The sequence below is a fragment of the Flavobacterium cheongpyeongense genome (genome assembly GCF_003202435.1).
GTDB classification, from domain to species: Bacteria; Bacteroidota; Bacteroidia; order Flavobacteriales; family Flavobacteriaceae; genus Flavobacterium; species Flavobacterium cheongpyeongense.
The window spans coordinates 1-52114 of the sequence record NZ_QJHK01000028.1 but is presented as its reverse complement, the minus strand read 5'-3'; the positions used below and the strand labels follow the sequence as shown (position 1 = coordinate 52114).

Annotated in this window: 49 protein-coding genes, 2 pseudogenes and 1 riboswitch; of the genes and pseudogenes, 15 read left to right on the top strand and 36 right to left on the bottom strand. The window is 33.9% G+C overall.

Annotated elements, in window-relative coordinates:
* Window positions 1-355 precede the first annotated feature (355 nt).
* Window positions 356-1672 carry an adenosylhomocysteinase gene (gene ahcY / locus DMB65_RS20550; RefSeq protein WP_110308500.1) on the bottom strand — a complete coding sequence of 439 codons (1317 nt, stop codon included), beginning with the start codon at window positions 1670-1672 and terminating at the stop codon, window positions 356-358.
* A gap of 289 nt (window positions 1673-1961) precedes the next feature.
* Between ahcY and DMB65_RS20545 the strand changes: the two genes are divergently transcribed.
* Complete coding sequence (locus tag DMB65_RS20545; protein ID WP_110308499.1) at window positions 1962-2615, top strand: 4'-phosphopantetheinyl transferase family protein; 654 nt, start codon at window positions 1962-1964, stop codon at window positions 2613-2615.
* A gap of 287 nt (window positions 2616-2902) precedes the next feature.
* Here the strand turns inward: DMB65_RS20545 and DMB65_RS22720 are convergent, their stop codons facing one another.
* From DMB65_RS22720 to DMB65_RS20530, 3 genes and pseudogenes are all read right to left on the bottom strand, one after another.
* Window positions 2903-3052 carry a globin family protein gene (locus tag DMB65_RS22720; protein WP_394336125.1) on the bottom strand — a complete coding sequence of 50 codons (150 nt, stop codon included), beginning with the start codon at window positions 3050-3052 and terminating at the stop codon, window positions 2903-2905.
* Window positions 3049-3336 carry a hypothetical protein gene (locus DMB65_RS20535; protein WP_110308498.1) on the bottom strand — a complete coding sequence of 96 codons (288 nt, stop codon included), beginning with the start codon at window positions 3334-3336 and terminating at the stop codon, window positions 3049-3051. The genes DMB65_RS22720 and DMB65_RS20535 overlap by 4 nt, the downstream gene beginning before the upstream one ends.
* A gap of 82 nt (window positions 3337-3418) precedes the next feature.
* Window positions 3419-4015, bottom strand: a pseudogene (locus DMB65_RS20530) (Crp/Fnr family transcriptional regulator).
* 94 nt (window positions 4016-4109) lie between these two features.
* Here DMB65_RS20530 and DMB65_RS20525 point away from each other — a divergent pair.
* The 5 genes from DMB65_RS20525 to DMB65_RS20505 all read left to right on the top strand — a co-directional run bounded on the left by DMB65_RS20525 (window position 4110) and on the right by DMB65_RS20505 (window position 10430).
* Window positions 4110-4868: a geranylgeranylglyceryl/heptaprenylglyceryl phosphate synthase gene (locus DMB65_RS20525; protein WP_110308497.1), complete on the top strand. Its 759-nt coding sequence runs from the start codon at window positions 4110-4112 to the stop codon at window positions 4866-4868.
* Window positions 4861-5484 (top strand): nicotinamide riboside transporter PnuC, encoded by a 624-nt coding sequence (gene pnuC / locus DMB65_RS20520; protein WP_110308496.1) that lies wholly within the window; start codon window positions 4861-4863, stop codon window positions 5482-5484. Before DMB65_RS20525 ends, pnuC begins: the two co-directional genes overlap by 8 nt.
* Window positions 5445-7559, top strand: coding sequence for a DUF4301 family protein (locus DMB65_RS20515; RefSeq protein ID WP_110308495.1), 2115 nt, complete (start codon window positions 5445-5447; stop codon window positions 7557-7559). The genes pnuC and DMB65_RS20515 overlap by 40 nt, the downstream gene beginning before the upstream one ends.
* Window positions 7559-7963, top strand: a complete 405-nt coding sequence (arfB, locus tag DMB65_RS20510; protein ID WP_110308494.1) for an alternative ribosome rescue aminoacyl-tRNA hydrolase ArfB — start codon at window positions 7559-7561, stop codon at window positions 7961-7963. Before DMB65_RS20515 ends, arfB begins: the two co-directional genes overlap by 1 nt.
* A 283-nt stretch (window positions 7964-8246) precedes the next feature.
* A complete protein-coding gene (locus DMB65_RS20505) occupies window positions 8247-10430 on the top strand; it encodes a TonB-dependent receptor (protein ID WP_110308493.1) in 2184 nt (727 codons plus the stop codon).
* 50 nt (window positions 10431-10480) lie between these two features.
* On the opposite strand, the gene DMB65_RS20500 is transcribed toward DMB65_RS20505, so the two are convergent.
* On the bottom strand, window positions 10481-10894 hold the full coding sequence (locus tag DMB65_RS20500; RefSeq protein ID WP_110308492.1) for a Rieske (2Fe-2S) protein: 414 nt from the start codon (window positions 10892-10894) through the stop codon (window positions 10481-10483).
* A gap of 157 nt (window positions 10895-11051) precedes the next feature.
* Here DMB65_RS20500 and greA point away from each other — a divergent pair, with 157 nt between their 5' ends.
* Together greA and DMB65_RS20490 are read left to right on the top strand one after the other, a co-directional pair.
* Window positions 11052-11528, top strand: a complete 477-nt coding sequence (greA, locus tag DMB65_RS20495) for a transcription elongation factor GreA (RefSeq protein WP_110308491.1) — start codon at window positions 11052-11054, stop codon at window positions 11526-11528.
* Between the two features lie 11 nt (window positions 11529-11539).
* Window positions 11540-11929: an HIT family protein gene (locus tag DMB65_RS20490; protein ID WP_110308490.1), complete on the top strand. Its 390-nt coding sequence runs from the start codon at window positions 11540-11542 to the stop codon at window positions 11927-11929.
* 109 nt (window positions 11930-12038) lie between these two features.
* Here the strand turns inward: DMB65_RS20490 and DMB65_RS20485 are convergent, their stop codons facing one another.
* Window positions 12039-13187 (bottom strand): sensor histidine kinase, encoded by a 1149-nt coding sequence (locus DMB65_RS20485; RefSeq protein WP_110308503.1) that lies wholly within the window; start codon window positions 13185-13187, stop codon window positions 12039-12041.
* Window positions 13188-13348: 161 nt separating this feature from the next.
* Between DMB65_RS20485 and DMB65_RS20480 the strand changes: the two genes are divergently transcribed.
* The 4 genes from DMB65_RS20480 (at window position 13349) to DMB65_RS20465 (ending at window position 16267) form a co-directional block, all read left to right on the top strand.
* The gene (locus tag DMB65_RS20480) at window positions 13349-14224 is read left to right on the top strand and encodes a flavin reductase family protein (protein WP_110308489.1); all 876 of its coding nucleotides are present in this window, start codon (window positions 13349-13351) and stop codon (window positions 14222-14224) included.
* 29 nt (window positions 14225-14253) lie between these two features.
* Window positions 14254-14625 carry a DUF3127 domain-containing protein gene (locus DMB65_RS20475; protein WP_110308488.1) on the top strand — a complete coding sequence of 124 codons (372 nt, stop codon included), beginning with the start codon at window positions 14254-14256 and terminating at the stop codon, window positions 14623-14625.
* A 207-nt stretch (window positions 14626-14832) separates the two neighbouring features.
* Complete coding sequence (gene aat / locus DMB65_RS20470; protein ID WP_110308487.1) at window positions 14833-15471, top strand: leucyl/phenylalanyl-tRNA--protein transferase; 639 nt, start codon at window positions 14833-14835, stop codon at window positions 15469-15471.
* Between the two features lies 1 nt (window position 15472).
* Window positions 15473-16267 (top strand): MOSC domain-containing protein, encoded by a 795-nt coding sequence (locus DMB65_RS20465; protein ID WP_110308486.1) that lies wholly within the window; start codon window positions 15473-15475, stop codon window positions 16265-16267.
* Here the strand turns inward: DMB65_RS20465 and DMB65_RS20460 are convergent.
* The 14 genes from DMB65_RS20460 to DMB65_RS20395 all read right to left on the bottom strand — a co-directional run bounded on the left by DMB65_RS20460 (window position 16264) and on the right by DMB65_RS20395 (window position 30961).
* Entirely contained in the window at window positions 16264-16974 is a 711-nt protein-coding gene (locus DMB65_RS20460; protein ID WP_110308485.1) for a HesA/MoeB/ThiF family protein, read from the bottom strand. The genes DMB65_RS20465 and DMB65_RS20460 overlap by 4 nt on opposite strands.
* Window positions 16975-17069: 95 nt before the next feature.
* Window positions 17070-18191 carry a 2-iminoacetate synthase ThiH gene (gene thiH / locus DMB65_RS20455; protein WP_110308484.1) on the bottom strand — a complete coding sequence of 374 codons (1122 nt, stop codon included), beginning with the start codon at window positions 18189-18191 and terminating at the stop codon, window positions 17070-17072.
* Window positions 18192-18200: 9 nt separating this feature from the next.
* Window positions 18201-18977: a thiazole synthase gene (locus tag DMB65_RS20450; RefSeq protein WP_110308483.1), complete on the bottom strand. Its 777-nt coding sequence runs from the start codon at window positions 18975-18977 to the stop codon at window positions 18201-18203.
* Window positions 18958-19596 carry a thiamine phosphate synthase gene (locus tag DMB65_RS20445; RefSeq protein WP_110308482.1) on the bottom strand — a complete coding sequence of 213 codons (639 nt, stop codon included), beginning with the start codon at window positions 19594-19596 and terminating at the stop codon, window positions 18958-18960. Before DMB65_RS20445 ends, DMB65_RS20450 begins: the two co-directional genes overlap by 20 nt.
* Window positions 19589-20341, bottom strand: coding sequence for a hydroxymethylpyrimidine/phosphomethylpyrimidine kinase (locus tag DMB65_RS20440; protein ID WP_110308481.1), 753 nt, complete (start codon window positions 20339-20341; stop codon window positions 19589-19591). Before DMB65_RS20440 ends, DMB65_RS20445 begins: the two co-directional genes overlap by 8 nt.
* On the bottom strand, window positions 20308-20898 hold the full coding sequence (locus DMB65_RS20435) for a thiamine phosphate synthase (RefSeq protein ID WP_110308480.1): 591 nt from the start codon (window positions 20896-20898) through the stop codon (window positions 20308-20310). Before DMB65_RS20435 ends, DMB65_RS20440 begins: the two co-directional genes overlap by 34 nt.
* A 49-nt stretch (window positions 20899-20947) precedes the next feature.
* Window positions 20948-22771 (bottom strand): phosphomethylpyrimidine synthase ThiC, encoded by a 1824-nt coding sequence (thiC, locus tag DMB65_RS20430; protein WP_110308479.1) that lies wholly within the window; start codon window positions 22769-22771, stop codon window positions 20948-20950.
* A gap of 209 nt (window positions 22772-22980) precedes the next feature.
* Window positions 22981-23187: a sulfur carrier protein ThiS gene (gene thiS / locus DMB65_RS20425; protein WP_110308478.1), complete on the bottom strand. Its 207-nt coding sequence runs from the start codon at window positions 23185-23187 to the stop codon at window positions 22981-22983.
* A gap of 85 nt (window positions 23188-23272) precedes the next feature.
* Window positions 23273-23369, bottom strand: a riboswitch (TPP riboswitch).
* 89 nt (window positions 23370-23458) lie between these two features.
* Entirely contained in the window at window positions 23459-24022 is a 564-nt protein-coding gene (locus DMB65_RS20420) for a DNA-3-methyladenine glycosylase I (protein WP_110308477.1), read from the bottom strand.
* 2 nt (window positions 24023-24024) lie between these two features.
* Window positions 24025-24672, bottom strand: a complete 648-nt coding sequence (locus tag DMB65_RS20415) for a queuosine precursor transporter (protein WP_110308476.1) — start codon at window positions 24670-24672, stop codon at window positions 24025-24027.
* A 165-nt stretch (window positions 24673-24837) separates the two neighbouring features.
* The gene (locus tag DMB65_RS20410) at window positions 24838-25761 is read right to left on the bottom strand and encodes a carbohydrate kinase family protein (protein WP_110308475.1); all 924 of its coding nucleotides are present in this window, start codon (window positions 25759-25761) and stop codon (window positions 24838-24840) included.
* Window position 25762: 1 nt separating this feature from the next.
* Complete coding sequence (locus DMB65_RS20405) at window positions 25763-26941, bottom strand: glycoside hydrolase 100 family protein (protein WP_110308474.1); 1179 nt, start codon at window positions 26939-26941, stop codon at window positions 25763-25765.
* Window positions 26942-26945: 4 nt separating this feature from the next.
* Window positions 26946-28247, bottom strand: coding sequence for an MFS transporter (locus tag DMB65_RS20400; protein WP_110308502.1), 1302 nt, complete (start codon window positions 28245-28247; stop codon window positions 26946-26948).
* Window positions 28248-28336: 89 nt separating this feature from the next.
* Entirely contained in the window at window positions 28337-30961 is a 2625-nt protein-coding gene (locus tag DMB65_RS20395; protein ID WP_110308473.1) for a TonB-dependent receptor domain-containing protein, read from the bottom strand.
* A 154-nt stretch (window positions 30962-31115) separates the two neighbouring features.
* Between DMB65_RS20395 and DMB65_RS20390 the strand changes: the two genes are divergently transcribed.
* Window positions 31116-32144, top strand: a complete 1029-nt coding sequence (locus DMB65_RS20390) for a LacI family DNA-binding transcriptional regulator (RefSeq protein ID WP_110308501.1) — start codon at window positions 31116-31118, stop codon at window positions 32142-32144.
* 245 nt (window positions 32145-32389) lie between these two features.
* On the top strand, window positions 32390-34507 hold the full coding sequence (locus tag DMB65_RS20385; RefSeq protein ID WP_110308472.1) for a M3 family metallopeptidase: 2118 nt from the start codon (window positions 32390-32392) through the stop codon (window positions 34505-34507).
* Between the two features lie 68 nt (window positions 34508-34575).
* On the opposite strand, the gene tsf is transcribed toward DMB65_RS20385, so the two are convergent.
* From tsf to rplM, 4 genes are all read right to left on the bottom strand, one after another.
* On the bottom strand, window positions 34576-35538 hold the full coding sequence (tsf, locus tag DMB65_RS20380; protein WP_110308471.1) for a translation elongation factor Ts: 963 nt from the start codon (window positions 35536-35538) through the stop codon (window positions 34576-34578).
* Window positions 35539-35675: 137 nt separating this feature from the next.
* Entirely contained in the window at window positions 35676-36461 is a 786-nt protein-coding gene (rpsB, locus tag DMB65_RS20375) for a 30S ribosomal protein S2 (RefSeq protein ID WP_110308470.1), read from the bottom strand.
* A gap of 231 nt (window positions 36462-36692) precedes the next feature.
* The gene (rpsI, locus tag DMB65_RS20370) at window positions 36693-37079 is read right to left on the bottom strand and encodes a 30S ribosomal protein S9 (RefSeq protein WP_110308469.1); all 387 of its coding nucleotides are present in this window, start codon (window positions 37077-37079) and stop codon (window positions 36693-36695) included.
* Window positions 37079-37534 carry a 50S ribosomal protein L13 gene (gene rplM / locus DMB65_RS20365; RefSeq protein WP_031454410.1) on the bottom strand — a complete coding sequence of 152 codons (456 nt, stop codon included), beginning with the start codon at window positions 37532-37534 and terminating at the stop codon, window positions 37079-37081. The genes rpsI and rplM overlap by 1 nt, the downstream gene beginning before the upstream one ends.
* 419 nt (window positions 37535-37953) lie before the next feature.
* Here rplM and DMB65_RS20360 point away from each other — a divergent pair, with 419 nt between their 5' ends.
* On the top strand, window positions 37954-38979 hold the full coding sequence (locus DMB65_RS20360) for a LacI family DNA-binding transcriptional regulator (RefSeq protein WP_110308468.1): 1026 nt from the start codon (window positions 37954-37956) through the stop codon (window positions 38977-38979).
* On the opposite strand, the gene DMB65_RS20355 is transcribed toward DMB65_RS20360, so the two are convergent.
* The 12 genes and pseudogenes from DMB65_RS20355 to DMB65_RS20300 all read right to left on the bottom strand — a co-directional run.
* Complete coding sequence (locus DMB65_RS20355) at window positions 38962-39636, bottom strand: methyltransferase (RefSeq protein ID WP_110308467.1); 675 nt, start codon at window positions 39634-39636, stop codon at window positions 38962-38964. The genes DMB65_RS20360 and DMB65_RS20355 overlap by 18 nt on opposite strands.
* Window positions 39637-39683: 47 nt before the next feature.
* Window positions 39684-41195 (bottom strand): B12-binding domain-containing radical SAM protein, encoded by a 1512-nt coding sequence (locus tag DMB65_RS20350; protein WP_165835009.1) that lies wholly within the window; start codon window positions 41193-41195, stop codon window positions 39684-39686.
* Complete coding sequence (locus DMB65_RS20345; RefSeq protein ID WP_110308465.1) at window positions 41195-42661, bottom strand: aryl-sulfate sulfotransferase; 1467 nt, start codon at window positions 42659-42661, stop codon at window positions 41195-41197. The genes DMB65_RS20350 and DMB65_RS20345 overlap by 1 nt, the downstream gene beginning before the upstream one ends.
* A complete protein-coding gene (locus DMB65_RS20340; RefSeq protein WP_123955372.1) occupies window positions 42658-43824 on the bottom strand; it encodes a lipopolysaccharide biosynthesis protein in 1167 nt (388 codons plus the stop codon). Before DMB65_RS20340 ends, DMB65_RS20345 begins: the two co-directional genes overlap by 4 nt.
* Window positions 43821-45377, bottom strand: a complete 1557-nt coding sequence (locus DMB65_RS20335; RefSeq protein WP_110308463.1) for a glycosyltransferase family 87 protein — start codon at window positions 45375-45377, stop codon at window positions 43821-43823. Before DMB65_RS20335 ends, DMB65_RS20340 begins: the two co-directional genes overlap by 4 nt.
* Window positions 45374-46120: a glycosyltransferase family 2 protein gene (locus DMB65_RS20330; RefSeq protein WP_110308462.1), complete on the bottom strand. Its 747-nt coding sequence runs from the start codon at window positions 46118-46120 to the stop codon at window positions 45374-45376. The genes DMB65_RS20335 and DMB65_RS20330 overlap by 4 nt, the downstream gene beginning before the upstream one ends.
* Window positions 46120-47241: a hypothetical protein gene (locus DMB65_RS20325; RefSeq protein ID WP_123955371.1), complete on the bottom strand. Its 1122-nt coding sequence runs from the start codon at window positions 47239-47241 to the stop codon at window positions 46120-46122. The genes DMB65_RS20330 and DMB65_RS20325 overlap by 1 nt, the downstream gene beginning before the upstream one ends.
* Window positions 47242-47246: 5 nt before the next feature.
* Window positions 47247-48629 (bottom strand): B12-binding domain-containing radical SAM protein, encoded by a 1383-nt coding sequence (locus DMB65_RS20320; RefSeq protein WP_110308460.1) that lies wholly within the window; start codon window positions 48627-48629, stop codon window positions 47247-47249.
* Window positions 48626-49408 (bottom strand): class I SAM-dependent DNA methyltransferase, encoded by a 783-nt coding sequence (locus tag DMB65_RS20315; RefSeq protein ID WP_110308459.1) that lies wholly within the window; start codon window positions 49406-49408, stop codon window positions 48626-48628. Before DMB65_RS20315 ends, DMB65_RS20320 begins: the two co-directional genes overlap by 4 nt.
* Window positions 49398-50858 (bottom strand): B12-binding domain-containing radical SAM protein, encoded by a 1461-nt coding sequence (locus DMB65_RS20310; protein ID WP_110308458.1) that lies wholly within the window; start codon window positions 50856-50858, stop codon window positions 49398-49400. The genes DMB65_RS20315 and DMB65_RS20310 overlap by 11 nt, the downstream gene beginning before the upstream one ends.
* A complete protein-coding gene (locus tag DMB65_RS20305; RefSeq protein WP_110308457.1) occupies window positions 50851-51753 on the bottom strand; it encodes a nucleotidyltransferase domain-containing protein in 903 nt (300 codons plus the stop codon). Before DMB65_RS20305 ends, DMB65_RS20310 begins: the two co-directional genes overlap by 8 nt.
* A 242-nt stretch (window positions 51754-51995) precedes the next feature.
* Window positions 51996-52114 (bottom strand): annotated as a pseudogene (locus tag DMB65_RS20300) (IS1595 family transposase); the annotation flags it as partial.

Here is a 52114-nt window from a genome sequence, read left to right as displayed (position 1 = left end):
ATTATTTTTATATTTGCTTCTACCATTGGGTTTGTTTTTTTGTCAATTACAAAGAACCTAATTTAGGTTCGTAACCCAATGGTTTTTATCTATTTATGTCTTAACTTAATGACATTGGGATAGCAGCAGACTACCGAAGTAGTGCGGATAGCCCGACACCATCCCGATAAGAGGGCAAATAACCACAATGTAAGTTTGCCCTCTTATCGGGATGGTGGCACGCCCTAATAATTTTAGATTTTAGATTAAAAAACAAAACCCGACAGCTTTTAAAACTTGTCGGGTTTGAAATATGAATTAATTAAGAAATCCAGATTTAGAATCTAAAATCTAAGATCAGAAATCTAAAAACAATCTAATATCTGTAATATTCAGGTTTGAAAGGACCTTCAACCGGAACACCAATATAAGCAGCCTGATCTTCGCGTAAAGTTTCCAGTTCAACACCTAATTTTGCTAAGTGAAGAGCAGCCACTTTTTCATCTAAATGTTTTGGTAACATATACACTTCGTTTTTGTAAGCAGCACTGTTGTTCCATAATTCGATTTGAGCTAAAGTCTGGTTGGTAAATGAGTTACTCATTACAAAACTTGGGTGACCAGTAGCGCAACCAAGGTTTACCAAACGACCTTCGGCCAAAATGATGATATCTTTACCGTTGATGTTGTATTTGTCAACCTGAGGTTTAATTTCGATTTTTGACGCACCGTGGTTTTTGTTTAACCAGGCCATGTCAATTTCGTTGTCAAAGTGTCCGATGTTACAAACAACAGTTTTGTCTTTCATTTGCTCGAAGTGCTCTCCAAGAACGATATCTTTGTTTCCCGTAGTGGTAATGATGATATCAGCATTAGCAATTACTGTGTTTAATTTTTTAACCTCATAACCGTCCATTGCAGCTTGTAAGGCACAAATTGGATCGATTTCAGTAACCGTTACAATAGATCCTGCACCTCTAAAAGAAGCAGCAGTTCCTTTTCCAACATCACCATATCCGCAAACGATTACTCTTTTTCCAGCCAGCATTAAGTCAGTTGCACGACGAACCGCATCTACAGCAGATTCTTTACATCCGTATTTGTTATCAAATTTAGATTTAGTAACAGAGTCGTTGATGTTGATGGCAGGCATTGGCAAAGTTCCGGCTTTTACTCTTTCGTACAATCTGTGAACACCAGTTGTAGTTTCTTCAGAAAGACCTTTAATTCCAGGAACCAATTCCGGGAAACGATCGATAACCATGTTTGTTAAATCTCCACCATCATCCAGAATCATGTTCAATGGTTTTCTGTCTTCACCAAAGAATAAAGTTTGCTCAATACACCAGTCAAATGATTCTTCGTCAAGACCTTTCCAGGCATAAACCTGAATTCCGGCAGCAGCAATAGCAGCAGCAGCCTGATCCTGAGTAGAGAAAATGTTACAAGAAGACCAGGTAACCTCTGCGCCAAGAGCGATTAAAGTCTCGATCAAAACTGCAGTCTGGATCGTCATGTGCAAACATCCTGCGATACGGGCACCTTTAAGAGGCTGTTCGTCTTTGTATTCAGCACGAAGTGCCATTAAACCTGGCATTTCAGCCTCAGCCAGTTCAATTTCCTTTCTTCCCCAGGCAGCCAGAGAAATATCTTTTACTTTGAAAGCCACATAAGGCGTAGTTGTAGTACTCATTTATATTATATTTGTAGATGTATAATTTTTTGCAAATTTACATAATAGCTTTTGAATTTTACTACTTTCCGTCAGATTTATGAAATGTTTAATTTATTAATCTTTAGAATGTTAGAAATAATGGTTTTTAGAAGCTAATCCTGCTGTCCGCTGTATCTTTTGTGGTTCCGTAAAGAACGGGACCACAAAAGGATGCCGCTTCCATCAGGGCTATAAACACCAGATATTTAATAAAGAAGTTTATTTCAAAATAGTAATCAACCATTTTACAATTTATAATTAAAAAGTAATGCCTTTATTTCAGACCATTCAGTTCAACGAAACTACTAAAATTTTAATTTGGGAAATAACAGAATCTTTTGAGGAACTAGTAAGCAAAGTTGTCTTAAAAGAGAAAACCCAAAAAAGACTGGACGGAATGAAATCCCAAATGCACCAGCGCGCTTTTCTGAGTGTGCGGATGCTGATTCAGGAAATGGGTTTTACAGACAAGGATCTGCATTATGATGAATTCGGAAAACCGTATTTCGACTGTCATAATTATATCTCCATCACACATTCATACCATTTTGCTGCCATTATTATCAGCCATGAAACGGTTGGAATTGATATGGAACTGCAACGCGAAAAAATTATTCGCATCGCCGATAAATTCACTGATTATGAATGCAATTATTTACAATCACATTTGACAGACGAGTATGTGAAAAAACTAACTGTAATCTGGGGAGCAAAAGAAGCAATCTTTAAAATCAGAAACGAAAAAGGAATCAGTTTTAAAGATCATATCTGCGTAGAAAACTTTTCATTAAATAAGCCCCAAACAAAAGCGAGCCTGCATTTTGATGATTTGGTAAAAGATTTTGATGTGCACTATAAGAATATACGATCAGATAATTTTGAAGGTAATTTTACTTTGGTTTATGCTTTTGAGAGAAATTAGTTATCGGTCAGGGTTTAACCACACTTTGTGTTATAATTTTAAACTTCATTCCCTTTTTTGCGATACTCAAACATGCTCATAAATAAAAAGGTTCCCATTTTTCTGGCACGTCTTTTAAGTGTTTCTGCATTTTCTCCTTCAAAATGTTCGTCTAAAGTCTAAAACCAGTAGTTTAGACAGATTCCGAATTCATTTGAAGTGATTTTGCCTTCAAAATGGGCATCAACTTCATTGTGAGCAGCCAGCGGATTTTCTTTGTATTTCTGCATGGCAAACCAATTGGTTTCCTAAAAACCGGTCAGCTTTTCCATATTTGCATTCCAGTCTTTTATAATAACATTAAAATAAAAGCCGATTTTCTGATCGGCTCTTATTTTATCATAGAACTGATGTACCAAAAAAGATAGATCATTTCTGTTTTCTATTTGCTTCTTCACAGAAATAAGGTGTTGGCAAGAATGAATACTACACTTAAAACTGAGCTGAGGATCAAAAGGTTAAAAATCACTTTGTGTTTCATTTGCGCCAAAATGGAAGTATTCACAAAGATACAGGCTAAAACAATAACTGCCAGCTGAATCATTTGCAGGATTGAAGTTCCGTTCGATAAAACGTACATGGCAGCAGCGCCTCCTAAACAGCTTTGTCCAATTACAGCCATTGCTGCAGAACCCATGAAGTTTTTATTAAAAATGTCGAATGTTGATTGGTATAGTGTCATGATATTGAGTTTTGTATACCAACAAAGGTACATGCACTATACCGCTGTGTTTTATGATTTAAATCATAAAACCGAAACTTTTTTATCGGTATACTTTTCGATTTATGATTTTCAATTCGCCTTTTTTCTCTAAGGCTTTAATTGCTCTGATAACCGTTTCTACCCGTAATCCGGTTAAATCTCCAATTTGCTGTCTGGTAAAATTAATCAGAAATCCATTTGAATCTTTCTGAAAATTAAAATACGGAATTCCGTGATCGATAAGTTTTAAAACTCTGTGTTCCGGTTCTTGTGACGAAATTTCGGTAGCCATAACCGACTTATAATATAATCGCTGTGCTAAATTTTGAATGATCCGAATACTTACTGCCGGGTTTTCTTCCAGCAGCGTCATGAAATTGTTTTTAGAAAGAACAAGAATTTCTGAATCTTCAAAAGTTATTGCACTGGCGGGATAATTTTTATCTAAGAATAAAGGAGGTTCTCCAAAGGATTGTCCTTTTTAAAATATACCCTGAATACATTCACGCCCGTCATCGTTATAATTACTCATTTTTATTTCACCTGAAATAATCTGATAATAATAAGTAGCTAAATTTCCTTCTTCAAAAACAACATCACTTTTATTGAAGAATTTCTTCACAGCTCCATATTTTTCTAATAATTCGGTCGCAATCATGATTATTTCTTTTGATTAATTAACGCCATTATGCAAATATAATTTATTCAGGATAGTTCTTCTACATGAAAAAACTTTTACTTTTACGCTCGTTATGCAGCAAAAAGTACTCAATATACACCAGCAGATTTTAGAAGCGAAAAGCAATGAACAGAAATTGCTGGCTATACTTTTGGATCCTGATAAAATAGAATGGGAAAAATTAGATGATTTATTACTAAAAATAAATAAATCTCCCGCAACACATATATTTGTTGGAGGAAGCATTGTAAAAGCTACAATTTTAGAAGATTTAATTACACAGCTAAAACAAAAAACAAACTTACCCGTTGTTATATTTCCGGGTGATCCTTCGCAAATCTCACCACAGGCTGATGCTATATTATTTTTGTCCTTATTGTCAGGTCGAAATCCTGATTATTTAATTGAATATCAGGTTCAGGCTGCACCGATTCTTAAAAAGACAAATCTAGAAGTAATTTCGACAGGTTATATTTTGATTGAAAGCGGTAATGAAACTGCTGTAGCCCGAGTAAGCAAAACGAAACCGCTTAATCGCGAAAATTTAGATCTGGTATTGGCTACTGCCCAGGCCGGAGAAATGTTGGGAAATAAATTAATGTATTTAGAAGCCGGTAGCGGAGCCAAAAATGCTGTGCCACTCAAAATGATTCAGTTGGTTGCTCAGAATATCAGGATACCTGTGATTGTTGGAGGAGGAATTACAGATTTACAAGGAATTCAAGACGCTTATAATGCAGGTGCTGATTTAGTAGTAATCGGAACAGCTTTTGAAAACAACAGCCATTTTTTTGAAGTAGCAGCAAACCAAAAGATAACCAGAAATGATTGATTTTTTTTTAGATAGTTATAAAAACGCACCTTTATGGCATATCGGTTTAGAGTTTTTGGTTTTTGTTTGCGGAATATTGAGTGTCTGGTTGGCCAAAAAAGAGAATATCTGGGTTTATCCAACAGGTTTAATAGCTACAGTAATTTCCGTATATCTTCTTTATCTTGCAGGTTATATTGGCGATATGATCATAAACGGCTATTTCTCTATAATGAGTGTATATGGCTGGTACGTTTGGGCAAAAGGATCGAAAGCTGATGCTGATTTACCCATCACCAGAACAAATTTTAGTGAAAAAATAATAGGAATTTTATTGTTTTTCGCAACCATTTTTGTAATTTACGGCATCTATAGATATTTTGAGTATGAGATTCATTACGACAATTATTTTGACATGGTTTCATCGGGAATATTTTTTGCGGGAATGTGGTACATGGCGCGAAAAAAAATAGAAAACTGGACTCTTTGGATTATAGGTGACATTATTGTTGTGCCGCTTTATGCTTATCGCGGTTTAGGAATGTTGGCACTGCAATATTTAATTTTTACAATTTTAGCTATTTCAGCGTATTTAGAATGGAGAAAAATCTTAGACAGCAAAAAACAAGTGTTATAAAAATTGCCTTATTTGGGCCTGAAAGCACAGGAAAAACTACACTGGCAAAACAACTCGCAGATTACTATGAAACCGAATGGGTTCCAGAATTTGCAAGGGATTATTTGCAGAAAAAATGGGAGTCAAGCAAGCAAATTTGTGCAGAAGAGGACATGATGCCAATTGCCTACGGACAGGTTGCGTTAGAAAATGAAAAGTTGTATACTGCTCAGAAATACCTCTTTTGTGACACTAATTTAATGGTGACCAAGGTTTTCTCTGAAGTATATTATGGGAATTGCAATCCAGTTTTAGATCAAGCGGCTGTTGCACATGAATATGATTTATTTTTTCTGACCGACATTGATGTTCCCTGGGAAAAAGATGATATTCGAGACAATCTAAACAAAAGAGAGACTATTTTCTCTGTTTTTAAACAAACTTTGATAGATAACAACAAGCAATTTGTCACAATTTCAGGCAATAAGGAAAGCCGTCTGGCAAAAGCTATAGCGATTATTGATAATCTGACAAGGGCTAAAAAGAAAGGATTTTCATCGGCTGATTTTGTTGAAATTTACAATCACGGAATTCCCTTCGAAAACATACAGAAACAGTTGAAAATTTTAAAAAAAGGAATTTCCAAATGTAATTTAATAAGACCTGCTACTATTAATAATGGGATTTTAAGTTTGTCAAATGCTGATTTTAAACATCAAGCTGCTTTTTTTGACAAAAATAAAGGCTGTTTTAAAATTTGTAAATTTATACCGGCGTCTGGTGCTGCAACCAGAATGTTTAAGTTTTTAATTGCTTTTTTGAATAATTATGATATTGAAAAAGAAACAATTAATTCCTATATCAATAGAAATAAAGACAACGATTTGTCTATTTTTATTGTCGGAATGGATAAATTCCCCTTTTTTGAGGCAGTATATGAAAAACTCAAAGAAATATATCCTGATTTTGATGCCTTAGACCGCGACCATAAAAATTATTATTTTATAAAATTATTACTTTCTTCTGAATATTTTGATTTTGCAAATAAACCAAAAGCGGTTATACCTTTTCATAAATATAAGACCCACATTGCAACCCCAATAGAAGAACACCTGAATGAATGCGTGCATTATGCCGAGACAAATAAGATATCTAATCTGCATTTTACAGTTTCAGAGGCTCATCAGCAATTATTTGAAAGTGCTATTGCCGAAGTTAGAGAGAAAGTAGAATCAGAATCCGGAACGCAGATCAATATTAGTTTTTCATATCAAAACAAACAAACAGATTCTATTGCTGTCGACATAAAAGACAATGTATTCAGAAGTCAGAAAGGATCATTTATTTTCAGGCCTGGCGGACATGGTGCATTGATTGAAAATCTTAATGATATTGATGCCGACATTATTTTTATAAAAAATATAGATAATGTGATTCAGGATAAAATAGTTAAAACTACGTTATATAAAAAAGCGTTAGCAGGAATTTTGATAGAATTCCAGCAAAAAGTTTTTGGTTACCTGGATGCTATAGAAAAACAACAAATAAAAGAACAGGACGTTGAAGAAATAGTTGATTTTTTAATGCAAAAGCTTACTATAGAAATGACTCCCAACTTTAATAAGTTTACTTTTGAAAATAAAATAACTAAAATAAAAGAGCTTCTTGATCGTCCAATTCGTGTTTGCGGAATGGTTAAAAATGAAGGAGAAGCAGGAGGAGGGCCTTTTTGGATCAGAAATGAAAAAGGAGAAATCTCACTACAAATTGTAGAAAGTTCACAAGTTGATTTAAGCAATAAAAAGCAAAAAACAATTATGGAGGACTCTACCCATTTTAATCCGGTTGATTTGGTTTGTGGTACAAAAAATTATAAAGGTGAAAAATTTAATTTACCGGATTTTGTAGATCACAAAACAGGTTTTATTGTTGAAAAAAGTGCAGAAGGAAAAATAGTTAAAAATTATGAATTACCGGGATTATGGAACGGTGGAATGTCAAACTGGTTAACCATTTTTGTGGCGGTTCCGTTGATTACTTTCAATCCGGTTAAAACGGTAAATGATTTATTAAAACCGGCACACCAGCCCCATTAATGCATTTAGAGGAAATCATATCAGAATTAAGTTTTAAGGCCGTACGAAGCAGTGGTGCAGGGGGACAGAATGTAAATAAAGTCTCTTCTAAAGTTGTGCTTACTTTCGATTTAAAAACCTCTCAGGCTTTATCTCAAGAACAAAAATTATTGTTAGAAAACAATTTAGGATCACGTTTAACTTCTGAGAATATATTGATTTTAAATTGTGATGAGGATAGAAGCCAGCTCAAAAACAAAGAAATTGTCATAAAACGATTTTTAGAAATCATCAAAAAAGCTTTGTTCGTACCAAAGGCTCGAAAAGCAACTAAGATTCCAAAAGCGGTAATCAAAAAACGAATTAAGGACAAGAAGAATGTTTCGGATAGGAAACAATTACGAAAAAAACCGAACCTGGATTAGATTCTGTTTTTTGATTCCAAATTTCTAAGCAGGACTCAGGTATCTGCTTTTGGAATTTGGAATTTATTTTTGGAATTTTAAATATTTTAGCACTACTTTTGTGCTGTCTCAAAGGGGTGCTCTAAATAACGAGCTGAGATCATACCCAAAGAACCTGAGCGAGTAATGTTGCTAAGGGAAAAAACGACAAATTGTAGCGTGCAAACTATTTTTGTCGTAAGAAACACATTTATTAATTTAACAAAAAGAATAATTCCCCCTTTTATTCGTAATTCTTTTACGGATGAAAACTATTTTAAAAGGTTCAAAGCTGAACAACAAATCTATTCTCTTTCTTCTTTCTTCTATTTTCTTTACTCTAACTTCTTTCGCTCAGGAAGAGCAGGATTCAATCAAAGTCAATCAACTCGATAATGTATTGGTTTCAGCCGTTCGTGTCACTACAAAAACACCTGTAAGTTTTAGTAATCTGGATAAAAAAGATATTAAATCCAGAAATTTGGGTCAGGATATTCCGATTCTTATGAATTATCTTCCATCAGTAGTAACGACTTCTGATGCCGGAAACGGAATGGGTTACACAGGTATTCGTGTACGTGGAAGTGACGCTACGAGAGTCAATATTACCATAAACGGAATCCCGTATAACGATGCCGAGAGTCAGGGAACATTTTGGGTAAACATGCCTGATTTTGCTTCTTCGGTAGAAAGTCTGCAATTGCAGCGTGGTGTTGGAACATCAACGAATGGTTCAGGTGCTTTTGGTGCCAGTTTAAACATGCTGACAGATAATTACGCTACAAAAGCAAATGGCGAAATCTCAAATTCTTTCGGGAGTTTCAATTCACGCAAACATACCGTGAAATTCAGTACAGGTTTGCTAAATGATCATTTTGAATTGGCCGGACGTTTATCAACTATTAAATCAGATGGATATATTGACAGAGCAAGTTCAGATTTAAAATCATATTTTTTGCAGGGAAGTTACGTTGGTAAAACAACTTTAATTAAAGCATTGGTTTTTGGCGGAACCGAAAAAACATACCAATCCTGGAACGGAATTGATGGCGTGACTCTAAAGAAAAACCGTAGGTTTAACTCGGCAGGTATGTTTACAGACGAGGAGGGTAAAGACCGTTTTTATGATAATGAAACAGATAATTATAATCAGGATCATTATCAATTGCACTGGAACGAATCATTTACGGATAAATGGAGTACCAATTTAGCTTTTCATTATACCAAAGGAAAAGGCTATTATGAAAATTATAAAGAAGATGCCAGTATGGGCGATTACGGTCTAACGCCAGTTGGAACGGTAACAACTACTGATCTGATTCGCCAAAAATGGCTGGACAATGATTTTTACGGAGCAACATTTTCATTAAAGTATAAAGATGAAAAACTGGATGTTATTTTAGGAGAAGGCTGGAATAAATATGAAGGAAGCCATTTCGGAAAAGTAATCTGGGCAAGATATGCATCACAATCAGAGCTGGGAGATCATTATTACGATGATTTTTCGACAAAAGTTGACGGGAATGTTTTTTTGAAAGTCAATTATCAATTATTTAAAAAGTTGAGTTTATATGGTGATTTGCAGTACAGAACAGTTCAGTACAAGGCCAATAGTCTGGAAACCGGACTGGTAGATGACAGTTTTAGTTTTCTTAATCCAAAAGCAGGTTTGAATTTTGAAATCAATCAAAAAAATACACTTTATTTTTCCTATGCCAAAGCCAATCGGGAACCCAACAGAACTGATTATGAAGGCGGAAACGTAAGACCGGAAAAATTAGATGATTTTGAGTTAGGTTGGAGATTCAATTCGGATAATTTTAAACTCAATACCAATTTTTATTATATGGGATACAAAGACCAGTTGGTTTTAACGGGAGAATTAAACGATGTCGGCTCTCCTCTTCGTGCCAATAGTGGTGACAGTTACAGAGCAGGAATTGAGATTGATGCAACACTAAAGCTTTCAGAAAAATGGTTTTTGCAGCCTAATGTTACTTTAAGTCAGAATAAAAATAAAGATTTTTATTTTACCAGAGATGGTGTTTTGCAAAATTTGGGAGAAACCAATATCGCTTTTTCTCCTGATATAATTGCCGCAAATCGTTTGACTTTTATGCCAGTTAAAAACTTGCAATTATCGTTATTATCTAAATTTGTGGGTGAACAATTTATGGGAAATATAGATTCGGAACTTTCAAAACTGGATAGTTATTTTGTAAATGATTTTAATGCATCGTTTGAATTCAAAACAAATAAAGTTTTCAAATCAATAACGATATCGGCTTTAGTCAATAATATCTTTAATTTAAAGTACGAAAGCAATGGGTTTTTCTACACCTTCGATGATGATTATTCCAATCCTCCGGCTGTTAAGACTATGGAGGGTGTAGGTTATTATCCGCAGGCAGGAACTAACTTCTTGGTCGGTCTGACATTGAAATTTTAAAAAATAAAGTAACAAAGCCTGAAAGTTTTAAATTTTCAGGCTTTTCGATTTTAGTTATAAACGTGAATAATAGTTCCGCTTACTTCAACACGATACTGTATCAGAGGATATTCTTTTTCACCCAAACCTGTAAACAAACTATACTCAGTATCATCACAGGAACAAACGGCATTAATGCCCTTAATAGTCATAGCAGTACAAGAAGTTAAAGCCTGATTGGGACATGCGGCATCAAAAGCATTATAGCCGCTTCCAGCATTAAATATAATAACACCTTTTGCACCATAACCCGAAATAATTACGCCGTTACTCATATATTTTAGATTAGAGTATGATGGTAGATTCATGTCTATTGTTAAATTCACAGGATATTTTGGGATATAAGGGTTTTTATTGTTTATATCATTATCGCTGCAGGAAAAAAGTGCCGAAATAAAAAGTATTAAAAGCCAGATTTTTTTCATTGTTTTAAAGGGAATTAGTGAAACAAAAATAATTTATTTGGTCATGGGTTCTATATGATTAACATATAATTATGTACTATAAAAAATAATAGTATATTTGTAATAAGAAAAATCCCGTCCTGATGGGATTTTTTGTATTTATATAAACGATGAAGTTATGAGTAAAGTATCTTATTATACAGCAGAAGGATTAAAAAAATTAAAAGATGAACTGGAGCATTTAAAAAGTGTAATGCGTCCGAAAGCATCTCAGGATATTGCAGAGGCCAGAGACAAAGGAGATTTATCTGAAAATGCCGAATATGATGCTGCAAAAGAAGCACAAGGTTTATTGGAAATGAGAATTTCTAAACTCGAAGAAGTATATGCTAATGCCAGATTAATTGACGAATCACAATTAGATGTTTCAAAAGCATTGGTATTATCTAACGTGAAAATCAAGAACCAAAGCAACGGAATGGAAATGAAATATACCCTTGTTGCAGAAAGTGAAGCAGATTTAAAAACCGGAAAAATTTCGGTAACTTCTCCTATCGGAAAAGGTTTGCTTGGAAAATCTGTTGGCGAAGTTGCTGAAATTACCGTGCCTAATGGCGTTTTAAAATTTGAAATCCTGGAGATTTCAAGAGATTAAAAATTTGAAAGATGAGCTCAATATTTACCAAAATAGTAAACGGAGAAATTCCTGCTTATAAAATTGCCGAAGATGATAACTATTTGGCCTTTTTAGATGTAAATCCAAATGCTAAAGGTCACACATTATGTATTCCGAAACTAGAGATCGATAAGATTTTTGATATGGATGAAGACCTGTATTTGGGTTTGATGCAATTTTCTAAGAAGATTGCAATTGCTTTAGAAAAAACAGTTCCCTGCAAAAGAGTTGGTATGGCAGTTGTTGGTTTAGAAGTTCCTCATGCACATGTACATCTGATTCCGTTAAACGAGATGGATGAAATGCGTTTTCAAAACAAAGTATCCCTTTCTAAAGAAGAATTTGAAACTTTGGCGAAAAGTATTCAGGCAAATTTGTAAACGTATTGTCAGACTGAGCGGAGTCGAAGTCAATTTGAACATAAAAGAATCTTAACTCCGCTCAATTTGACAAAATAAAAATATAAAAAGTGTAGCAAAATAATTTTCGCTACACTTTTTTACTTAGTGAGATCTGAAATGTAGTTCCCTTTCCTATTTCAGAATGTAAAACCTTAATTTTTCCGCTGTGATATTCTTCAACTATTCTTTTGGTTAAAGAAAGTCCAAGTCCCCAGCCACGTTTTTTTGTAGTAAAACCAGGTTCAAAAATAGTTTTGAATTGGTTTTTCAAAATTCCGGTTCCGGAATCTTTAACATTTATTTTTACATGATGATGATCCTGTGTTATCACAAGTTCTAAAGTTCCTTTGCCTTTCATGGCATCAATAGCATTTTTTACTAAATTTTCAATGGTCCAGCTGTGCAATGTTGGGTTGAATAAAACAATAATTGGTTCTTTAGGTGCTGAATAGGAAAAAGCTACCTGCTTAGAAAAACGGGATTGCAAATAGTCATAAGTATTTAAAGTTTCAGTTACGATATCATGTTTTTCTAAAACCGGAACAGAACCAATTTTAGAAAAACGATCCGTAATAGTCTGAAGGCGTTCTACATCTTTTTCGATTTCTGATGTAATAGTCTGGTCAATTTCTTCGGTTTTTAATATTTCAATCCAGCCAATTAATGAAGAAAGAGGTGTGCCAATCTGATGCGCTGTTTCTTTTGCCATTCCTGCCCAGAGTTTGTTTTGAGTAGCCATTTTAGTACTCTTGTAAAAATTATAAATCAAAGCGGCAAACAAAAAGATAATCAGCAACAGGGCAACCGGGTAATATTTAAGTTTATTCAGTAATGATGAATTTCCGTAATATAACTGTTGGTATTTTCCGGGAGCGTATTCAAAAATTATAGGCTCATTTTCACTTTTTAGTTTATTCAGATATTTCTTAAACTTCTCTTTATTATTCAGGATTTCTTCTGGAACATTTTTAGAATTAATGACCTTATCGTACATCACCAGCATTACGGGAACTGAAGTGTTACTGTTTGTGATTTCCAGAGGTAAATCAAGATCAGCATATTCGTCTGCGTTAATAATTGTTTTTTGTGCGTTGGCCAAAATATTCATTTTCAGCCGTTCTTCATTTTTGAATATTTGAAAAAAGGTATAGGTATTCCACAGTATCAGGGAAATGATTGAAAAGGAAATAAAAATAATAATCCAACGGGTTCTATTTCTGCTTTCAGAAAAATGCATAAAGTAATTTTTGAGGTATAAATATAACGAAATAAAGACATTTAATATTTTGTAGATTTTAAAGATTTTTGCTTTTAAACCACAAACTATTTCTTTGGAATAAACCATTTCTATACTTTTGTAGTTACTGAAAACATGAATACGGTTAAAAAGAAAAAGATATGATCAGCATTAACCCAAAAGAGCTGCCAACGGCAAAATTACAAGGCTATTTGCAAAGTGCCATTGGTCCCCGGCCTATTGCTTTTGCCAGTACAATGAGCGCAAAAGGAATCCCGAATTTATCGCCTTTTAGTTTCTTTAACGTGTTTAGTGCCAATCCTCCAATTTTAGTTTTTTCGCCATCAAGACGGGTCCGGGATAATACAATTAAACACACTCTTATAAATGCAGAAGCAACACGGGAAGTTGTAATTAATGTGGTAAATTATGATTTGGTTCAGCAAACTTCTTTGGCCAGTACAGAATATGGAAACGGAGTAAACGAATTTATAAAAGCGGGTTTAACACAAATTCCTTCGGATATAGTGAAACCGTATCGTGTAAAAGAATCTCCTGTACAGTTTGAGTGTAAAGTAACACAGATTATTCCATTAGGAACAGAGGGAGGAGCAGGAAACCTGATTCTCTGCGAAGTGGTAAAAATTCATATCCATGAGTCAGTCTTAGATAAAAACGGAGCTATCGATCAGCATAAAATCGATTTGGTCTCCAGATTAGGAAACAACTGGTATTCAAGATCAAACCAAGGGCTTTTTGAAGTAGAAAAACCCCTGACAACTTTAGGGGTTGGAGTAGATGCAATTCCGAATTTTATTAGGGAGAGTACTGTTTTTGATGGAAATGATCTCGGGAAATTAGGCAATATTGAAGCCTTGCCTACAACAGAAGAAGTTAGTATATTTGTGAAAGAAAACTTTTCGGTAAAAGGAGTTTTGAGCTCTGACGATCAGGAAAAAATACATTTAGAGGCCAAAAAATATCTTGATAACGGGGATGTTTTATCAGCATGGAAAGTGCTTTTGGCAAAGAAATAAGAAACGAAACAATAATTAAATAAACGAAGATGGAAGTTACAGGAAAAGTAAAAGTGGTAAACCCGGAACAGCAGGTTAGCGCTTCATTTAAAAAAAGAGAATTAGTTGTCACTACAGATGAGCAATATCCTCAACATATATTAATCGAATTTACACAAGATAAATGCGATTTATTAAGTAGCTACAAGCAAGGTGAAGCTGTAAAAGTTTCGATCAATTTAAGAGGAAGAGAATGGGTTAACCCACAAGGTGAGACCAGATATTTTAATAGTATCCAAGGTTGGAGAATCGAAAGATTAGCACCAGAAGGTCCTGGGCAAACACCTCCAATGCCAGCAGCAGAAGCTTTTGCTCCAGCTACAAATTTAAACGAAGATGAGCCGGACGATTTGCCATTCTAAAGCGCTTAAATTCTAATAATAAAATTCCAGATTCCAAATCATGAATGTGTATTTGAGATTTGGAATTTTTATTTTTATCTCTTTTTTATCATTTCGACGAAGGAGACTTGGGCGATAGCAACAGACGAAGTAAATCTTCAAGAGAAACGCCACAAAGAAAGAATGGATGTTTGAAATTACCATTGTTATTGAAATTGAATTTTTAAAATGTATTATTTATCCAAAGATTTATTTTTCCCTCCCGTTTGTGAAGCCGATAACGAAGGTATTCTGGCCATCGGTGGTGACTTAAGTTCAGAACGGTTACAATTAGCGTACAAGAGCGGAATTTTTCCGTGGTTTAATGAAGGAGATCCCATTCTTTGGTGGGCACCTGATCCCAGAATGGTATTGTTTTTAGATGAATTAATCATTTCCAAAAGCATGCGGAATATCCTGAACCGAAATCAGTTTAAGGTTACTTTTAATCAGGACTTTAAAGAAGTTATTTCAAATTGCCAGAAAATAAAACGCGACGGACAAAACGGAACCTGGATTTCAAACAAAATGATGGATGCCTATTCCAAATTAAATGCAGAGGGAATTGCAAAATCGGTTGAGGTTTGGCAGGATCAAGTTTTGGTTGGAGGTTTATACGGAATTGATTTAGGTCATGTTTTTTGTGGTGAAAGTATGTTTTCTAAAGTGTCGAATGCCTCTAAACTAGCTTTTATAGCTTTGGTGAATCATTTAAAAACAGAAAATTATAAATTGCTAGACTGTCAGGTTTATAATCCGCATTTAGAAAGTTTAGGCTGTCGCGAAATTGACCGTGATGAATTTATGTCTATTTTAATAAGTAAATAAAATGAGTACTGCTTACACGGTAAAAGAAATCTATATTTATCCGATCAAAAGCCTTGCGGGAATTAACTGTCAACAGGCTTTTGCTGAAGAAATGGGTTTTCAAAATGATCGGAGATGGATGCTGCTGGATTCGGATAATCAACATATCACACAGCGTGAATATCCGATACTGAGTCAGTTTTATCCTGAGATTGCAGATGGAAAAATACGGGTCACTTTTAAGGACAAAAAACATGATTTTTTTATCGGTGAGCATCTCGATGATCAAATTTATACAAAAGTATGGGAAGATAAAAGTTTTGTTTTTGAAGTAAATAAAACCACTTCAAAATGGTTTAGTGATCGTTTAGGGTTTGAATGTAAACTCGTTAAAATCATCAATTCAGGAGACCGCAGACATGAAAGTTCAAGATCAAAAGAAATTTATAATGTGAGTCTGGCTGATGCCTATCCATACTTACTAATCGGAACAAAAAGTCTTGATTTTCTGAATGAAAAACTCCAGGAAAAAATTACAGTAAAAAGATTTCGACCCAATATTGTTATTAGTACTCAAAACCCTCACGAGGAAGATGATTTTGAACAATTTAAAATAGGAGAAGTACATTTTAAAAACGTAAAACCCTGTGGAAGATGTATTATGGTTAATAATGATCCGCAGAATGGAGTTGTAAAAAAAGAACTTCTGAAAATATTAAGTAAATACAGGAATTTCAACAATTCTGTTTTATTTGGGATCAACATTGTTGGTTTGAATCCGGGAATAATTCAGGTGGGAGATGAAGTTGTCTTCTAAAAATTCAATTTTGTAAAACTGTAATTCAAAGTATTAAAAAGTACCAGTTCATTTTTTAAGGTTGGTAATTCCAAAATTAATTTTAGTGTTTCGTGTGCCATCATCGTACCAATAATTCCGGGTAAAGTTCCTAAAACTCCGTTGAGGTTGCAATTCGGAACCTCTTTTGGATCCGGCATTTCAGGAAATAAATCCCGCAGGTTTTTGCTCCCTTTATCATTAAAAACAGCGATCTGACCTTCGAATTTTAAAATACTTCCATAAATTAAAGGTTTCTGAAGTTCAACACAAGTATCGTTTACCAAATAACGGGTTGCAAAATTATCAGAGCCATCTATAACAATATCATACTGCTGAATTATCTGCACTGCATTTTCAATCGTTAATTTTTCAGTAATAGCTATAGCCTGAATTAAAGGGTTTAGTTTCGAAACCATATTTTGGGCTACAATGGCTTTTTCCTGACCAATTTCATTTTCAGTATATAAAATTTGCCGGTGTAAATTATGAATTTCTACAGCGTCAAAATCCATTATCCCAATAAAACCTACGCCAGCCGTTGCTATATATTGTAGAATCGGGCAGCCCAAACCTCCGGCTCCAATTACCAAAACTCTTGCCTTTTTGAGTTTTTCCTGACCTTCATCACCAATTTCAGGAAGAATGGTTTGTCGGTTATAACGTAAAAATTCTTGGATAATGCTCATTTAATTAAGTCTTAAAGTTTGAAATTCGAAAGTCAAAAGTAAAATGTCTAAAGCCAAACAATAAAGTTAAGTATTGGACTTTATAACTTTCGACTTTATGACATTTGACTATATACTTTATCCCAGTCTTTCCAAACAGGTTCATAACCTTTTTTAGTAATGATTTCAGCAATTTCTCTTGCTGAACGTTCGTCGCTAATTTCAAATTGTTCCAGTGATTGCGGGTCAACAACATAACCACCCGGATTGGTTTTGGAACCTGCACTCATACTTGTCACGCCAATCGGAATAATATTGTTTCTGAACTTTTCGTTTTCACGAGTCGAAATGGAAATTTCAAGATCTTCATTCCATAAACGATAAGCGCAGATTAACTGTGTCAGATCTTTATCATCCATAATAAAATTCGGCTCGATAATGCCTTCCGCAGGGCGCAATCTCGGAAATGAAACCGAATACTTGGTCTGCCAATATTTCTTTTGAAGATAATCAAGATGCAAGGCATTAAAAAAGCTATCTGTGCGCCAATCTTCCAAACCTAATAACACACCCAAACCTATTTTATGAATTCCCGCAGTTCCAATCCGGTCCGGGGTTTCAAGTCTAAAATCAAAATTGGATTTCTTGCCTTTTGTATGGTATTTTTTATACACTTCCTGATGATACGTTTCCTGATAAACCAAAACCGAATATACACCGGCATCATGCAAACGTTGGTATTCTTCTGTAGAAAGTGGCTGAACTTCCACAGAAATAATTGAAAATTGTTCTCTGATTAAATGAATTGCATTTAGGAAATAATTAATATTTACCGTGTAATTGGCTTCGCCGGTTACTAATAAAACGTGATCAAAACCGGTTTTTTTTAGTGCCTCCACTTCTTGTTTGATTTCTGAATCGTAAAGTGTTTTTCGTTTGATTTTATTGTTCAGACTAAATCCGCAATAGGTACAAATATTTTGGCATTCGTTGCTCAGATAAAGCGGTGCATACATCTGAATGGTTTTGCCAAAACGTTTTTTAGTAATTTCATGGCATTTTTGAGCCATTTGTTCTAAATAAGGCTGTGCAGCAGGTGAAATCAATGCCAAAAAATCATCCAGATTTAGTTTGTTTTTAGCCAAAGAATACTCAACATCTTTTGATGTGGTTTGGTATATTTTTGATTGAATGGAATTCCAATCGTATTGTTCAAAAATGGATTTGAATGTTTTCATTGTGTTGTTTTATTCATATAGAAAAGAAGTCAAAGGGCTCGAAGCCACAGCATGATTTTGCGGATTAGCAATTTTAGCTTCAAAAGCTTTTCTGCCAGCAATTACTGCTTCCTTAAATGCTTCAGCCATTAATTTCGGATTTCCGGCTACGGCAATTGCAGTATTAACCAAAACGGCATCGGCACCTATTTCCATGGCTTTTGCAGCGTCTGATGGAGAACCAATTCCAGCATCTACAATGACAGGAACATTACTTTGTTCGATAATGATTTCTAAAAAATCAATGGTTTTTAAACCTTTGTTGCTGCCAATTGGTGAACCTAATGGCATGACAGCTGCTGTTCCTGCATTTTCCAGATGTTTGCATAAAACCGGATCGGCATGGATGTAAGGCAAAACAAAAAAACCAAGTTTTGCTAGTTCTTCTGTTGCTTTTAAAGTTTCGATTGGATCGGGCATAAGATATTTTGGGTCGGGATGAATTTCTAATTTTATCCAATTAGTCTCAAGCGCTTCACGTGCTAATTGGGCAGCAAAAACCGCTTCTTTTGCATTGCGTGCACCTGATGTATTGGGTAATAAATTGATATTTGGATGATGTAAGTGTGCTAAAATAGCATCCGTTTCTGTTTCAAGATCAATGCGTTTTAAGGCAACCGTTACCAATTCACTTCCCGAAGCTAAAATGGCTTCTTCCATTTCCAGATTAGAACCAAATTTTCCTGTTCCCAAAAATAAGCGGGAATTAAAGGTTTTATCTCCTATTTTAAATAATGACGTTTGCATATAATTTGTCGTAAAGTTGTTGTACCAGTTTTTCTTTCTCAGGACTTTTTGTTATTATTCCGGAAACAGCAATACCGTGAATTCCTGTTTTAATGAGGCTTTCTATGTTTTCTAAGGTAATTCCGCCAATGGCATAAATGGGTGTTGTAATATTTTCGGTTTTCATTTTATTCAGAATTGAAACGTAACCATCATTACCTAAGACGGGACTTAGTTTTTCTTTGGTTTCCGTAAATTGAAAAGGTCCCAGACCAATATAATCGCACCCATTTTTGGACTGAAAAACGACATCTTCAAAAGTGTTCGCTGTTGCTCCAATAATTTTTCTGTCTCCTAAAATAGCACGGGCTTCAGGAATACTCATATCGGTTAAACCTAAATGAACGCCATCTGCACCCATTTTCTGAGCGAGTAAAACATCATCATTGATAATGAAATTTGACTTATACTCTTCGCATAAAATTTTTACGGCTTCGGCCAGAATTAATCTGTTTTCAAAAGGTTGATTTTTGAATCGCATTTGTATCCAATCACAGCCAGCATCGAGGGCCTGATGAATATTGTGCAATTGCTTTTCAATAGTTTCGCCTTGTGAAATGTATTGTAATTTGTTAAACATAATGGTACCCAATTAGTGTTGATGTGGAGTTTAAATACTTTTCAATATATACTTTAGCTTCTAAACAAGCCGTTTTTAAGTCATAGCCTAAAGCTAAGTTTGCCGCAATTGCTGAAGACAAGACACAGCCTGATCCGTGTTTTGGGCGGAAATTATTTTTTGTAGGGTTGAGTTCTGTCAGATTACTTTTTAAAAATAAATAATCAGTGCCCAAAGCAGCAAGATTATGACCTCCTTTCAATAAAATAGCCGTTGGAAGTTCATTTTTGACCCAAAGTTTTTCAGCAAAAAAATGGGGATATAGCTGCATTATTTCTTCATAATTAGGGGTGATCAAATCAATTTTAGATACTGTTTTTTGTAAATCGGAATGGTTTTCAAGGGGTAAAAACTCAAACTCTGTAGAAGACTTTAATACGGTATCCCAAACAATAAGAGCATTTGGACTTAATTTTTTAATTAACGAAACCACTTCATTTAAATAAATAACCGAAGGAACAATACCAATTTTTACCGATTTTATAGGATAATTTTTGAATAGTTTTTTTATTGAGCGTAATACAAAGTCAATCGATGTCCATTCTATTTCGTAGAATTTAGAATCGGTTTGAATTGTATTTGCTGTGCTTATCGCTAAACCCTGCACCTGATGCTGTTCAAAAGTTTTAGAATCTGCTAAAATTCCTGCACCTCCTGAAGGATCCAAACCAGCTATGCTGAGAGCGAAAGGACGATTTTTTGACATAGTTTAAAATTTTTAATGGAATCCGGACTATTCCAGATTGTTCCTAAAAGAGCAACATCGTCAAAACCTTTTCGAAGTGTTTCTTCAATATTACCTGAGTGTATTCCGCCTAAAGCAATCATTTTTGTATTCAATTTTTTTCGTTGTTTTATATCTTCAAAAAGATTGGTTTTTGGGTTATAATTTTCTTTAGAAATACTTCTAAAAACCGGGCTTAAAAAGGAATATTCAAAAATGTTCTCCAAAGCATTGAAATCTTCAATTGAATGTGTTGAAGTGGATAAAATCATATTCTCAATTACTTTAATATCATTTTTTTTCCTTTGTGTTTCTGAAAAATGAATTCTGTTAATACCAAAATTAGCTGCTATTTCATGATGGTTGTGCAAAACCAGTTTCTCCCGATATTCCTGTTTTATCTGATGAATAAATTTTTCCATATCTACTTCTGAGAAATCCGGTTTTCGAATATGAAGCAAAGACAATCCTTCTCCAAATAAAGAATCAATTACGCTGATTTCATTTGCAATTGTAGAAGGATTTGTAATTACGATCATAGTCTAACTTCTATTTCTTTATTCTTGATTCTTTGCTCTATTTTCTTTCTTAGATATAAATCTCTTTTCCCTGCTCAATAAACTCTTCTGATTTTTCCTGCATGCCTTTTTCGGCAGCAGCCACATCACGGATTTCCTGAGATATTTTCATGGAGCAGAATTTTGGTCCGCACATGGAACAAAAATGAGCCACTTTTGCACCATCAGCTGGAAGAGTTTCATCATGAAATTCTCTTGCTGTGTCAGGATCAAGCGCGAGATTAAACTGGTCTTCCCAACGGAATTCGAAACGGGCTTTACTCAAGGCATTGTCTCGGTACTGTGCTCCCGGATGTCCTTTGGCTAAATCTGCCGCATGAGCTGAAATTTTATAGGTAATCACACCATCTTTTACATCTTTTTTGTTCGGTAAACCGAGATGCTCTTTTGGTGTTACATAACACAACATGGCGCAGCCGTACCAGCCAATCATAGCTGCTCCTATAGCCGATGTGATATGATCGTAACCCGGTGCAATATCTGTTGTTAATGGCCCAAGCGTGTAAAATGGAGCTTCATGGCAATGTTCTAATTGTTTGTCCATATTCTCCTTGATCATGTGCATTGGTACGTGTCCTGGACCTTCAATAAAAACCTGAACATCATGTTTCCAGGCAATTTTTGTCAGTTCACCCAGTGTTTCCAGTTCTGCGAATTGTGCAGCATCATTGGCATCTGCAATTGATCCCGGACGTAATCCGTCGCCAAGGGAAAAAGCCACATCATATTGTTTCATGATTTCGCAGATTTCTTCAAAATGGGTGTAAAGGAAGTTTTCTTTATGATGAAATAAGCACCATTTTGCCATAATTGAGCCACCACGGGAAACGATTCCTGTTACGCGGTTGGCTGTTAAATGAATATAGCGAAGCAAAACTCCGGCATGAATGGTAAAATACGAAACGCCTTGTTCTGCCTGTTCAATCAAGGTGTCACGGAAAATTTCCCAGGTTAAATCTTCGGCAATTCCTTTTACTTTTTCCAGAGCCTGATAGATTGGAACGGTGCCAATTGGAACTGGTGAATTACGAATAATCCATTCTCTGGTTTCGTGAATGTTTTTCCCTGTCGATAAATCCATGATGGTGTCAGCACCCCAACGGCAAGCCCAGACAGCTTTTTCAACTTCTTCTTCAATACTTGATGTCACAGCGCTGTTACCAATATTGGCATTTATTTTTACTAAAAAGTTACGTCCCACAATCATGGGTTCGCTTTCGGGATGGTTGATGTTGTTGGGGATTATGGCTCTTCCGCAGGCAACTTCGCTTCGTACAAATTCAGCGGTGATCTTGCTTTTTGGAGTGTTGGCACCGAAACTGTGTCCGGCATGTTGACATTGCATGGCGCTGGTTTGCTCGTTTAAAAGTTCGATACGCTGGTTTTCACGAATCGCAATATATTCCATTTCCGGTGTAATGATACCTTGTTTGGCGTAGTACAATTGTGTTACGTTTGCTCCTTTTTTTGCACGTTTTGGCTGATGCAGATACTCAAATCTAAGATGATCTAAGCTTTGGTCTTTTAATCGTGTTTGTCCATAATCGGAACTTATTTCAGATAAAATTTCGACATCATTTCGGTCTAAAATCCATTGTTCTCTTAAGCGTGGCAAGCCTTTTCTGATGTTAATTTCGATATTGGGATCTGTATAAGGTCCGGATGTGTCATAAACAGTTACTGGCGGATTTTTTTCGATTCCTCCGTTTGACAATTTGGTATCGCTAAGAATAACTTCGCGCATAGCGACTTTTATCGGATGAATTTCTCCGTCGATATATACTTTTTTGGAATTCGGAAAAGGGGTTCTTGATATTTGTTCTTCGTTTGTCATTACTGATTTAGATTAAAGTTGTATTGTTGTTGTAAAATTGAAATTTCTCGTAATCCTGATTCTGCCAGGGATAGCAGTGGAAAGCCCGTAAAGAAGGAAACTGTAGAAAACAAGGAATAAAAAAGCGACCAGCGGAAGCTTTGTTATGACTATGTTTTTGTGGTTGACGACTGCGGACTTGTAACGAATAGCCCGTTTGTGCAGCCGGATTATCCTCCTTGTGTGGCTGAAATAATTAGAATTTCGTCGGTTTCGGATACAAAGTGTTGGCTCCAGTTTGTTTTTGGAACAACAGTATTGTTAATGGCAACGGCGATTCCGTTTTGTTTGTTTGGAATTTCGAGATCGAGCAATGACTGAACGCTTAGCGAATCGGCATTGAATTGTTTGATTTGTTGGTTGATTTTAAGTTCCATTCCTTTGAAATTTTAGTTGTAGAGATGCACAGCAGTACATCTAAAAACCTTAGGAATGGCTACAATTACGCACAAAAATGCGTCAAGAAGTCATCTTACTTTTCCCTACGCTAGTATGAACTAGATCAGGTTCAGAGGGTAAAATCTCAGCCTGCGCGATGCAGACACCCCTAAAGTGTGAAGCAAATATAGATAATTTTTGTTTAAAAGTTTCAGGTTTCAGGTTTCACGTTGTAAAAAACTGAAAACTGTGACTGAAAACTGCAACTGTTTACTTAGCTCTTTTCCAGCAATCTTCGGCGTGATCATTGACCATTCCGGTGGCTTGCATGTGTGCGTAAACTACTGTTGATCCCACAAATTTAAAGCCTCTTTTTTTTAAATCTTTACTAATTTCATCCGAAAGCGGAGTCGTGGCGGGAACATCTTTTGAGGTTTTTGGATGGTTTATGATGGGTTTTCCGTTGGTGAATTTCCAAATGTAATGGGAGAAAGTTCCAAATTCTTCCTGTACATTCATAAAAGCCTGCGCATTCGAAACGGCTGCTTTTATTTTTAGTTTGTTGCGGATGATTCCGGTATTCTGCATCAATTCTTCGATTTTATCATCAGGATAGCCGGCAACTTTTTTATAATCAAAATGGTCAAAAGCATTCCTGAAATTTTCTCTTTTGTTTAAAATCGTAATCCAGCTTAGCCCGGCCTGAAAAGTTTCGAGAATTAGAAATTCGAATAGGGTAGGGTCGTCATAAACCGGTACACCCCATTCTTGGTCATGGTATTTTTTATACAGTTCACTGGAAGTACACCAGCTACAGCGTGTTATAGATTCCATAGTTATTTGCTGTGAATGTATTTTTCAATTAAGGAATGTCCTAAATAGATTAAGGGAGTAAGTAAAATGGCGATAATTAATTTGACAAAATAGCCTGTAAATGCTGATGCGATATACTGTTCGGTATTGATTTTTCCTGTCATCCAAAAGGCTATTCCCAAGACAATAAAACTATCAAATAATTGAGAAATCACAGTTGAGCCGGTACTTCTTAGCCAAATCATTTTGTCTCCTGTTTTTCTTTTAAAAAAATGGAATATAGTAACATCTATTAATTGCGAAACTAAAAAGGCAGTAATGCTTCCCACAATAATCCACATGCTTTGACCAAATACTGCCGTAAATTGACCATCGGTAACCAATCCATCTCCTTTTACAGCTGGAATTTTTAAAGCAATAAAGAGTAAGATAAAACAGTAAGCAATTAAACAAGCCGTTATTAAGGAGAGTTTTTTGACGCCTTTTTCTCCAAAATATTCATTGATTAAATCAGTGGTAACAAAGACAATTGGCCAGGGTAAAATCCCGACACTCATTAAGTAAGGCCCTACGTAAATGAGTTTTCCGCCAATTAATTCGGCTACTATAGCATTGGTAATAAATATTCCTGCCAGAATAACATAAACGAGGTCTTTTTTAGATTGAAACATACTTAGGAATTTGATGCAACCAAATTTACTTCTTTATTTTTATAAACTGCTTTTTTAGAATAATAGATGTAGAGTAGATTTAAAGAAAAAGTTCCATTTTAGTAAATTAAAAATGGAACTTAATCTTATTGAGGTTTAGGGCTTGTGCTGAAATGAAAGTAGGTTTTACACTTTTTCTAATTGTATGTTATTGGGCAGCTGGCCAAGGTGTTGTAGTTTGATACTAGCCAATTTTTGAGCATTGTCAATGCATTCTAAAGGTTCTTTTCCTTTTAGTTTGCTGTATAAAAAGCCCGTCCAAAATGCATCTCCTGCTCCTGTAGTATCTTTTATGTTTGCAACAAAATTGGCTTTTTTATGAATGATACCTACTTTTGCATCGAATAAAACGACTCCTTCTTTTCCTTTTGTTAAGCAAATAGTTGATGCCCCTAATTGATGAAAATAGTCAAAAATATAGTCGTCACTTTTAGTTTCATTAAACAATCTAAAACAATCGTCATCACTTAATTTGACTAAAGGATTTGTAGATAAATATTCTTTAATAACCTCTTTAGCTTCGGCTCTATTCGGCCATATTTTTTCAGAAAAATTAAGGTCAATACTAGTTAGCAGACCCAATTGATGCGCTTTTTTAGCTTTTTCTAAAATGGTTTTACGTGCCGGGTTTTTGCTTAATGCAAAACAGGTTGTGTGAAAAATTTTAGCGGTCTGAAGTAATTCGTCTGTAATTTGAGTGTTTAGAATTTGATAATCTGCTTGTCTGTATGGTATAAATTCAGGTGTTTCACTTGATTTGGATACAAAAATTACCGATGATGGTTCTTCTTCTGTTTGTTTAACATAAGAAGTTACAACATTGTTTTCGTTTAATTCTTCTATCATGAAGTCGCCTAAGCCGTCTTTGCCGCAAGTGGCAACTAAAGCTGTTTTGAGTCCTAATTTAGCTCCGTTTATAGCTACATTTGTTGGTGAACCACCTAAAAAACGGTGGTAATTTTCTATTTTAGAAATGGGCAAGTTGATTTCATTGCCAATAAAGTCAATGAGTATTTCCCCAATACATATGATGTCGATTGTCTTTTCCATTTTAAATCAATAATTTAAAATTTGCAGTAATTCCCTGATGTAATAAAACAGTTGCTGCCGCACTCCAGGTACAAAACGGAACTCCGTTGGGCATTTCTGTTTCGGTATTAAAGTTTTCATAGAAACTAAAATTCTCTTTTTGATTGGCATTGTTTATTGCTTCTAAAAGGGCTTTGGCTTCATTGTTTTGATTTCTAGCAAGCAAGGCTAAGCCATAAAAACCATTTACCATTGGCCAGCTTCCTCCATTGTGAAACTCATTGGGGTAATTTCTAAATTCGTATTTGAAATTGTTTTTCAGTAAGTTCCAGTCGGGATCAGTTTCAGTAACTGGTGGCCAAAAAGCAGGGATTAATTTCAGTGGTTTTTGAGTTCTAATTTTTTCGGCATACTGAATTGTTTTTTCTTGAAAGTCTTTTGGACCTATGTTTAGTAGTATTGCTAATGAATTTGCAAAAGCATCAAATTGCGTTTTATATCCGGCAGGTGAAAAGGAACAAGGCATGAAATTGCCAAATGGCATCTCGTTATACGTTCTTTCGTGATATTTCTCAGCTGTTGAATTTGGGATAAAATTAATTTCTATTTGCTCCGTAATTTTTTCAATTTTAGATGTGATTCCTGTATTTTTTGCAAAATGATTGTAACTTTTTAATGCCCAAACACGCAACAATTGATCGTATAAAACATAACCATCTGTAATGTATTCATCGGCCCAGTTTCCTGATAAAGGAACATACATCAGGTGTTTGTTGTTGAATTCCCAGGCTTCCATTAAGGTCAGACATTTTTCGATATTCGCTTGGTATTTTTCAACAAAAGAAGGATCATTTTTGTAAAAAGCATACTGGCAAATTCCAATGATGAACCATGTTACAGCATCAACTCTCCCTGCTAATCCGCCGTAACTTACTTCGGTATCAGTACCATTTGTCATAACGTTGGATGGTATGGTTCCGTTGTAGTGTTGGTTTTTAGCTAAAGTCTCTAATGTTTTTCTAAAAGTTTCGATCAAATCGTCCTGTCCTGATGCTAAAGCTGCGAGTCCGCATATTACACCATCACGCGCCCAAACTCTTTTGTAATTAGAAATGTTTTGTGCACTTGCTAAAAAACCTTTGGTTGAGGATGATTTTTGGAGTAATTCAATTGCTTTGGTATAATTGCTATCAGTATTCATACTACTAAAATGTTGTTTTCTTTACTTTGATTAATAAGGTACTAAGGGAACCGAGTAATAATAAGACTCCGGCAAATGTTATGGCTAGACGCGGGTCGTTATTTAAAAAGTTTTTTAGGACGAATCCAAAAGAAACATTTTGAATGATCATTGGAATTACAATCATCATGTTAATGATTCCCATATAAACTCCGTAGCGTTCTTTGGGAATATTGGAAACCACCATGAGATAAGGAATTCCCATCATGCTCGCCCAGGCAATCCCGTAACCAATTATTACTGCAAAAAATAGATACTGATTTTGAATGACCGGAAAGAATAAAAAAGAAATAGCTCCAAAAAGAAGACAAATAAAATGCACCATTTTTGGACTGTGCTTTTTTGCCAGTTTTGCCAGATAAAAAGCTACCGAAAAGGTTACAATAAACCCAAATGCACCAATCAATCCCATCCATTCTACAGCTTTTTCATAACCTGTTTTATCGACAGGAGTGGTATTCCAAACGGATAGCGCAATACTTTTTGAATTGTTTTGCCAAAAACACATTAAAGCATACCATTGGAATAAATACACTAAAAAGAGTTGCCACATTACTTTTGGCATTTCTAATACAGCATGATAGATATCGACAAAAGGTGAAAAGACATTCAATGGCTCTGATTTCATTTTTTCAATCTCTGCTGCTGTTGGCGGAATCTCTTTTGTTTTCTTCATACTCCACCAAATTGATGTTACCGAAAGAACAGCACCAAGAAAAAAAGAGGCATAAATCCAGTTGGGCAACTGTCCTGTATAGCCAATAAAAACGATAGGAAAGAGGAACAATGAAATGTAAGATAAGAATTGCCCAAACCCGGTAAAAAAACTTTGTGCCTGAAACCCGATAGGTTGCTGATCTTCATTAAGTGTGTCGGCAATAAAAGCACGATATGGTTCCATTGCAGTATTGTTTCCAACATCTAAAATCCAAAGCAAACCAGCCGCCATCCAAAGAGAACTGCTAAAAGGAAAAAGAAATAAGGCAATGCTGCAAATAATGGCTCCAATAAAAAAATACGGTTTTCTGCGTCCCCATCTTGGATGCCAGGTTTTGTCGCTCATTGCTCCAATTATCGGTTGAATCAATAGTCCTGTTAGTGGCCCGGCTAAGTTTAATATCGGAATTTGATCCGGACTGGCGTGCAGAAAATCATAAATAGGATTTACGGCGCTTTGTTGTAACCCAAAACTATATTGGATGCCAAAAAAGCCAACATTCATATTGATAATTTGCCAAAAACTTAGTTTGGGTTTAGAGAATGCCATAATTGCGTTTTTTAAAATTTTAAAATCAATTCCTGTACTATAAAAATACAGGAATTGGTAACCAACTAACATTTATGAACCAACTTTGATTAAAATTTATAAGATAAAGCCATTGAAAGTGATCTTCCGGTCATTGATCTGGCTCTGATAAAATTTACGGTGTTTTCTGTGATGCTTCCTTCTTCAGCTTCCGTAATTGCTAAGGCGTTGAAAAGGTTGTTTCCAGAAACGTTTAATGATAATCCTTTTGCAATACCAACTTCAACAAATCCATTTACAATTACAAACCCATTCATTACTAATTGATTTGAATCTTGAGCATACGCCTTTGTCTGACCAATAAAGCTCAAACCAAGTGTATTTTTATTATCCATGAATTTATAAGTAGGTAAAAAACTGTACATTAATTTAGGTTGTCTTCTAGGTTGATTACCATTGTTGTCTCCTGAAGTAATTTCAGCTTTTGTATAAGTTAAGGAACCTCTTAAATCTAAATTAGCAGTAATATTATAAGCAGTTTCTAACTCTAGCCCCATAGATTTGTAATTGTTTTTAATGATACTGTTTGAAGTAGCTTCAAATCCGCCTTGTTCATCTGTTTTAGAGTGAAACGCTGTAGCATAAAGGTAACCATTGTCGAATTTTTGTTTGAATCCAATTTCGGCCTGAGTTAAAAAGTCTAAAGCGTTAATTTTATTTCCGTCTAAATAATCTAATCCACTAAATAAAATTCTATCGGCTTTAGCAGAAGCACCTCTGCTTATCCTTGCAAATACAGACTGTCTGCTTGCTAAAAGCAGGTTTGCTCCTAAAGTATAAGAATAATAGTCGTAATCATAATTCACAGCTGTTGGATTGGCATTGTCAATTGCAAATACATTTTGTTCCGGTGCAGAAATTTCACCATCATTATTAATATCATAAGTAGTAGAGACACCTCCTGCAAATGAACCTGTTACTTTTCCTTTGTCATAACGTAAACCTCCTTCAAATGATAAATTTTCAGTTGCATCAACAGATATATTAACATAAGGGGCAGAAACATTGTATTGCGTATCATAATTTCGGGCTAAATTCCCCCAGGCTGGTGTTCCGTAAGCATATAATCCATTTTCAGATAAAGAATTTCCACCCGCATCATTAACATTAATTAAGCGAGGGTTATCATCTGAAACTTCTTGCAGATAGGAATTCCATAACCATGACATAGATACATTTTGCATGGATTTAAAGAGACCGGCTGTAATTCCTATTTTATCGAATTTTTTGGTCAAACGTAGATCGTTCATGAAATTCCCCATATTGTTTAGTTGAGTGTCAAACATGTGAATTCTTGCTACTAATCCATTTGGGTTATTAAAAGCAGCTCCGTTATCTGCGTAGCTTAAAGTTGATCCAGCTCCAAAAGAGTTTGCAATTGTCGAAGCAGATGCCAGTTCAGCAGGAAACGGTGAGATAAAACCACCTGAATTAGATGAGAATCTAATGTTATCGGTAATTTTCCAATTGTTTTCTAAATTAAAGGAAACATTTGCGCCAATTGATTTTGAAACAGGATGCATTCCGTTAGACACAGCTTCTCTGCGCACATTTCCGTCAGGTCCTAATCCAACACTATGAGTCAAATAAATAGATTGTAAAGCACCAGTTGTAGCATCATAACCATCAACACTTTTCCAATTTGGGTTAGCATTTGTACCTGAAACAGCTACTGGCATAGGCATATAAGCAGCGGCTCTGTCATTTAAGAATTTCGCATAAAGAGTAATAGAACCATTTTCAAATTCTTTTGTAATGTTGAATTTTACTTGGCCTCCATTATTGCTGTTGAATCCTGTTTTTCTAACTCCTTCACCCGTTCTGTAAAAGCCACCAACATGAAAATACAATCCATCCCCAATTTTTGATCCATAATCCAAATCGGTTCTGAAATTTCCGTAATCTAATCCAAATGATGTACTGATGTTACCTCCTTCAGTTTTACCGGTTTTACTGATAAAGTTGATAATTCCACCCGGTGAATTAGATGATAAAGTAGATGCTGATCCACCACGAATAGCTTCAATTTTAGCGATGTTTCCGTCAAATCTTGTAAAGATATCCGCTGTTGCAAATGCAATATCACCAAATAATAATACAGGAAGTCCGTCTTCTTGAAGTTGTAGGTATTTAGAACCACCAGAAGAAATTGGCACACCACGAACAGAAATATTTGAATTTCCTTCACCTCCTGAAGATTCTGAACGAATACCAGGAATGGTTCTGAAGATTTCTGCTGTCGATCTTGGTGCTGATTGTGTAACCTGCTCTGTTCCCAGAGTAGTGATTGAAACGCTGGATTTGATTTTGGTTTTAGGGTTTACTACTCCAGTAACGACTACATCATCTAAAACATTTGCATCTTCAACTAATGAAATGTTTTGAATAGCATTGCCATTTATTTGAATGTTCATTTCAGTTGTTTTGTATCCGATGTAAGTAGCAATAATAGTTACTGTTTCGTTTCTTAGATTTGTAAAAGCATATTTTCCATCAAAGTCTGTAGCGGTTGCTTTATCAGAATTTTTTATTGTAATATTTACTCCTGGAATTCCAGCTCCAGTTGCATCAGTAACAGTTCCTGATAAAGTTGAATTTTGAGAAAAACTGATGTTAAATAGTAATAATGCTATAATTATTCCTATTTTTTTAAATAATGAATTATTTGTTTTCATCGTGGTTATTTATTTAGTTAATAATTTATTTAGTCATTTTTTATCAAATGTATATATTACCATAAAAAATAAATGTTTTTTTTGTACGAAAACGTTTTCGATTTTTCCGAAAACGTTTTCGATTATAATCAGTTTTTTTTATGATATTTGTTTAATGAGAGAAACTACTTTAAAAGAAATAGCTTCCGCTTTAGGTATATCTATTACCACTGTTTCGAAAGCATTGAAAAATTATCCGGATGTTAGTGATAAAACTAAGAAAGCTGTTATTGCTTTGGCTCAGGAGCTTGATTATACACCCAATAGTTTTGCCGTTAATTTGCGGACTAAAGAATCAAAAACAATTGGTCTTATTATTCCTGAAGTAGTACATCATTTTTTTTCAGGCGTTGTAAATGGTATTATTGCTGAAGCAGAGAAAAATGGTTATTTGGTCATTATTCTTCAGTCTAATGAATCTTTAGAGTTAGAAAAAAAGCAAGTAGCACTTTTGATTAATAAAAGAGTGGATGGAATTATCATGTCGCTTTCTAATGAATCCAATGATGATGTTCATATTAAAGATATTCTTAAAAAAGAAATTCCTTTTGTGCAGTTTGATAAAATCTCAAAGTTAATTCCAAGCTCTAAAGTTATCATAAATGATCAAAAAGCGGCCATGGAAGCAGTTCAGCATTTGATTGATATGGGGTGCAGGAAAATAGCTCATATTCGGGGGCTTGAAAATCCTCAAAACGCTATTGATCGTTTTTTGGGATATAAAAAAGCACTGGAAAAAAACGGAATTCCTTTTGATTCTAGTCTGGTATATTCCTGTAAAGCAATCACTTTTGACCAGGGCGTAGAATTTGCAAAACAAATTTTGGAGGAAGATAAAGGTATTGATGGGATTTTTGTAATTACAGACCTGGTAGCGGTTGGAGTTTTGGCACATTTTAATGAAAAAGGAATTGAGGTGCCTAATCAGATTGCTGTTATTGGTTTTAGTAATTGGTTAGTCTCACAGGTAATTACGCCCAAATTAAGTACGGTTAATCAGCCAAGTTATGATATGGGTGTAGCAGCATTTACTTTATTGCTGGAAGAAATCCTTTCCCGTAAAGAAGGAAAGTCATTTAAACCTAAAATAATTGAATTAGAAACAGAGGTGATTGTTCGTGAGTCAACCTTGAAAAAAAGCTAATAAAAGCGATTTTCAGTTCAAAAGTACTTTTTTGTGTCACAACAAATATCTTTTTTGGTTTTAAAACATTGTTAAGCACTAAATCACCTATCAGATTTAAGACATTTTTATATAATTTCATCAAATGATGAATCAAATTTAAAATTCATTATAACGGTGTGGCTGTTAAATTTTTATTACAATTAGTGATTTTTGGTTATTTTTGAAACAATAAGCTTTGTTTTTTAAAATTGCAAATTATAATAATGAAAAAAATAATATCAATTATTATCATGAGTACAACCTTTTTTGCAGCTACTGCACAAAACAATTCGGATAATCCGTTATTAAAAGCATGGCAAGGGTCTTACGGAGGAGTTCCTGCTTTTAATGAGTACAAAGTTTCTGATTTTAAACCGGCAATTGAATTTGCGATTCAGGAAAAACTAAACGAAATCGATGCTATTGCAACTCATCCAAAAGCCCCTACTTTTGATAATACAATTGCAGCTTTAGAACGTTCAGGAAAGACAATAAAAAGAATATCTGCCGTCTACGGAATTTACAGATCTAATTTAAGTAGTCCGGAATTTAACGCAGTAGATACTGAAATGTCTCCTAAATTTTCTGAATTTACAGATAAAATTAACCAAAATAAAAAGCTTTTCGAAAGAATTCAAACTTTGTATAACTCAAAAGAAAGTAAACAATTAACGAGTGAACAGCAACGTTTGATCTGGAAGTATTACACTAATTTTGTGCGGGAGGGAGCTAAATTGAATGAGATTGATAAAGCAAAGGTTGCTAAAATCAATTCAGAATTGGCAACACTTTTTACTCGTTTTAGTCAAAATTTATTAGCTGAAGAGGATAATCAATATGTTGAATTAAATACAGAAGCTGATTTTGAGGGGCTTCCTCTTGAAGTTAAAAATGCGGCAATAGCCGAAGCGAAAGAAAGAAAGTTGGATGTTTTAGGCTGTATTGCTAACACGCGTTCTTCTATTGAACCATTTTTAACTTTTTCAACCCACAGAGATTTAAGAGAAAAAGCTTTCCATATTTTTATAAAACGAGGCGATAACGGAAATGCATACGACAATAATGAAATTTTAATTTCTATCCTGAAATTAAGAACAGAAAAGGCAAAAATACTCGGATTTCCTACATTTGCTCATTGGAGTTTGTCTAATAAAATGGCAAAAGATCCTCAAAAAACATTAGATTTAATGATGTCAGTTTGGAAACCTGCAGTTGAAAAAGTACAGCAGGATGTTGTCGAAATGCAAAAGATTGTGGATGCTGAAGGAGGTAAATTTAAAATTCAGCCTTGGGATTACCGATATTATGCAGAGAAAGTCAGAAAAGCTCAATATGATTTAGATCAAAATGAAGTTAAACCTTATTTCCAATTAGAAAACTTGCGTGAAGGAATGTTTTGGGTCGCAGGCGAATTGTTTGATCTGGATTTTAAACAAATTACAAATGTTTCCGTTTATCACCAGGATGTCCGTGTTTGGGAAGTGAGTAATAAAATTACCGGAAAACTTGTTGGATTATGGTATTTTGATCCTTATGCACGCGCAGGAAAACGTTCCGGTGCGTGGATGAATGCTTATCGTGATCAGCAAAAGTTAGATCATGAGGTTCTTACAATCGTGTCTAATAATTGTAATTTTATTAAAGGAACTGCCGACGAACCCATTTTAATTTCATGGGATGATGCCAGTACATTATTTCATGAATTCGGGCACGCACTTCATGGATTGTGTTCGAATGTAACCTATCCAGGTTTAGCAGGAACTTCTGTTGCCAGAGATTATGTTGAATTTCCATCACAATTGCTGGAACACTGGCTGGCCACTCCTGAAGTGTTAAATAAATTTGCCCTACATTATAAAACAGGTAAACCGCTTCCTCAAATTTTAGTAGACAGAATAGAAAAGGCAGCCAATTTTGGTGAAGGTTTTGCTACTGTAGAAACAATTTCAAGTTCTTTGGTTGATATGAAACTTCACCTGGCGACTGATACAATTGATCCTCATGAATTTGAAAAAGAAACATTAAGGACTCTTAAAATGCCTTCAGAAATAGTAATGCGGCACAGGATTCCACAATTTGGACATATTTTTTCAAGTGATGGCTATGCGGCAGGATATTATAGTTACCTATGGGCAGATGTTATAAATGCAGATGCCTGGGAAGCGTTCCTAGAAGGAAAAGGACCTTATGATAAAGAAGTATCAAGAAGGCTTTATGAAAATGTATTTAGTATAGGAAACACTAGAGATGAGGAAAAAGCATATGAGAGTTTTAGAGGCAGATCCCCTAAATCAGATGCTTTAATGAGAGCTAGAAATTTCCCTGTTGCAGATAAAAAATAATAACAAACGGTGAATAAAAAAAGCCCGAACATTTACTATTCGGGCTTTAGGGTATTGGAAATAATATATTAACCTAAAGTAACTCTTTTGAAACCTGTAATTTCAACGTTGAATCCTTTAACATAATCACCCACTTTTTTACTATCATCTTTGATGAAGTTTTGATCTAATAAAGCTTTTTCCTGATCTAAAGTTGTATTGTCAGAGATGAAACGCTGTACTTTTCCAGGAATAATTTTATCCCAAATTTGTTCTGGTTTACCTTCCGCTTTTAATTCAGCTTTAGCATCTTCTTCAGCTTGTTTTAAAACTTCCTCAGTTAATTGAGAGAAAGAGATATATTTAGGAACATTTTTTAAAGTCTTTCCTAAACGTTTAGCTTCTTCATTATCTTTTTCGATTACAGCAATACGGGCAGCAAGTTCAGATTCAACGAAAGCAGGATCAAAATCTTTGTAAGATAATGTATCAGCTCCCATAGAAGCAACTTGCATAGAGATGTCTTTAGTTAAAACGTCGCCATTAGCAATTGGTTCAGAAATTGCAGTTAATGCAGCAATTTTGTTAACGTGAACATAAGATCCAACAAAAGCACCTTCTAAGATTTCAAAACCACCAATTTCGATTTTTTCACCGATAACACCAGTTTGCTCAATTAATTTTTCAGCAACAGTAATTCCGTTGAAATCTGAAGCTAAGAATTCTTCTTTAGATGAGAAATTAATCGCTTTTTCAACTAAATCTTTAGCTAAAGTAACGAAAGCTTCATTTTTACCTACGAAATCTGTTTCGCAGTTTAAAGTAATGATAGCTCCTTTAGTTTTGTCAGCATTAACAAAAGAAACAGCAGCTCCTTCAGAAGATTCACGGTCAGAACGGTTAGCAGCAACTTTTTGTCCTTTTTCTCTAAGGTTTTGTATAGCTTTATCGAAATCTCCATCAGCTTCAACTAAAGCTTTTTTACAGTCCATCATTCCGGCACCTGTAGTTTGTCTTAATTTATTTACATCTGCAGCAGTAATTGTTGCCATAATATTTTGAATTTTAATGTTAAAAGTAAAAATTCCAATTTTTAAATCCCAAATTCCAATTTTAATAAATTATCAACATAACGTTTTTAATTTTATTTTGGATTTTGGAATTTAAATTTTGGAATTTAAAGTTTGATTTATTCTTCAGTTGCAGGAGCGGCAGCTTCTACAGCAGGAGCAGCAGCTTCAGCAGCTGGAGCTTCTTCAGTGAATACGTCAGCTTCTTTTTCAGAACCTCTGTCAGAAAGACCTTCGATTACAGCAGCAGTTACTAAAGATAAAATTTTGTCAATTGATTTAGAAGCATCATCATTTGCTGGAATAACGTAATCAACCTCTCTTGGGTCAGAATTCGTATCAACCATTGCGAAAACTGGAATGTTTAATTTTTGAGCTTCTTTTATTGCGATGTGTTCAGCTTTGATATCTACTACGAACAATGCTGCAGGTAGTCTTGACATATCAGCAATTGAACCTAAGTTTTTCTCTAATTTAGCACGTAGACGATCAACTTGCAAACGCTCTTTTTTAGATAGGGTGTTGAAAGTACCATCTTTCTTCATTTTATCAATAGAAGACATTTTTTTAACTGCCTTTCTGATAGTTACAAAGTTAGTAAGCATTCCACCTGGCCATCTTTCAGTAATATAAGGCATGTTTGCAGCTTTTGCTTTATCAGCAACGATGTCTTTTGCTTGTTTTTTGGTAGCTACGAATAAGATTTTTCTACCTGATGCAGCGATTTTTTTCAAAGCTTCATTAGCTTCTTCGATTTTAGCTGCAGTTTTATATAGATTGATAATGTGAATACCATTACGCTCCATATAAATGTAAGGAGCCATGTTTGGATCCCATTTTCTAGTCATGTGTCCGAAGTGAACACCTGCTTCTAGTAATTCTTTTACTTCTATTTTGTTTGCCATTTTTGTACTAGTTTACGTTCTGTTGATTAGCAATGTATAAATGGCGGTTTCGTTAGGTTTTAATATTTTTTGACTAACGTTCTTGCAAATTTTATTTGCTCGAATCCCAGGCTTCATACATTTAGATGCTAAACTATTTCCTACCTCGGTAGGAGAGCAACAATAACTGTGTTTTTTAATTTCAATAAATAATTGATAATGTCTTGTCCTTTCTGAACAAAACAGGTAATATTAACGTTTAGAGAACTGGAATCTCTTACGAGCTTTCTTCTGACCGAATTTCTTACGTTCAACCATTCTAGGGTCTCTTGTTAATAATCCTTCTGGTTTAAGGATTGCTCTGTTTTCAGCGTTAGCTTCACACATTGCGCGGGCTAATGCCATTCTTACAGCTTCTGCCTGACCATTTGAACCACCTCCGTAAACGTTTACTTTTACATCAAAGTTACCAGCGTTTTCTGTCATAGAAAGCGGTTGTAATACTTTATACTGTAAAGTTGCAGTTGGAAAGTAAGTTGCGAATTCTTTTTTGTTTACAGTGATTTTACCTGTTCCTTCAGAAACATAAACACGTGCAACAGCGGTTTTTCTTCTACCGATTTTGTGAATAACTCCCATTACTTAAGATCGTTAAGGTTAACAGTTCTAGGTTTTTGAGCTCCGTGAGTATGCTCTGCACCTACAACAACATTTAGATTTCTAAAAAGTTCAGCTCCTAATTTGTTTTTAGGTAACATTCCTTTTACAGCTTTTTCTACTAATAATGCAGGGTTTTTAGATTGCAATACTTTAGCAGTTAAAGTTCTTTGTCCTCCTGGGTAACCTGTATGACGCATGTAAATTTTGTCATTCATTTTTGTACCTGTAAGGTTAATTTTTTCTGAGTTGATAACAATTACGTTATCTCCACAGTCAACGTGTGGTGTGTAACTTGGCTTGTACTTACCTCTTAAGATCATCGCAACCTTTGAAGCAAGACGACCTAAGTTATGACCATCAGCGTCAACAACAATCCACTCTTTAGTTACAGTGCCTTTGTTTGCTGAAACTGTTTTGTAGCTTAATGCGTCCATAATATTATTTTAATTAAACATTCCATCCCCAATAAAGGGGATGCAAAAGTACAATTAATTATTTTAAATCCAAATACATGAAAAGATTATTTTATATGCTGAAAATCAGGGGGTCAGTTTTTTGTTTTTAGACAATATAAAAACGGCTTTTACAATAAAAGTCGAGTACCATTTAATTAGGGTATATAATTTAACATCCATTAGTCCCGGAAATATATTTTCGTTAAATAATCCAAATTTTTAATGGTAAGTAATATTATAGTAAGGTGTAAACGATATATCATGAGTTGTTTGATATATTATGTGTTTTGTGGTTTTTATTTTGAAAAGGTATCGTGATTTTAAATTCTGGCAGGTGTTTTTTGTTTTATTTTAGGCAATTCTATTATATTTGTATTAATTACATAAAATTGAATTGAATGAAAGCTAAAGCAACTCTAAAACAAATTGCAAAAGAACTTGGTGTTTCTGTGTCGACAGTTTCTAAGGCGTTAAATGATAGCCCTGAAATTAGTGAACAAACCAAGGTAAAGATTAAGGAGTATGCCAAACTCAAAAATTATAAGCCTAATGTTATTGGGCTTAACTTAAAGAATCGCAAGACCAAAACAATAGGTGTAATTATACCCAATATATTAAATTCCTTTTTTGCAAAAGTTTTTAGCGGAATCGAAAAAGTAGCTGATAAAAAAGGGTATAATGTAATTACATGTATTTCCAACGAATCGTTAGAGAAGGAAATTCATACGCTTGAAATGCTGAGTAACGGAACTATTGACGGATTCATCCTTTCTGTTTCCCAAGAGGCACAAAATTTAGAAGAGTACAGTCATTTTTCTGAAATTATTAATGACGGAACCCCAATTGTAATGTTCGACCGAATTGCAGATGGAGTTGAATGTGATAAAGTGGTGGTTGATGATTTTGATTCGGCTTTAAATTCGACGCAGCATTTGATTAATTTGGGATGTAAAAATATCGCCTTAATTTCCTCAGTAGATAATTTAAGTGTTGGAAAACTAAGAGCTGATGGATATTTGAAAGCTTTAAATGATAATAATATTCCGATAAACGAAAAAATAATTCTTCGTACTAATTCAGAAGATGAGATGAAAAGTAAAATAGAGGCACTTTTCGATCACAAAATTGATGGAATTTTTGCTTTAGATGAAAATGACTCCGTAGCTGCTTTAAGAGTAAGTCTTAAAAAGGGGTATAAAGTTCCTGAAGATATTTCGATTATTGGTTTTGCAGATGGAATTTTAGCATCAAGACGTTTATCGCCAAGTCTGACTACTGTCAGTCAGCACGGAATCGAAATTGGTGAAGTTGCAGCCAAACGATTGATTTCAAGATTGGAAGAAAAGGAGGGAGAGACTTCTGATTACGAAACAATTATTATTAAGACAAAGCTAAAAGAACGGGAGTCAACGAGCAAGTTGTAGTTTTTGTAGTTTGAAAATATAATTTTTCTCTGCGATATTTTTTTTCTCCAATAATAATTCAAAAGCTATTTCATTTTTTAATGCAATAGCTTTTATTTTTTCCAGTTCACAATCTTCGGAAAGAATCATGAAAATGCTGTTTTCAGAAGTGATAAAATTTGGGAGCTGGAAGAACAAGTTTTCAAAATAATCAAAGTTTTCGCCACAAAACCAGGCTTTTTCTGCAATTGTGTTAGGGTTTTTGGGATAATAAGGAGGATTTATTACAATGAAATCAAAGTTCTTGTCCTGAATATTTTCAAACAAGTTTGAATGAATAATTTCTATTGAAACCTTGTTATTTGAAGCGTTCTTTTTTAAAGCTTCCAATGCAGTATTATTAATATCGGTTGCAGTTACAATTCCCTCTTTTTTGGCCGCTAAAATTGAAATTATTCCGCATCCGCATCCCAATTCAAGCATTTTTTTTCCTTTTAATGAAAGCGTTTCGAGAAATTCTAAAAGTAATTTTGTACTGAAAGTTATAAAGGGAGGGAATACCGTTGGTTCTACCCAAACAATAATTTCTTTATAGGTATATTCTCTGGGTTTCGACAAATAAATCGCACTTGCTTTTTTCAGAAATGGACTGATTATTTTTTTTATTAATGCTTTCATTATACAAAATTAATTTGCCACAGCTTTTAAAGTTTAAGAATTACTAATTATTCAGAATGAAATCCTTCAATTTCAGGCTGACGGTATTTCCATATTTTATGTAAAGCTTTGATTTCGTAAGGATAATGATAAATATTGTATTTATACCTTAAGGCTGAAACCATTTGTAACAATCGCTTTTTGTATCCTCGAATCCTAAAATCAGAAACAGTAGGATAATAACCATTCAGGACGGTTTCAAAATTTTTAATTGTGTCAATCATGTAGGGCTTTAGCCAGGGAGTTAGTGGATTTTTTCGCAAATCAAAATTTTCCCATGAAGGAGAAATCCATTCTTCAAGTTGTTCAGGAAATGAAAAACCAGCATCGAGAATCTGTTTGTAAAGTTGCGAACCTTCTGTGGGCACGGGACTGAAAAGATAAATAATGATTTCTGCGTTTGGGTTGATGGCTTTGATTTCCTTGATGAAATTAATATCCCAGAGAATTTGATCGTAGACTTCTTTTTCAGTTTTGGCTGGCATACCTAAAACAAAAGACAGTTCAGGAACAATATCGGCATTTTTCATTCGGAGCACAAAATCTTTAATCATTTGTCCTGTTTGTGTTCCGCCTTTGTTCATTTGTTTTAGTACTGCATCATTACCTGTTTCGGCACCAAGGAAAATCATTTTACAACCGGCTTTCCTCATCAGTTTTAATTCGTCATCGTTGTACATATTGATAGTGTCAATACGGCCTTCTCCCCAATAACTAATATTGTCATTCATTATTAATTCTGAAAATTCCAAAACTCGTTTCTTTGAAGTGAAGAAATTGTTGTCGTGAAATTCTATCGCATCAATGTTGTATTTTTCTTTGAAATATTTGACATCTTCATAAATTCGGGAAGCCGACATGCCTTTCCATTTGGCATTAAAAATAGGAACAATGGCACAAAATGAACAGGAAAAAGGGCAACCCATGCTCGAATGATAAGACAAGGTTTTATTTCCCATAAATGTTTTAGCCAGATAATCCTGAACCGGATAAAACGAATTTAAATAGTCATACGGAAATTTGGGTAAAGTATCCTGATCCAGTAAAGCTTCGACTGCTGTTTTTACGATTTGATTTGCATTGTCTTTATAGATCAGGTTTTTAATAAAGCTTAAATCTTCATTCGCTTCCAATGCGTTAACCAATTCCGGAAAAGTATTGTCGCCGGGGCCATTAATTACATAATCTACACAACCCGAATTTAATGCAACCTTATATTGATTTGAAGCAAAATAACCGCCCCAAACGGTAATCACATTTGGATAGGTTTCTTTGATTTTTTTGGTGAAAGGAATGGCTTGCCTTAATTGAGGTCCAGGCATAACGGTGGATCCAAAATATTTGAATTCACCTGTTTTTAAATAACTTTCAATGGTTAACCAAGGGTCTTTTTCCAGATTTCCATCGACAAAAACGTACTCGTATTTTCCATGAATGGATGCGCCAACCTGTAAAATCGAGTTGGGAATTCGATGCTTGCCATTGGCACTTCTGGGATTGAATAGGATGATTTTATTCATTAGAATGTAATATTATATTTCAAAGCTCGATAGGAATAACTGAAACTGTTGGGATTATTACTGAAGCTAATATCTAAAACAATTTTTCCGCTTGTATTTACTTCTGTTATGTCTGATTTATTGGCATTAATTTGTGAAGTGATATTTCCTCCCCAACCGATGAAATAGTTTCCATTTTCCAATTTCTGTGTTGACCCCATTATATCGAAATAGCGACCTGTATCTTCATATTCATAAACTAAATTTGCGGTTTTGTTGTTTTCATCCAAGGCAAATTCGACCACTCTGGTTTGTTGAGGAGTTTTAGTAACACCATTGTCAAACAATAGCAGATTTCCATTGCTTAAGATTGTACAATGATGAGGATGCGAAATAATTTTATTGCCAGTTAGTTTAAAATCATCATTATTTCCTCCGAAACGCCACATAATGGCTCCGGTAGTTTTATTTATTTTATAGATTTGATTAGTATGTCTGGCAGAAATCACAAAGTTTTGGTCGTTAGGGTCAATACAAATAGAATTAAAATGAAAATAGTCTACTTTTGAACTCGTAGCATATTGGTTATAATAAATAGGGTCAGAAGCACTTAGCAGTTCAGGGTAATCGGAACTTTCCCATTCGAATATTACCTGATTATTTACTATTTCCTGGAATATCAATTCGGTTAAATCAACAGAATTTTTTCCTCCATAAGCTGTCATGTCAACACTTTTTCGGGTTATGATGCCTGGAATTATATAGTGATTGTCGTTTATATAAATAAAATCATGATTGTCTATTGGGTAGCTTCCGTGACCATTATGGGGAAGGATTTCAAGTTGTTTTATTTCTTCAAATTTTTCATTCATTACAACCACCTTTCCAAGGTCATTGACGTTATAGGAAAACCTTTTTTGATTATTTCCTATGTTGAAATATTTAAAATTAATCACAGCTTTGTAAGGGAGTTTTTTGTAATAAACAGGATAGCCATTATTGTCTAAAATTGTGATGTAGCTAAAATTATTTATGATAGTTGAAGATAATTCAAACAAGTTTACAAGAATAAAACCATTGGAAGGATTGTTTTTTGTAATAACATTAATTTTAGGCAGATCCAGTGGTAAATAATGAATGGTGTAAGTACTACTGGTTTCATTGTTTTTTCCAGATTTTACAACAATGTCATCGCCAGGTTTTAATTTCAAACTAGTGATTTTATTTTTGACTCTAATATTGTTGATATAAATAGTTTTATTTGGAGTAAAATCATTTATTGTTACGTCAATTATATTTAAAGTGTTTAGGGATGTTATGTAATAATCTTTTATTTCAGGACTAAAATTTGGATAAATTTTTCCAGTTGATATTTCAATGGAAGAAAGTGTAGTAATGTTTTCTTCAGAATTTTCACATGATACCATGAAAAAAAGAGAGAGGATAAGCAGAGAACCTATTGTAATTGTTTCTTTTAGTATTTTCATAATACATATTTATTTGTTAATTTAAACAAAATTAAAATTGTCAACTGGGCAATTGCACTTCCTAATAAAACTCCAATTATTCCATAATCTAAATATAAAAAAAGAGATGATAAAACAGCAGTCAAGACAACTCCAATAAAAAGGAATAGAACGACAATTTTTTCTTTGTGTTGTTTGAACAAATTTACAATATCTAAACAAAAAAGATAAGATGGGTAAACATATATAAAAGCAATTAAGTAAAAAACAATTGAAAAATTTGTTTTTAAATAATATTTCAGAATCAAATAGATGACCAATAATGATGCTGGAACAATAATTAGCCCAAGAAATGTTAGGGTCTTTTTAGATTTGTGCATTACATCGTCATTATTTCTATAAATCATTTTTGTGAAAGGTGCATATATAAACGATGTAATTGACATTGTAAAGACTAAAAGACTATTGATAATTTGATATTCGGCAGTAATTGTTTTGTTTCCAAAGTAATCAGTTATGCAAACATCAATTTTTGAACCTAAAAACCCTAAAATCGAGAGCAGAAAAAAGGAGAAAGAAACTTTGAAATAACCAATGTTGAATATAAGTTTTTGAAATGATAAATATTTTTTGAACAAAACAAAATAAAGAAACCCTTTTATAAATTGATAAGAACTGTAAATTATTAAAAGTAAATAAACATCAACTTTTGATCTTAAAAAGAAAAAAAATAAGCCAAATAAGGCAAAACTCATAAACTCTATGACTAATGAAGACTTGAATTTCTTTTGATAAAGAATTAGTGATTCTACGGAATGATTAAAATACCTTCCAATGATCCAAATCATAATCCAAAACCCAAAATAGATTGGAAAAATCACGAATCCAACAATTGAAAAGCATACAACCAATGGTAATCTGGTAATCATGTTTTCGGAGAAATTCTGATTTATTTTACTTGGATATTTGCTAAACTCCCGCAATAAATATTCTTTATTCCCCCAATTGATAATTTGTAAAGCAAACAATGTGAATAATAAAATTGATACAAATGAACCCCAAACTTCTTTCGAAGAATAATGAATTACCAGAAAAGGAATGGCCATACTAAATGCAGAAACTAATATTTGCCGCAATGCATTTGATGAAATAAATCCAATCCTATTGATGTGTGTTTTTTTCAATTTATCTTAATTTTTCTCAACGCATAAAACCCAATTCCCCGATCATAGTCTGAAAGATAAAGAAGTGTTTTGTTGTTTATCAATATTGGTTTTAGCTTATTGCCCTTTTCAAATGTAAACTGTTTTTTGTTGTAATAAGCCTGATTGTTTTTTAGTTCAACATTGATGGCAGTTTGTGTTTCAAGCGGAACAGATTCTATTTTTTCGCCTTCTTCTGTCCAATAAAAATAAGTCAATTGATTGTTTGCAATTTTATAATCATAAACCAAAATTGGAGCATTTTTATGAAGAAAATAAGTTGAATTTACAATTTCTGACTTTTTAAATAAAGTTATTAAAAGGCAGGGAACAATTGTGCTAAGTGTAATAATTTTCCAATTTACTTTTCGGTAAATTAATGATAAAAAGAGAATAAAAAATAATGCCAAAGCAAACAATCGAAGATAAGAGAACGGAAATCTATTTTCAATAAAATAGGCGATCGGCAAATTATTTATCAGTAATAAAAGAGAAAGAAAAAGGACTTTTTTAACATTTGAAATATCACTTTTTGTCAAAACGAAAAATGGGAACAAGAGTAAAATGAAAGTATATGTACTTCCATAAGGCGAAATTAAAATTGTAGTCAAAATCCAATAAGAGAAAATGAAAAGGGAATTTGAAACTCTCTTGTAAACGAAATAACCCGTGATTATTAATCCAATTTTTAAGGCAGAAGTTAAGGCAAAAAATAAAAAGGGAGAATTAAGGAAAGCATCTGGATTTTCAATTTCGTCAAAAATCATTAATCGTTTTAAAAACATAAAAACGGACTGGTAATTGTCAACAAAGGCTCCGGCAATTTCGCCATTGGAAGCTTTTGTCAAGACATTTTTAAAATAAAAAATCCAAATGTCAAATCCAGTAAAAAGCACTGAAATTAAAAACAACAGCAAACAAGAAATTGCAATATAAATCAAGGGTTTGAATTGTTTTTTAAACAAAAAAACAAAAATTAAAAGTATTGGAAATACTTTAAGAAATATTGCCAAACTTAAAAATATCGCCATTTTTTTAGGTTCCTCTTTTTCGTAAGCCAACCAAAATTCACTTAATAAAAAGAAAAGTAAAAAATAGACTTGTCCAAACAGTAATTCATTTTTTATGGGCACAAAAAATAATATTGGAACAAGTAAAATGTACTTTGCATTTATTTTAAAAAACAAAACCAATCGATTCAAACTGTAAGCAAAAAGCAATACACTTATGCTGTTGAAAACCAGTTTGGCTGTCGGTAATGATAAAAAAGATATTGGGTAAAAAACTAAAGCTAAAAAAGGAGTATTTGGAGCATAACTTGTAAATAATCCGGAATATCCAAGATTAGAAATGGCTTTATTGAATTCATAAGGGAAATAGATGCCCGAATTAAATTTGCCATCGGCTAAAAATTTGCCGCCAAAATAGTAATTTGAAAAATCGTGAACAGGGAAATTAATCGCTTTGTATGTGTAAAAAGCACAAAGCAAAATCAGCGGAAATAACCCGTAATATTTTCCTGAAAATTCTTTCATATTTTTGAAAAAAGCGAAAATGAAAACAGTTTAGTCTTTTGCAAAAAGTAGGATATTGAAACTCTCAAAACACCCAATCCATAAGTGATACTTCTTTTGAAATTAATGGAACTCGCCTCTTCAAAATAATTTGCGGGACATGAGATCTCGCCAATTCGGGCCTTTTTATAACAACATTGTGCCAGTATTTCATTGTCAAAGACAAAATCATCCGAGTTGTTTTCGAAATCAATTTTCAGCAACAATTGAGTATTAAAACAGCGATAACCGGTATGATACTCGGAAAGTTTTTGATTCATCAAAACATTTTGGACGAAAGTCAAAATCCTATTGGAAATATATTTATACAACGGCATGCCGCCTTTTAAAGCACCTTTACTCAAAATACGTGACCCCAAAACAACATCATACAAATCATTGGCGACTAACGTACACATCGCAGGAATGAGTTTTGGTGTGTATTGGTAATCGGGATGCAGCATCACAATAATGTCGGCGTTGAGCTGTAAAGCTTTTTTATAACATGATTTTTGATTGGCGCCGTAACCTTTGTTTTTATCGTGAACGATGACGTGTTTGATGCCAATTTCTTTAGCGATGGCAATCGTATTGTCGTGACTGAAATCATCAGTAATAATTATTTCATCAACAATATCAAACGGAATTTCTTCAAAGGTTTTTTGAAGTGTTTTTGCTGCATTGTATGCTGGGAGCACTACTATTATTATTTTGTTATTTATCATCAATTCAAATGATTAACTTCAATTTCAGATTGTTCCCGAACGCTTGAAGAAACTGATAATCCTTGGAATGGAGCCAAATTTTCGATATCTTTTCTATAATATAAATTGCCCAAGAAAGGGAATTCGGTATAAATATGGGTTGGTAAATTTGATAATAGACCCTGAACTAGCGTCAAAGGCATTTTCCATTCCAGACTCAGACGTTCTGCTGAAGGTTCCATAAACGAAATGTATAATAATTCGGTTAAGGTATGTTGTTGACTTTGCGAAAAATCGACGCCATCTGTCAGGGCTAATTTTTGCTTTCGGTTACTTTCGCGGTAACTGATTAAAGTGTTTTGTAATTCGTTATATGTCAAGTAACCGGCATAATCATTTTGATGACTAAACATTTGATTGATGTTTGATTCGTGACACCACATACATTTTCCCGGTTTACCTGCATTAGAATGAGAGGCATCGGTATTGTTTTTTCGGTTGCCATTCGCATCAAAAATACCAAAGCGCAACTGGCCGTTGGGCAATAGTTCAATTGTCTCGTACTCAAAAATCTCACCAGAAACGGGATTTACTTCTTCAGATAGAAAAATCTGAGTGAAACCATTTTGTTCTGAAAACTTAATGATTCTGTTTTCAAACGAAACGCTCGAATTATCTATGTATCCTTTTTGTGGAAGCAGTGTATATCGATTCAGGATTTCTGTTAGAGTTTGAGGTGTTCCAGTGATTTCATAATAATGCTCGGAAGCGCCCAACAATAAAGTTATATATCTTCCTAAATCTATAGTATTTGTAGTTCGATATTCTTGTGATTCCTTAATTTTAAAATTCAGTTTTGTTAATTTTTCAATTGCACTTTCTGAAAAGCCGAGTTTGTTTATATCTATTGAAATGATATTGTTTGAAGTTGAAATTCCGTTTAATGTCTTTGGTAATTTGGCACCAACATAAGACAATCCCCATTTTAGTCCAATTAGAGATTGATCAATTGTATCATCCGGATAGGCTTTGTTCCATTTTAAAAGAAGAGTATTATTATCATGATTTTGCAGTTCATCATAAGTATTAGTTTCGCATGATATAAATAATAAAAAAAAAGAGACAAAAAGGAGCTTTTTCATACGTTTCATTTGTTAATTTTCATCAATCCGCCAGCTAAAATCGATTTTGTTTTCAGTTTTAAAATTTTCACATAATTCCGACTTCCTGCTTTTGTAATTTCTCTATGAAATTCTACTTCGTTAACCACTTTTTTTACGGCATAATCATAATATTTTCGGCTATAACTTCTTTCGAAATCAATCTCCCTGTCAGTTGACGTTTCCCAATCTGGTTTTACGGTAATGTTGTTTTCAATTTCGTTATATAATGAAGTGCCCTTTATTGGATATGCAATTGTAATAGTATAATGTGTAGGATTTGCATCTTTTAAGTACTGAATCGTAGTAGAAATGTCTTCTTCAGTTTCCCCAGGATATCCAAGCATTATGAATGTTCCGGTCTCGATTCCTAAAGCATTTGTATCTTGAATTATCTTTTTTACATGATTTACGTCGACACGGCGATCCATCAAGTCGATAATTTTTTGAGAACCACTCTCGGCACCAATCCAAATTCTAAAACATCCGGCTTCTTTCAAAAGTTGCAGAATTTCGTTGTTCAATCGTTCAGCTCTGGTTATGCATTCAAAGCGGATTTGGGCATTTTGCCTGACAACTTCTTCATGAAAAGCAATGAGCCATTTGTGGCTAATTGTGAATACGTCATCAACAAACCAAATTGCGTCTGGATTGTATTTGTCTTTAAGCATTTTCATTTCCTGAGCAACCAAATGTGCCGGTCTTCGGCGATAACTTTGTCCGTAAACTGCGGTACTGCACCATTTGCAGGTATAAGGACAACCCCGTTGCGTAGAAATGGTCATGGAGCTTTCGCCGTGATTTTTCTTCCAGGTTTCAAGATATTTCTCAATTGGTATTGCATCTCGGTTTGGCAATGGTAATTCATCCAATTCCCTAAATTTGGTTCTCGCCTGAGTTTGATTGACGTTGTTGTTTTCAAAAAAAGCTATTCCGTCGATTTCGTTAAAATTATCATTATTGATAATGGCATTATACAATTCATAAGTAGTTTCTTCGCCTTCACCAATAATTAGGAAATCGGCTCCGGATTTCAAATAGTTTTCTATATTGTAAGTTATATCTGGTCCGCCGAGAATAATTCTTGGAAAACCATACAATTCTGTTTTTAGTATTTTTATGAGTTTTACAACTTCTATTTTTGTCATTAAATTGGTGTAAATGGAAATGACTTTTGGTTTTTTTTCTAAAATATAGCTGAGTTGATCTTCTTGCGAATAAAAAGTAGTGTCATAGACATTATTCTGAATGTTTTTGCTCGTCAAATATGCGGAAACATACAGCAGCCCTAACGGTGGATAGGGTTTCATTATCTTTTGTTCCTTTAAATCTCCAGAAAGATAATAGGCGTGTGTAAATAGAATACTCATTTTTTTTGAAAAACTATTAAATAATGATCGGCATATTTTGATAGAAATGAGCAGTTTTTAATTGCCTCATCCAAATTTTTTAAAATCGATAACAGTTTTAATTTATTTTTAAAAAATGGTTCTAAATACGATGGCGGAATAAAAAAACCAATTGGTTTAATAGAAATAATTTCAAAATCATTTCCCGATAAATTTACAATATCTTTTGGATTATAATAAAAAGTGTTTACTTTTTCTCCGTCAACATTAGCAATCACGCTTTCTTTTTTTCTTCTAAAAGCTAACGAAAATTTGGCTTTCGCAAAAAAATAAAATGCTTCCCAAAGGGTGTTTTTAGGCATAAACACCAAAGCCAAATACCCTTTTTCTGAAACTAAATTTGGTACGCTTTCAAAAAACGATTTTAATTCTTCTTTAGATAAACAGTTCAAACCACCAAAATTCGAAAAGATCAAATCAAATTTTTCATTTCCAGAAAGGATGCTGATTTCATTGATGTTTAACTGCTCAAAGGTTAAATTGTCCAGTTTTTCTTTGCTTTGTGCAATTAAAATCATCTCTTCAGAAATATCGGTTGCAACGACCTCAAAGTTTTGTTTGGCTAACCAAATAGCATCTTCGCCTGTTCCACAATTGATTTCGAGTATGTTTTTGACGGGATTGTTTTTTAAAAATTTCGATACGTGATGATAAACAAACCTGCGTTGTGTTTTTCCAATAACAGAATTGGTAAACGTATGGTCATAATTAGCTGCGGCATTGTCGAATTTAGATTTCATCTCTTGATAATTTTAAAATCAAGCCATCAACAAAAGCGCTCGGGATATAATATCCGAGTTTTGCAATTGATTTCAGGTTTTGAAAATTCAAATTTAGTGGATGCTTTAACAAGGATTTCAAGTTGTAAAAACCTTGGCTTTTTCTATATTCTTTATGTACAAATCGTTGCAGTTTTCTATAAAAAACAGAATCAAAACTGCCGTTGAACATCATTTCAAAATCGTCAGAATCTGTCCAATTGGCTTTTAATTTCAAATCCTCTTTTACTTTTTCGTAAAATGGAGTTCCTGGCAAAGGATACGAAATAGAGATTCCAATGCTATCAGGTAATAATTCTTTTACCATTGCAATTGTTTTTCGAATATCTTCCTTGATTTCAGTCAAATAGCCAAATTGAAGAAAAAAGGCAATCCTAATTTTATGTGCTTTCAATAATCTTGTGGCTTCATAAATTTCTGCTACTTTTGTGCCTTTGTCCATTGCGTCGAGAATTTTTTGAGAAGCACTTTCGGCACCCACCCAAACCTCTTCGCATCCTGATTTTGCCAAGGCGTCAATAGTGTTTTCTTTTAGCAATAAATCTACGCGGCTTTGAATGTAATAACTGATTTTCAGGTTTTTTTTCTGTAATTCGGCATTGAATTCTTGAACCCAATTGGGTTTCAATCCAAATATATCATCACACATCCAAAAACGACTTACGTTAAATTTTTCTTGTAAAAAAGCAATTTCCTTGACAATATATTCAGGGGAATGAGCATTATATCTATTCCCATAAATGGGCTTTGCACACCAATTACATTTGAAAGGACAGCCTCGGGTGGTTGCTAAATTTAAGGTAAAGGATTGATTACTTTTAGCCCAAATGCGTTTGTATGCATCGATATCTACCAAATCCCAGGCCGGCAAGGGCAATTGATCAAGGTTCTCGAAAACAGTACGCTTCGGATTTTGCGTTACAATTCCTTTTTTTTGAAATACAATTCCATTAACAGTTTCGATTTCATTCCCTTTTTCTATAGCGTTTATGAGTTCTAGCAAGGTTAATTCGCCCTCGCCTTGAATGATATAATCGGCACCTTTTTCCAGGTATTCTTTGTAATGATCCGTCGCGTCTGAACTACAAACAATCACGATACAGTTTTCTTTTTTGCCAAATGAAATCATTTCAAAACAGGCCTCGCGCATATTAGTCAGACACATTTTGGTTAGATAATTAAAACCATCATCATAAATCACCAAATATTTAGCCTTTTTTTCTTCTAAAACAGATTGAATCGGAAGAGGGTTTTCTAATAAATTCACGTCAAATAAATCTACCGAATAGTTGTTTTCCCGCAGTAGCGAAGCCGCATACAAAGTCCCCAAAGGAGGAAAAGGCGTTTTGTTTTTCCATTGCTTTGGGTCGAGTTTGTAATAATACGAATGCGAAAAAAGGATATCAAGCATGTTCTTCTGCTAATTCAATATTGTAGTTCTTTTGAAATTCCCTGTATTTTTCGTTTAAAGCCAGAATTACTCTTTGCTGAAAATTTGAAGGATGATGTTTTGATATATCTTGGGTAGATTTAAGTGCTATTTTAAAATCCTCTGTGGCGATATTTTTAAATTTCGATTTCCATTTTGCTATAGTGATTTTTTTAAAACCAGAATCCACAAATTCACCCAAGGTATTGTTTAGGCCAAATTCTAGTGTTTTAGTAAAAAATGGCTTATTTTGATTTCCAATAGGAGATAGATCAGGCTTAAATTTTGGGAAATAATCATTGACCCAAAGGTTTTTAGTATAAAATATTTCAAAAACTTCTTTTCCCGTAATAGGAATGAGAGTTTTTAATTCAGTAGCAGTAAATCGGTTTTTTTCTTCAATTTCAAGGCTGGAAGTTGAAATGAAGTAATTAACACAGAAATATTTTCGGGAGTTTAGTAAAAATATTTTTTTAAATAATATCAATAGCGTTCGGCACATCCATAATCGATCAGGTTTTGTAATTACAAAAAAATCAATATCACTGTTTTCATCATGATAGCCTTTTGAAAGAGAACCAGAGATGCCAACAGCTTCTACGTAGGGGAATTTTGAAATGAATTTAGCTCTTTTATAGGCTTTTGTCATTATATTTGATGCATATAGATTACCTTTTAACCTTTTGGTTACACTATCCAAATCATTTCCGTAAACATAGAATTCATCTACCATGAATAAGATTCCTTTTTGGATTAAAAGATCTAATTCTTCAGCGGTATTGGCTTTGTTGTCATGGTTTGTGTAATCATGAATCTCCTCTAATTTTAAAGGATATCTAAAAATAGAGAAATATAATATAGTTTTTAAAACATTCATTAAAATAAATTGTTTATGGCATCTAAAGATAAAAATTAAATCTTATTAATGTATCCTCCGTTCATTTTTTTAGCTTCCAATTCAGTCTGCTAACGGTTCTTTTTATTCTGAAAATAAAATTCAAAACAAGATAGCTTTTATAAATTAGGAATTAGTATGTTTTTTTCAGTAAATTCTTGTTTTTTTTGACTTGTTTAGTTTGAACTCTCGATTGAAAATGTATTAAAAATAAGTTTATTGAGTTATGCACTTAATATCTGTTTTATATTTTTTTGATATATCGGTTTTGCATTTACCATTCTTTCTATGGATTTATGAAAAATACTTGTTTTAAATTGAGAACGGTTTATCCTAAAACAAA

What these genes read in the sequence shown, in the direction of transcription:
- ahcY (WP_110308500.1), bottom strand. Translation starts at nt 1,672, where the DNA reads ATGAGTACTACAACTACGCCTTATGTGGCTTTCAAAGTAAAAGATATT.
- DMB65_RS20325 (WP_123955371.1), bottom strand. Translation starts at nt 47,241, where the DNA reads ATGAAAAAGCTCCTTTTTGTCTCTTTTTTTTTATTATTTATATCATGC.
- DMB65_RS20450 (WP_110308483.1), bottom strand. Translation starts at nt 18,977, where the DNA reads ATGCAAACGTCATTATTTAAAATAGGAGATAAAACCTTTAATTCCCGC.
- DMB65_RS20475 (WP_110308488.1), top strand. Translation starts at nt 14,254, where the DNA reads ATGGAAGTTACAGGAAAAGTAAAAGTGGTAAACCCGGAACAGCAGGTT.
- DMB65_RS20385 (WP_110308472.1), top strand. Translation starts at nt 32,390, where the DNA reads ATGAAAAAAATAATATCAATTATTATCATGAGTACAACCTTTTTTGCA.
- DMB65_RS20395 (WP_110308473.1), bottom strand. Translation starts at nt 30,961, where the DNA reads ATGAAAACAAATAATTCATTATTTAAAAAAATAGGAATAATTATAGCA.
- DMB65_RS20330 (WP_110308462.1), bottom strand. Translation starts at nt 46,120, where the DNA reads ATGATAAATAACAAAATAATAATAGTAGTGCTCCCAGCATACAATGCA.
- DMB65_RS20460 (WP_110308485.1), bottom strand. Translation starts at nt 16,974, where the DNA reads ATGAGCATTATCCAAGAATTTTTACGTTATAACCGACAAACCATTCTT.
- DMB65_RS20505 (WP_110308493.1), top strand. Translation starts at nt 8,247, where the DNA reads ATGAAAACTATTTTAAAAGGTTCAAAGCTGAACAACAAATCTATTCTC.
- DMB65_RS20320 (WP_110308460.1), bottom strand. Translation starts at nt 48,629, where the DNA reads ATGAGTATTCTATTTACACACGCCTATTATCTTTCTGGAGATTTAAAG.
- DMB65_RS20360 (WP_110308468.1), top strand. Translation starts at nt 37,954, where the DNA reads ATGAAAGCTAAAGCAACTCTAAAACAAATTGCAAAAGAACTTGGTGTT.
- DMB65_RS20415 (WP_110308476.1), bottom strand. Translation starts at nt 24,672, where the DNA reads ATGTTTCAATCTAAAAAAGACCTCGTTTATGTTATTCTGGCAGGAATA.
- DMB65_RS20350 (WP_165835009.1), bottom strand. Translation starts at nt 41,195, where the DNA reads ATGAATAAAATCATCCTATTCAATCCCAGAAGTGCCAATGGCAAGCAT.
- DMB65_RS20345 (WP_110308465.1), bottom strand. Translation starts at nt 42,661, where the DNA reads ATGAAAATACTAAAAGAAACAATTACAATAGGTTCTCTGCTTATCCTC.
- DMB65_RS20480 (WP_110308489.1), top strand. Translation starts at nt 13,349, where the DNA reads ATGATCAGCATTAACCCAAAAGAGCTGCCAACGGCAAAATTACAAGGC.
- DMB65_RS20390 (WP_110308501.1), top strand. Translation starts at nt 31,116, where the DNA reads ATGAGAGAAACTACTTTAAAAGAAATAGCTTCCGCTTTAGGTATATCT.
- DMB65_RS20465 (WP_110308486.1), top strand. Translation starts at nt 15,473, where the DNA reads ATGAGTACTGCTTACACGGTAAAAGAAATCTATATTTATCCGATCAAA.
- DMB65_RS20400 (WP_110308502.1), bottom strand. Translation starts at nt 28,247, where the DNA reads ATGGCATTCTCTAAACCCAAACTAAGTTTTTGGCAAATTATCAATATG.
- thiC (WP_110308479.1), bottom strand. Translation starts at nt 22,771, where the DNA reads ATGACAAACGAAGAACAAATATCAAGAACCCCTTTTCCGAATTCCAAA.
- DMB65_RS20405 (WP_110308474.1), bottom strand. Translation starts at nt 26,941, where the DNA reads ATGAATACTGATAGCAATTATACCAAAGCAATTGAATTACTCCAAAAA.
- DMB65_RS20305 (WP_110308457.1), bottom strand. Translation starts at nt 51,753, where the DNA reads ATGAATGTTTTAAAAACTATATTATATTTCTCTATTTTTAGATATCCT.
- DMB65_RS20410 (WP_110308475.1), bottom strand. Translation starts at nt 25,761, where the DNA reads ATGGAAAAGACAATCGACATCATATGTATTGGGGAAATACTCATTGAC.
- aat (WP_110308487.1), top strand. Translation starts at nt 14,833, where the DNA reads ATGTATTATTTATCCAAAGATTTATTTTTCCCTCCCGTTTGTGAAGCC.
- DMB65_RS20355 (WP_110308467.1), bottom strand. Translation starts at nt 39,636, where the DNA reads ATGAAAGCATTAATAAAAAAAATAATCAGTCCATTTCTGAAAAAAGCA.
- DMB65_RS20420 (WP_110308477.1), bottom strand. Translation starts at nt 24,022, where the DNA reads ATGGAATCTATAACACGCTGTAGCTGGTGTACTTCCAGTGAACTGTAT.
- DMB65_RS20545 (WP_110308499.1), top strand. Translation starts at nt 1,962, where the DNA reads ATGCCTTTATTTCAGACCATTCAGTTCAACGAAACTACTAAAATTTTA.
- DMB65_RS20435 (WP_110308480.1), bottom strand. Translation starts at nt 20,898, where the DNA reads ATGATCGTAATTACAAATCCTTCTACAATTGCAAATGAAATCAGCGTA.
- DMB65_RS20335 (WP_110308463.1), bottom strand. Translation starts at nt 45,377, where the DNA reads ATGAAAGAATTTTCAGGAAAATATTACGGGTTATTTCCGCTGATTTTG.
- DMB65_RS20315 (WP_110308459.1), bottom strand. Translation starts at nt 49,408, where the DNA reads ATGAAATCTAAATTCGACAATGCCGCAGCTAATTATGACCATACGTTT.
- DMB65_RS20485 (WP_110308503.1), bottom strand. Translation starts at nt 13,187, where the DNA reads ATGCATTTTTCTGAAAGCAGAAATAGAACCCGTTGGATTATTATTTTT.
- DMB65_RS20535 (WP_110308498.1), bottom strand. Translation starts at nt 3,336, where the DNA reads ATGACACTATACCAATCAACATTCGACATTTTTAATAAAAACTTCATG.
- DMB65_RS20515 (WP_110308495.1), top strand. Translation starts at nt 5,445, where the DNA reads ATGGAGAAAAATCTTAGACAGCAAAAAACAAGTGTTATAAAAATTGCC.
- arfB (WP_110308494.1), top strand. Translation starts at nt 7,559, where the DNA reads ATGCATTTAGAGGAAATCATATCAGAATTAAGTTTTAAGGCCGTACGA.
- thiH (WP_110308484.1), bottom strand. Translation starts at nt 18,191, where the DNA reads ATGAAAACATTCAAATCCATTTTTGAACAATACGATTGGAATTCCATT.
- DMB65_RS20490 (WP_110308490.1), top strand. Translation starts at nt 11,540, where the DNA reads ATGAGCTCAATATTTACCAAAATAGTAAACGGAGAAATTCCTGCTTAT.
- rpsI (WP_110308469.1), bottom strand. Translation starts at nt 37,079, where the DNA reads ATGGGAGTTATTCACAAAATCGGTAGAAGAAAAACCGCTGTTGCACGT.
- thiS (WP_110308478.1), bottom strand. Translation starts at nt 23,187, where the DNA reads ATGGAACTTAAAATCAACCAACAAATCAAACAATTCAATGCCGATTCG.
- DMB65_RS20500 (WP_110308492.1), bottom strand. Translation starts at nt 10,894, where the DNA reads ATGAAAAAAATCTGGCTTTTAATACTTTTTATTTCGGCACTTTTTTCC.
- DMB65_RS20525 (WP_110308497.1), top strand. Translation starts at nt 4,110, where the DNA reads ATGCAGCAAAAAGTACTCAATATACACCAGCAGATTTTAGAAGCGAAA.
- DMB65_RS20310 (WP_110308458.1), bottom strand. Translation starts at nt 50,858, where the DNA reads ATGCTTGATATCCTTTTTTCGCATTCGTATTATTACAAACTCGACCCA.
- tsf (WP_110308471.1), bottom strand. Translation starts at nt 35,538, where the DNA reads ATGGCAACAATTACTGCTGCAGATGTAAATAAATTAAGACAAACTACA.
- rpsB (WP_110308470.1), bottom strand. Translation starts at nt 36,461, where the DNA reads ATGGCAAACAAAATAGAAGTAAAAGAATTACTAGAAGCAGGTGTTCAC.
- pnuC (WP_110308496.1), top strand. Translation starts at nt 4,861, where the DNA reads ATGATTGATTTTTTTTTAGATAGTTATAAAAACGCACCTTTATGGCAT.
- rplM (WP_031454410.1), bottom strand. Translation starts at nt 37,534, where the DNA reads ATGGACGCATTAAGCTACAAAACAGTTTCAGCAAACAAAGGCACTGTA.
- greA (WP_110308491.1), top strand. Translation starts at nt 11,052, where the DNA reads ATGAGTAAAGTATCTTATTATACAGCAGAAGGATTAAAAAAATTAAAA.
- DMB65_RS20440 (WP_110308481.1), bottom strand. Translation starts at nt 20,341, where the DNA reads ATGTCAAAAAATCGTCCTTTCGCTCTCAGCATAGCTGGTTTGGATCCT.
- DMB65_RS20445 (WP_110308482.1), bottom strand. Translation starts at nt 19,596, where the DNA reads ATGTTTAACAAATTACAATACATTTCACAAGGCGAAACTATTGAAAAG.